This is a genomic window from Salegentibacter agarivorans, assembly GCF_900113135.1.
GTDB lineage: Bacteria > Bacteroidota > Bacteroidia > Flavobacteriales > Flavobacteriaceae > Salegentibacter > Salegentibacter agarivorans.
The window spans coordinates 1-57,671 of record NZ_FOOH01000019.1 but is presented as its reverse complement, the minus strand read 5'-3'; the positions used below and the strand labels follow the sequence as shown (position 1 = coordinate 57,671).

Below are 57,671 nucleotides of genomic sequence, written 5' to 3'. Positions count from 1 at the left end.
AGCGCGAACGTACTGGTTTTAATTCCACCACCGGTTGAAGCAGGAGAAGCACCTATCCACATTAAAAGAAATACGAGCATTAAGGTAGAGAAATGTAAAGCAGAGGTATCAATCGAATTGAAACCGGCAGTTCTTGGAGTTGCGGCGCCAAAAAATGCAGTAACAATTTTACCAAATTCGCTATGCTCACTTAGGGTGTTATTATATTCAAAAATATAAAATAAGCCTGTCCCGGTTAACAGTAAAATAAGGGTGGTGATTAATACTATTCGGGAATTTAGATTTAAAACCCAGGGCATGTAAATCGCTTTATGTGGATCTTTTATTTTTTGTAGTTTCCTTAGGGTATAATATCTCACATATTTATAAAGATTCAATAAAATAGGAAAGCCTATACCTCCCAGAATAAATAGGGCAGCAATAATTAGATGTAAAGGATAATTAAACCGAAAACCTGGCTCGTAGAGGCTATTTTCCAGAGTAGAAAATCCGGCATTGCAAAATCCCGAAATACTATGAAAAACAGAGAAAAATATACGATCTGAGAGAGAACTAATTATTGCGCTATCTATATTGAAATAAATAAAAAGGGCTCCTGCAGCTTCTATTGAAAAGGTTAAAAGCAATATTTTCTTCAGCACCATAAATACCTCTCCTATTTTTTCAGAATTACTTATATCCTTTAGCATAAGCTGGTTAGCGTAAGAAGTATTACCTCTAAAGAAATAACTAAAATAACTGGCAAAGGTCATGATCCCCAGCCCTCCCAATTGAATTAAAACCATAATAACACTTTGTCCAAATGTGGTAAAATAACTGCCCGTATCTACCACGATTAAACCTGTAACACACACTGCACTGGTAGCGGTAAAAAGTGCATCAATAAGGCCAATCCCAGAATGGGTGGCTTTAGGAAGAAGAAGGAAGAAAGTTCCTAAGAAAATAATGAGGAGAAAACTCGCGACAAATAATTGTGCGGGGTTTAAATAATCTTTTTTAAAGTTTACTTTAAAAGAAGATATTTCGCGTATAAAAAAGAGAAAAAGCCCAAGGTAGACCCATCCCATTTGATTAAAGAATTTTAAAAATCCAAGATTTACAATAATGAAATCTATTCTTAAAAGAAGCAGCGTTCCAAAGGAAATGCTAAGTAGCCAATCAAATAACCTGACCTTTTTTGGGGTTTCTTGTCGCGGTAAAAAACTTCGAACGAGTACAATTAAAAAACCGAGGCTTATGATACCATAATAGAGGTTTTTTAAAAAATTTCTTTCGCTCTCAATATGAGTAAAACCTAAATCGAAAATAAGAAGAAATATACCGCAGACACTTAGAATTGCAGCAATTTTACTTAATCTTCGCTCACGGTATATTCCAGATAAAATATTCTTGAAAAATGACAACATTTCTCCCTAATTATAAATTACCCTGGCGACTACAGTAATCGAGAACTGCCACAATAACTACTATTAAAATGGCTATTATAATTGCCGGCCATTTTAAATGGGAGTAAGACTGATTTTTTTCGTTAGGCGATCTTTTTGGAGGTTTAGCCACTGTACTTTGATTAAATTATAATGCAAAGTTAGGTGTAAGGCTATAAGCAGAATATAAAATTTAAACCGGGACTATAAAGATTTTATAAAGATTACACGAAACGGTAACCCACTCCACTTTCTGTAATTATATGAACCGGGCTATTCGGGTTTTCTTCCAACTTCTTTCTAAGCTGAGCGATAAAAACCCGTAGGTATTGAGTTTCATTTTGCGAGCCGAAACCCCAAATCTCTTTTAATAAGAATTGATGGGTTAAAACTCTACCCTGATTTTTTGCCAGCAAGGCTACTAAATTGTATTCGGTAGCAGTTAATTTTACGGGAATATTATTTCTGCTTACCGTTCTCGAACTTAAATCGATCTCTAATTCCCCGGTTGAGATAATGGGTTGTAAATCGGTGTTCTGGTTTATTCTTAATGAAGCTCTTATCCTGGCCAATAATTCTCCCGTTCTAAAAGGTTTGGTGAGATAATCTGTAGCACCATTATCCAAAGCTTTAATAATATCGGCTTCGCTATCCTGTACAGAAAGAATTATTATTGATTTATCATACCACTCTCTTAAATCTTTTAATATCAAATGCCCGCTTTTATCCGGTAAACCCAAATCCAGAATTACAAGATTTGGCGTATGGTTGGCCACCAAATGAACACCTTCTGTGCCTGTTTCAGCCAATACTACTTTGTAATCGTTGCTTTCCAGCGTGATTTTAAGCAGTTTTCTAATCTGTGGCTCATCATCAATAACAAGTATTTCTGCATTATTCATTTTGGTAATTTTTAGGGTCAGTCATTTTCGCCGGAATTGTTACCGTAAATTGGGCACCACCATTGCTTCTGTTCTGAACTTTGATCTTTCCATTATGAGCTTCGGCAAATCCCTGGGCAATAGAAAGACCAAGCCCGGTGCCGCCTGTTGATGAATTTGGTAATCGATAAAACTTTTCAAAAACCCGTTCTATATTATCGTCCGGAAAACCTTTTCCATTATCTAAAATTTCAAAAACGCAGTTCTCACTTGTGTGTGACACCCTAATTTCAATTTTTGAACCTTTTGGTGTATACTGAATAGCATTATGAACAATATTATGTAAAATTTGCTCTACTAATGTAGCATCAAACAAGAAAACAGGTAAATTATCTTGAGGCTGATAAATAATTTGATGTTGATTACAATCTATTTTATTATTATCAATAACATTGTAGACAATCTCGTTAACATCATACCAATTAAGCTGTAAATGGATGGAATCACTTTCTAAGCGACTCATATTTAAAAGATTTTTAACCTGCCTATTCAGCCTATTTCCTGCAATCTCTATTTCATTATAGAGTTCATTTTTATTCTCAGTTGAAAGTTTCTCTGTACTTTCTTTTAATGTATCTACCGAACCGATAATAGCTGCAATAGGCGTTTTTAATTCGTGAGAAAGTGAATTAAACAGCGTGTTATATAATTGTATAGTCTTTTCCCTTTCCTTTCTTTTCCTGGAAACAGCTTCAGCCTTTCTAATTTTAGTGGTAAAAACAGCATTCATAACGGCAATAACGAAATACATCAAAAATAAAAGAGCATCTTCCGGAGTACTGATTTTAAAAGTTAATTGCGGTTGAATAAATAAAAAGTTCCAGATTAAGGCACTTAACACAGCAGCAATTACCACCGGAAGTATCTTAAAAAACATAGCTAATATTGAAACTACTAGGAGTAAAACCAGTGCTACCACGTGGTAACCAATAACATCTATAAATAGATAGCAGATAAATGAAATAAAAAGTATAGAACCAATTCCAATAAGATATTGAAGGGCCCGGTTTTCATTTATATTTTTAAAAGATTCCAATTCGTGAAATTTCTTTATTCAAATATACAAGGAGAAAACTACTATATTGCTTAAATATTTAGGTTTTTAGACACTAAAAATTCTATTTATTCTGTAAAATAAAATAGTAGAGAGACCGATTTGGCAATATATTTTGATTTCAAACAAGAATCCAAAGTTGAATATTAATTCATAATTTTAAATATGGTTATTAAGGAATAAGACGTACGAAAAATGAGTGTCGAGTAGGTAAAGGGGAATTTCACCCCTAAACCTCTCACCGTACGTGAACTTCTCAATTCATACGGCTCCTCTCAGCCAAGACTTTAAGGTTTGAGCCCTGAGTATTGCCAATGTTCGAACAGGTAAGGTTCGAGCCTGCATATTTTCTGTAGATGTCTTAGCGCGAGGACCCACTGCTTCCGCTTAAACCTACGGTACTTATTGCGTACCCATTTCGTTAAGCGAATGTGCAATGTTCTGAATAGTTTCTTGAGGCCTCCCAGTCGAAATTTACCGTAGTAGTTTATCCATCCTCTGATTTTAGGCTGCAACAGAGATGCAATTTTACTCAACGGGAACTGTACCATTCTATGAATGTTTATCCTGAAGAGCTCTTCATTTATTCTGTTGATGCTTTTCTGACTGATGGCAGGGGTAAAACCTAATTTCATTATGCCCCTTATTTTGACTACTCTGGGTTTAAAGGTGTGGCACAGAAAATCGAACTTCTGGAACTTGACTTTAAACCTTGGTCTTTTCTTCTGATTTCTGCGACAGTAAACTATTCTTGTCTTCTCCTGATTCACTTCCAGTTTACACTCTTTGAATCGTCTTTCGATTTCTTCAAGAAGTCGATTAGCTTGAGGCAAGTGGTAATAATGAACCACAATGTCATCAGCGTAACGTTCAAACTGGATATCAGGATAACGCTTTTGGATCCACTTGTCGAATACAATATCCATAAAGATATTAGCTAATACAGGACTGATTACTCCGCCCTGTGGTGTGCCTTTACCATTTGGATTATGCAGCGTTCCATCAGATAATTGCACTGGTGCCTCCAGCCACCTTTTCACGTAAAGCAAAATATGCTTCTCCTGTGTATGGTGCTGAACAGCTTTCAGTAGCAGTTCATTATCAATGTTGTCATAAAATCCTTTTATGTCCAAATCAATGACCCAGCTATATCGTAAACAATTTATACGACATTGGCCTAAGGCATCATGTGCAGATTTTCTGGGACGATACCCAAAATATTTTCCTTCTATTCTTAAAAAAAGATTCGAAGGCACTTCATAAAAATATTTTATTTCCTTAGGTTTAATAAATTAAATAATTCAATTTCACCTATCTGTATCAGTCAGCAAATCCAATTCATTTAGATAGAAATAAAGGTAATATTACCTTATAAAATCATGAAGTATCTATTTACTACCCTATTTTCAGTTTTAGTCTTTGTTTCCTGTGACAATAAAAAGACAATGCCTGAACTTCTAGAGGAAACAGCCGAAAATCAATTTTTTGTACCCGAAAATATCTATGCGTCTTCAGTAAGAGCTGCATATTTTGATAGTATAGCACAAGTGGCACCAAAAAACCAAAAAGAAAGATATAATCTTAAAAGAGCACGTGCCCTGTTATACGCCGGTAAAACCGAAGAAGCTATTATTATTCTGGAAAATTTAAGAGATGCAAGTAGCGGCGGGCTGCTATTATACAAACTGGATGCTCATGAAGAAGAAAGTATAGGCCCTTTACTCGCTCTAGCTTATATGCGCCTGGGTGAACAGCAAAACTGCATACATCACCACGATGCTTCAGCATCCTGCATTATTCCAATTAATCCAAAAGGCTTTCACCAGGTTCCTAATGGCTCCAGGAATGCCATTAAACTTTATGAAGAATTCTTAAGGCAAAATTCACACGATTATAATAGTAGATGGTTATTGAATATTGCTTATATGACTTTAGGAGAATATCCTGAAGGTGTTTCCGAAAAATGGTTAATTCCTGAAAGTACTTTTGAATCAGATTATCCACTGCAGAAATTTGAAGATATTGCCCCCAAATTAGGTTTAAATGTCAATGAGTTATCAGGTGGCGGAATTGTAGATGATTTTAATAACGATTATCTTTTAGATGTATTGGTTTCCAGTTGGTCGCCTTCAGATAATCTTAGGTATTTTATAAATAATGGAGATGGAACATTTACAGAAAAAACAGAAACTGCCGGTTTAGAATTAGTTACAGGTGGTCTGAATATGGTACAGGCAGATTATAATAACGACGGTTTTCTTGATGTTTTTGTAATGCGGGGTGCCTGGATGGGAATTTTAGGGAAACATCCAAATTCTCTACTTAAAAATAATGGAGATGGCACTTTTACCGATGTTACTATTGAATCTGGTTTACTTTCCTTCCACCCTACCCAAACTGCCACCTGGGCCGATTTTAATAACGATGGTTGGGTAGATTTATTTATAGGAAATGAATCTGAAAAAAAAAATATTCATCCTTCTGAATTTTTCAAAAATAATGGAGACGGGACTTTTTCTAACATTACTTCCTGTGTAGGACTTTCGGTGAGTACAAAAGATCAACCATTTTATATAAAAGGTGTAACCAGTGGAGATTATAATAACGATGGCTGGATGGATATTTATATTTCTACGCTCCAGGCTTCAAGCAAAAATTTATTATATCTAAATAATGGAAGTGATGACAAAGGAAATATAAGTTTTAAAGAAGCAGGAGCTGAAGTAGGATTGGGTGAGCAAATTTCCAGTTTTCCCACCTGGTCATTTGATTATAATAATGACGGTTGGATGGATATTTTTGTAGCCGGATATCGAAAAAGCGATTTTTACACCATTGTCCCAGACATTACTAAAGAGTATTTAGGCGAACGAAATAATGCTGAAACGATGCGCCTTTATCAAAACAACAAAGGAACATTTACCGATGTTTCTGCAGCGGTTGGATTAGATAAAATAGGCTACGCAATGGGTGCCAATTACGGCGATTTGGATAATGATGGTTATCCAGATATTTATTTGAGTACAGGAGAAGTAAGTTACGAGTCAATTATTCCAAACAGGGTTTTTAGAAATAATTTAGGGGAAAATTTTCAGGATGTGACCACAGCAGGTGGCTTTGGCCATATACAAAAAGGCCACGCCGTCTCTTTTTCTGATATTGATAATGATGGAGACCAGGATATTCACGTAGTTATGGGCGGTGCTTATGAAGGTGATAAATTTTTTAATTCTCTATATCTGAATCCATATGATGTTGAAAATAATTGGATAAGCTTAAAACTAGAAGGAATTGAAGCAAACAGGGCCGCCATAGGAAGTAAAATTGAAGTTTTGGTTACGGAAGACGGAAAAACACGTTCTATATTTCATACCATTAGTTCTGGTGGTAGTTTTGGAGCCTCTACTTTAAGGGCTCAAATAGGATTAGGAAAGGCTTCAGAAATAAAAAAAATCACAATTAAATGGGCCGGCAGCGGTACCTCACATGTTTTTGAAAACCTCAGTTTAAATACCTTCTATAAAATTATAGAAAATAAAGCTGAAGCTATAGAATTGAATTTAAAATCAATCGCGCTGTAAATACTACCTGTTTTATAAATCTCCCAATAGATTTATAAATTACTTATTATCAAACATTTTAAAAATCCATAACAATACTTTAATGCCTCTTTAAGAGATGTTATAAGCAATATTCTGTAATTTAAAGGTTATGAAAAATAATGGAATTACATATTTAATAATCACCTCGCTTCTATTAGTAGTAATAACTAGCATGGTTTATTTTAATATCAATTTTCCGGTGATTTTCTATTTAACCTGTATAGGCCAAATTCTACTTATTTACACCGTTTATAAAGTTCTTACCGATAGTTATAAAACTAAAAAGACCTTTGATGACTGGTATGAAGATTATCCTGATGAAGTAAATTAAACTGAAATTACTACTCTACGTAAAAAGTTTTAGTTATTGAAATGGGTTTTCCATCTTCTGTAAAACCTTCCAGGTTTATCTCAAATTCTCCATTTAAATCTGAAGTGAAAAGTCGTAGCGGTTCATCGTTAAACTTGACTTCAGGATTCCACAAGAGTTGATATCTATAATCGGGTATTCGTCTTAAGCTTTCATTTGGATAATTAGGTGAATAATATTCTTTAGATTTTCGAGGTATTTTAAGTTTTGTTGAAATCATACTTTCATCTTGAAATTCGTTAGGAAAATCGCCACTTTTTGTATTAACGATAATGGCGCCTTCAAATGCAGATGGCCCTAAAAACAACTTATTTCTTAATATTCCTATACTTTTAATTTGCTGTGGATCGTAAGAAATTAATTTCTCGTGATCATTTAGAATTACTCCGTCTATAAGAAGTAGTGCTGCACTGTCAAATTCTACAAGCGGGTTTTTATTTCTAACTAAAAAGATGTTTTCACCTTCATCATTTCGTCTTATTCTGCCGAATTTAATAACTTCAGTAAATGTTTGAGATAGGTCTGGAAACCTGTTATAATCATCTAGATTATAAGTAATCAATTCTTCATCAAAGAAATAATAATTATTATCTAAATTGACAAATCTATCGGATTTAGTGGCGTTATAAGCATTTTCAATTTGAATATTAATACTTTTTTCAAGAATATATTCCTTATTGGAAGTAGCTAGACCTGGAGTGGAAAAAGATAATTTACTATAATCTAATTTCGGTTGTTCTTGTAGGTTAATTTTATAGGTGACTTCATCGTTCAAAACTTGCATGATAAACTCGTCTTCATTTGGTACTTCATTTAAAATGAATGAAAATTTTCCCCCAGCATCAGTTGAAACAATTTGAAGTTGGTTTTTTTCTCCCGGTGATGAAATTGAAATATTTTTTTCTAAAGAAGTTGGGTTAGGATCTGCTTCTATTTTGCCCTGAAAAAAAGTGCCTCTTATTTCAGGATAAAATAAGGTATCATTAAAACTCCACTTAATATTTTCAAAGAGTTTATTGAAGTCAAGGCTTGTAACTCGGGGAGGTTTATTAATACTGTCAATTCTTCTTACTGAAATAGAGAAATTTCCTGATAATTGGTTAGGATTTTCTATCTCTAAAACAACTTCTTCTCTTTGTTGAAAGGTATTTTTATTTAGAATTAAACTTATTTCCTGATTATCAAAATTGGTTTTGTGCCTTGTAAATTGATTCTTTTCTTCTATTTCCAGGTCTTCATTACTTTCCTGGTACGGATTCAAAATATATATTTCTTGTTGAAAATAATTGGCTTGCGCATTTAACATCCAATTGGTATATGCTACTAATTTATAAGCTCCCGAATTTAAATTTGCAGGTATAAAAAAATCTGCAAACCCCTGCCCCTTCTTTAATTTGACCTTATGCTGAAAAACAACTTCTTTCTTATTATTGATCAATTGTACCCAACCAACTTTACTAAAATCGCTTAGTTTGTTCGTTTCGCTTTCCAGAGAATAAAATTTATAAAGTAATTTTTCCCCTGTGAGCAATAGAGTATTATTAGTGTGAATAAACACCTTTTCTTTGGGCATTTGGGTTTGTATTAAACCCTCCTCTACCTGAGCATAGGTGGAAGATAAAAAACCAAGGCAAAATAGAATTAGTATAAACTTATTTTTAATCATTTAATTAGTATTGATTTATTCTTCCCAAAAATCTGGAACTTCGTTACTTCCAAATACCGTACAGTCTACACAACTTGCCGGTACAATTTCAAATACTGGAGTTCCAAAAGGAACTGGCACCGTACTAAACCATCTAACATTTCTATTTTCAACCAGTTCTATTAAATGTGGTAAATCTGGACTTTCTATAGGACAGTAAGAGGCTAAATAAGGATTGCTATGCTCGGAGTCAAAGAAATCTTCATAGCTAAAAAATGTTCTTTTTGTCGAAACCGAAGAAACATCAAAAAAACCTATAATCTTTTCATCCGGATTATTAATGTTTTCTAGATTTCCAGAAAAATAACCGGGTTGACTTTGGGAGAAAACATTATCGGAGCCTGAAAGCTCTTCTAAAGTTGCATAATAATTATACGCACCCCGACTAATTACGTATTGTTTAACCAGAACACTATACCTACGTGCCAATTTTGGATCGTCGGCCTTGATAAAGGTAAGTAAAAGGTTATTTACATTATCTTCTGATAAAGAGTTGGTATTGGCCAGGATAATATCTTGAGATTCTTCAGTACGGTAACAGGTATATTCTTCTTTGGTTTTAGGAACTTCCACCGGTATACCATCTCTAATTACAAGATCACTGGTTTTAAAAAAACGGGAATTAAATTTGAAAGTTTCAGAATATTCATATCTGTAATAATTTGCGTCACTTTGTGTGCTTTCCTGGTTTAAGGTAATTGCCACACCATCGTCACCTTCATACGTTATTCTATTAGCGTTTATAGATGCGATTTCCCTGTTATTTAATAATTGCATTGGCTCAGACTTATATTCTTCACCATTTGTCTGAATACTTAATTGGTATTCAACTCCAGGTTGTGCTGAAAAAATTTTTGTTGATGTATAAATTCCCGGTTCACTTTCTTCAAAAATGTACTCCCTGTCGCCTGTTACCGTTACACTAGCACCAGATAAAGGATTTGGCCCGGTGGTATCTATTTTGAATGCTTTAGATAATTTAATTTGATGCTGTTTTTCTTCATTGGTAATACTACCTTCAATCACAATAGCTTCTTCAAAAGTTTCAGGCTCAATGGGGATTTCTTCCACACAAGATAATACTGCAATAGATAATAAAAATAATAAAAGTAATTTCTTATTGATAGTAATAAGCTTCATTAATTAGAATCTAAAATTATATGTAATTGTAGGAATTGGAATTGAAAAAATAGAGCTTTGGTAAGCTTTTACCTCACCACTATCGGTTACAAAAAATACTGAATAGGGATTGTTTCTACCCAATACATTGTAAACAGAAATATTCCAGAAACTATGTGCTAATTTTTCAATTTTGTGATTTCCTTCTACGTTAAAACTCAGGTCCAGACGATAATAATCTGGGATTCTAAATTGGTTCCTGTCACTATACATAACATATTCAGAATTATTAAAATTGAATTTTCCAATAGGATAAGTAACCGGTCGACCTGTTTGGTATACAAAGTTTGCTGAAAAGCTAAAACGTTGAGTAAGTTTATAATTCAACACTGCGCTAAAATCGTGTGGTTTATCGAAATTTGTAGGGAAAAATTCACCATTATTTACTGTTTCTTCCTGAAAGTCACCTGCTAGTTTTATAAAAGACCGGGAATAAGTATAGCCCAAATAGCCGTTTAATTTCCCGGTCCTTTTCTTTAAAAGTAATTCGGCTCCATAAGCTTTTCCTTCCCCCTGAAGAACTTCAGTTTCAATATTTTCATTTAAAAATAAATCGGCTCCAACTTTATAGTCTAAAAGATTATTAGAAGTTTTATAATAACCCTCCAGGCTTACCTCATAAATATTATCGGTGAAATTCTTATAAAAACCTAAAGCATATTGACTTGCTCTTTGGGGTTTGATATAAGAATCTGATAATTTATAAGTATCGGTGGGGGCTGCTGTAGTGTTATTAGACAATGTATGAATGTACTGATAGGTATTGTTATAACTTATCTTCGTTGAGAAAGTAGGTGCTAAAAAATACCTTGCTGAAAATCTTGCTTCAGGGCCTGCATAAGTCTCTATGGCTTCACCACTACCGTAAGTCTCGTTACCAATATTTGTTTCTTCATTTCTTGGTAAATTATCTTCATAGGTATTTACAGTTCTGGGACCAAAAGCAGTATAAAACGAATACCTTAATCCGGCGTTAAGCAAAAGTTTTTCATTTATTTCAAAACTATCTTCAAAATAAACAGCAGTTTCCAAACCTCGCTCTTTTGGAATATTTAGTTCTTCTATTAATGATTCGGCGTTACCGGGGTTAATTTCTCCGGGCGATACCATATATAGTTTACTGTTTATCCCATAATTAAAAGTATGTTTAATATTATGGAAATATTTCATTTTTAATTTTAATTCCGACTCGTTTATGGAGTACCCAGACTCAAAATTATCGCTAAAATCACTGGCATAATCTATATTGAAGTTATAATTACTATTGGCAAGAACCAATTCGCCCTGGTGTTTTTCACTAAAAACCTTTTTATATGAAAGCGACACCAGGCTATTATTATAATTAAATAAAGAATCTGATGTAATGCTGAAAACATCATCGCTATAATAACCGGTAATGTTTAATTCATCATTATTATCAAAATTATGATTGTATTTAGCTACGGCATCATAAAATGAAGCCTGACTGTTTTGAAGGGATTCTTCATCAGTAAGATTTAAAATCCAGTCTGAATATGTACCTCTACCACCAATTATTAAACTTGATTTACCTTCTATAATTGGAATTTCGAGAGTTAAATTACCCGTTACTGGCCCAATTGAAGCTTCACCGGTAAATTCTTCATTATTGCCTTTTTTGGTAGTTAGATCAAAAACTGAAGATAATCTTCCACCAAATTCGGCAGGAATACTTCCTTTGTAAATACTTACACTTCCGGTAGTGAAAGGATTTAAGCCGGAAAATATGCCAAAGAAATGAGATGGGTTGTAAATAACACCACCATCAAGCAAGATTAAATTTTGATCGGTTTTTCCTCCTCTAACATTAAAGCCACTTGCACCTTCCCCAGCAGTGCTAATTCCAGGTAACGTAGTTGCTACTTTTAAAATATCCCGTTCACCTAATACAAGGGGAATGGTTTTTATCTCTGCAACATTAATTTTTTCTACACCGGTTAAAGCGGTTCTAATATTATCCCTGGCATTCGCTTCTACTAAAACCTCGCTGAGTTCTTCAAAACTTTGTGTTAGTTCTAGATCCAGGTAGCCATTATTATAAACAATAAGACGTTTTTTTACTTTTCCTACTCCTAAAGCCTGAGTTTCAAGAAGATTTACTCCTTTAGGTACGTTTAGCTCATAGTACCCATTTATATCTGTAACAGTACCAATATTTTTTTCAGGTATTAAAATATTAAGTCCTGAAATTGGTTCACCTTTCTTAGACATAGCCCTCCCTGAAAGTTGGTAAGTGTTTTTTCCTTCAGTGCGATCCTCTTTTCCAATAATAACAGTTTCTATAACATCACTTTTAACAGTATTATTGTTATAGAAAACGGGGTCTGAAATCTCTGTAGAACTTTTATTAGCAAGTACATCTTGCTCTGGTTTTGTTTCCAGGAAACCATCGGGAAGCTTATCGTAAATAACACTACCCTGGGTTAAAATTATACGATCCCCTTTCATATAGAAGTTAACATTGGTTTCTTCTAATATTTGCCTGAGTATGGTAATCGGAGAGCCTTTATACACCCCGGTAAGTTTAGATAGGTCAAACCATCTTTCATCAAAATATATTGGGTAACCTGAGCTACTTTCTAATGCTTCTAATATTTCGGGTTTCGTTTTATTTTCAACCTTAAGAGATATTTCCTTATTATCCGTTTGGGCTTGAGTAAAATGAATAGAAATAAAAATAAACAGGAGTAAAATTTTTCTCATTCTTAAATTTCGTTTTGGAAATTTGAAAGCAATGAATTCATCTCTGTGGCAAGTGTTTTCATAAAATCTTCAGGGTTATTTCTAAATTCCTTTCTGTTTGCTCTATAAAAATTTCTTATTTCAGATTTTAGCTTCGGAAAAACGTCAAAAAGGTTTCTTTTATTCCTCAATTCAAAAACATCATTTTGAAACTCGAAATAATAATCTGGCTTATCATTTTTAAATTCATGATAAACCATCTGTTTATCACGACGTTCCTGCATATCTTTTTTATGCCTTTTGTAGATTTTAAATGCTCCTTCCCTATCAATTACTTCAAAAAATCCGTTGAGATCTATATCATTTGAAGTTTCTAAATAAATAAATTGATGACCGTTAATATAGAATTCCTGCACTCTATTGTTAATTAGCTTAAAAATTGATTTGTTTTGATTGTACTGAAGATTTACCAGGATTAAATCATCATAAACATTATACTTAATAGGTACATTGGGAAATTTTTGATCGTTATAAATAATTGAAGCATCCACAAATTCATTGACTTCAAAAAATTTATGGAATTCATTAATTACACGGTGAAGTTCCACATACTCAATACCCCGGAATAAAACAGAATTTTCAATTCCAACTTGCTTATCATACAAGGAGTATATCTTTTCTTCGGAGTAATTCTGAGAAAATGTCGCTGAAGAAATTAAGATAAAAAAAAGAAGAAAGTAATTTTTAAACATTAAGAAAAGATTGATGAATAATACCTGATAATTCCAGAAAACTACAAAATATAATAGATTTTCATTAATATTTTTTTTATTAATATTAAAAATAAATTATTGAATGTTAAATCCCTAAAACCAGCACAATATCAAAAACCTGAGAATTATCATAAATTAGATCTGTTAGAAAGTTTTAGCTTTGTAAAGATTAAATCCATTTTATGCAACTCAACCAATATATAGATCATACTTTATTGAAGCCAACGGCCACACCGGCAGATATAAAAAAGTTATGTAAAGAGGCAGTAGAGCACCAGTTTTATGCAATTTGCGTTTCTCCTTCTTATATCCAATTAGCCAAATCGGCTTTAGAAGGCTCTGCTGTAAAAATAGCGGCAGTAATAGGTTTTCCTTTAGGAGCAATGACCACCAAAGCCAAAGTTTTTGAAGCTAAAGATGCTATTGAACTTGGTGCCGATGAAATTGATATGGTAATAAATATTGGAATGCTTAAGGCCGAAAAAATTGAATATATAGAAAACGAAATCACCGAAATTAAAAAAGCCATAGGTTCTAAAGTACTTAAGGTGATTATTGAAACCTGCTTTTTAACCGATGCCGAAAAGAAAGTTGTCTGTCACGCTGCTTTAAAGGCAAATGCCGATTTTGTAAAAACTTCTACTGGTTTTGGAAGCGGTGGGGCTACTTTTGAAGATGTGAAATTGATGCAAGAAATCGCAGGGGATAAAATGCAAATAAAAGCTTCTGGCGGAATTAAAGATAGAGAAACCGCTATTAAATATATTGAATTAGGTGTTTCCAGGTTGGGAACTTCTTCGGGAATTAAGCTTTTAACGTCAGATAAAAAATAGAATGAGCGTACATATACAGGCAAAGAAAGGAGAAATAGCAGAAAACGTTTTATTACCGGGAGATCCTTTAAGAGCAAAATGGATTGCAGAAAACTTCCTGGAAAATGCAGTTTGTTATAACGAAGTACGAGGAATGCTGGGTTATACCGGCACTTATCAGGGTAAAAAAGTTTCGGTACAGGCTACCGGAATGGGGATTCCTTCCGCACTGATTTATTGCACTGAATTAATTACTGAATATGGCGCTAAAAAGCTTATTCGTGTAGGTTCTGCCGGTTCTTATCAGGAAGATTTAAAGGTAAATGAAGTGGTTTTAGCTATGGCTGCTTCTTCAAATTCAGGTTTTAATAAGGCGAAATTTCAGCACGCCGACTATGCTCCTACCGTAGATTTTGAATTATTTATGAAAGCCGTAAATTTTGCTGAAAACCATAATATAAAATTCAGAGCCGGGAATGTACTTTCTTCTGATGTTTTTTACGAAGAAAGCGACCAGAATTATAAAAAATGGGCAGATTATGGCGTTTTGTGTGTAGAAATGGAAACCGCCGGACTCTACAGCGTTGCTGCCAAACATAAAGTAAAGGCCCTTTCGGTATTGACGATTTCTGACTCGCTGGTTACGGGGGAACATTTACCCGCAAAAGACCGGGAACAGAGTTTTAGCCGAATGGTAGAAATCGCTTTGGGCAGTATTTAAGTGTGTTTAGGGAAATTTCATTAAATTCGGAAAGTAATTTCGAAACTAATGAAATTTTTCCCCGCCATTCTTTTCATTTTTGCTTGTTTTATAAGCAATGCACAAACTTCTACTGAAGAACTTCAGCATACTATTGATTCTATTTTTAAAATCACGCAAGGTGATTTTGCTATTGCTTTTAAAGATCTTTCCGAAGAAAAAAACAGTATTTTTATAAATCATCACGAAGATTTTCACGCCGCCAGCACGATGAAAACCCCGGTGATGATAGAGGTTTTTAAACAAGCTTCAGCGGGAAAATTCGCTCTCCAGGATTCCCTGATTGTCAAAAATCAATTTAAAAGTATCTTAGATGGCAGCTCTTATTCTCTCGAGCTTGGTCGCGACAGTGGGGAACATCTCTATGAACAAATTGACCAGAAAAGAAGTATTGAAGACCTGGTAACCGATATGATTATTTATAGCAGCAATTTGGCTACTAATATTATAATTGAGTTGGTTGATGCTAAGAATGTAAACAAAACAATGCGAAATCTGGATGCAAAAAATATTAATGTGCTTCGTGGTGTAGAGGATATGAAAGCCTACGAAGCCGGGTTAAGCAATTCTACCACCGCATACGATTTAATGCTAATTTTTGAAGATCTCGCTACCGGAAATGCAGTAAATCCTGAAGCCGACGAAAAAATGCTGAATATTTTGCGCCAACAAAAACACACGGATCTTATTCCCCATTTGCTTCCTGAAAATTTAAAAATTGCCAATAAAACCGGTTGGATTACCGGAGTGCACCACGATTCAGCCCTTATAGAATTACCCGACGGAAGAAAATATGTATTGGTTCTACTTTCAAAAAATATGGAAGATATGGATACCGGTACCAAAATGCTTAACCAGGTTTCAAAAATGATTTACGAACATGTTAAATAATTTCCAACTAAAAATTTCAAAATGAGAATATCTTTAAAATTAAGTTTATTGGCAGGTACTTTTATAATTGCTTCATTCCCTGCTTTTGCCCAGGAAAAAAACATCGATTTACCACCTGAAGCCACCGAGTTTTACGAACCGGTGCCGCCTAAAATTCAAGCCGGAGAATCTACTACCACCGCACCTTCTGATGCAATAATATTGTTTGACGGTTCAGATCTCTCAGCTTTTGTAAACGAAAAAGATGGCTCCGAACCCACCTGGAATATAGAAGGAGATGTGTTAACCGTAAAACCGGGAACCGGCGGCATAAAAACAAAAGAGAATTTTGGAGATATGCAATTACATGTAGAATGGCGTTCGCCTTCAGAAGTTAAAGGTGACGGACAGGGCCGTGGAAATAGCGGAGTAATTATTATGGAAAAATATGAAGTACAGATTCTGGATTCTTATGAAAATGAAACCTATACCAACGGCCAGGCCGCCAGTATTTATAAGCAATCCCCTCCACTTGTAAATGCAACAAAAGCACCCGGAGAATGGAATACTTACGATATTATTTTTACTGCGCCCAGATTTAATGAAAATGGCCTGTTATTAAGTCCGGCAAAACTTACCGTGTTTCATAACGGGGTGTTGGTTCAAAACAATTACGAATTAAGTGGCCCAACCGAATATATTGGCATACCTAATTATACTAAACACGACGAAAAACTTCCTATTCATTTGCAAGATCATGGAAATCCAGTGAGTTTCAGAAATATCTGGGTTAGGGAATTGAATTAATCTGTTACAAAATGAAGAATTCAAGAAGAAAATTTTTGCAGCAAACTACTCTGGCTACTGCCGGTTTAGGTTTATCAGGGTCCTTATTGGCCAATCCATTTTCAGGTTATCAGAGTTTTGGTACAAAAGACAAAATTAATTTTGGATTAATTGGTTGTAAAGGAATGGGATGGTCTAATATGCAGGCTCACCTTAAATTACCCAATCTAACCTGCGTGGCCCTGGCAGATATAGACCAGCGTGTTTTAGATGAAAGGACTAAAAATGTAAAGGATATAACCGGTAAAGCACCAAAACAGTACAAAGATTACCGTCAAATGCTGGAAAACAAAGATATTGATGCGGTAATAATTGGTACACCAGACCATTGGCATTGTTTGAATTTGGTTCACGCTCTGCAAGCCGGGAAGCACGTTTATGTGGAAAAACCGCTTGCCAATAGTATTGAAGAATGTAACACCATGCTTAAGGCCGCCAAAAAGTATAATAAAATTGTACAGGTAGGCCAATGGCAACGCAGCGGGACACATTATGACGATGCTATAAATTATGTAAAATCGGGAAAACTTGGGAATATTCGCTTGGTGAAATGTTGGGCTTATATAGGCTGGAAAGACAGGCTTCCACATAAACCTGACAGCACTCCTCCACCGGGTGTAGATTATAAAATGTGGTTGGGTCCTGCGCCTGAAAGACCTTTTAACGAAAATCGGTTCCATTTTACTTTTCGTTGGTTTTGGGATTATGCCGGCGGACTTATGACCGATTGGGGTGTGCATGAAATTGATATTGCACTCTATGCAATGAATGCTAAAGCACCAAAATCTGTTTTAGCTTCTGGCGGAAAACTTGCTTACCCCAATGATGCCGCTGAAACTCCCGATACGCTTCAAACAGTATATGAGTTTGAGAATTTCAATTTACTATGGGAACACGCCGTTGGAATTGACGGTGGAAATTATGGTAGAAATGAAGGCATTGCTTTTATAGGAAATAACGGTACGCTGGTAGTAAATAGAGACGGCTGGGAGATAATTCCTGAAGGAGATAATATTGATGGAAAATTTGTTCCGAAAGTGGAAGAAATAGCATTGCAAAAACCTGAAGGAAATGCGCTGGAAAAACATGCGGCTAATTTTGTTGAAGCCATAACTACCAATGATTGTTCAAAACTTAATTGTGGTATTGAACCAGGAAGCATCGCGGCTATTAATGCCCATATGGGAAATATTGCATACAAAACAGGAAAAAAATTGTACTGGGATTCAGAAAATGAAAGTTTCGATGATGATGAGGCGAATAATCTGTTAAAAGCGAATTACCATAATAGTTGGGAATTACCTAAGATTTAGAACTAAAATTAATTTCAATGAGTAAATATATAGCTAACGAGAATCGATACGAAAAGATGCAATACCGCCGCTGCGGAAAAAGCGGAATTAAACTTCCCCTACTCTCGCTGGGTTTATGGCATAATTTCGGAGATAATGATGATTTTGAAAATGCAAGAAACATTTTAAGAGCAGCATTTAATAATGGTATTACCCATTTTGATCTTGCCAATAATTATGGGCCACCTTATGGTTCGGCTGAGAAAAATTTCGGGAAGATTTTTGCCGAAGATTTTAAGCAATACCGTGATGAATTGCTTATTTCTACCAAAGCCGGTTGGGATATGTGGCCGGGACCTTATGGTAATTTTGGGTCCAGGAAATACCTTATTGCCAGTTTAGATCAGTCGTTACAAAGAATGGGACTGGATTATGTAGATATCTTCTATCACCACCGCCCAGATCCTGATACACCTTTAGAAGAAACTATGGGTGCTTTAGATCAGGTTGTAAGACAGGGAAAAGCACTTTACGTGGGTATTTCCCAATATTCATCTAAAGATACTGCCAGGGCAGCTGAAATTCTTAGAGCGCAGAAAACACCTTTCCTAATCCATCAACCTCGATATAATATGATGGATCGCTGGGTTGAAAATGGTTTATTAAATACACTTGAACACGAAGGGATTGGCAGCATCGTTTTTTCTCCATTGGAACAGGGAATTTTAACCGATAAATATTTAAACGGAATTCCAAAAGACAGTAGAGCGGCAACCCAGGGCAGTTATTTAGATGAGTCGCAAATTACACCTGAAGTGGTAAAAAAAGTGCAGGCACTAAACGAAATTGCCCAATCCAGGAATCAAAGTTTAGCCCAAATGGCCGTGGCCTGGTTATTAAAAGATAAACGCGTCACTTCCGTTTTGGTGGGTGCGAGTAAGGTTTCTCAATTAGAAGATAATATTAAAGCCATTGAAAACCTTGAATTCAATAAAATTGAATTGGAAAAAATAGAAGAAATTTTAAAAAATAAATAAGGTTAAAATAGGCTGTTTAAAACGCATATTTCCGTCAGGCAAAACTTATTTCAACTTCTAACAACATAGGTCCTGAAACCAGTTCAGGATGACGATTGTAAAACGCGATTTAGACAGCCTATTTTTTATTTAATATAAACCTCTAAAAGTTCACAATTTTCAGCTGAAAGCTTAACTTCTTTATTCGAGGCCGGGATTAATAAAGTTTCTCCCTGGGCGATTTTTTCAGAATTTCCATTTACTGAAACTTCTCCATTTCCGTTAACACACATATAGATTACAAACGAATCTAAATTGCTATAATCTTTGGTAATTTCTCCATCTACAGCTAAGTAATTTGTAGTGAAATACTGGCAACTGGCAACTTCAGAAGATTTGTTTTTTGTTTTTTCGTAGTTCAGCTTAAAATCGTCTTTCTTTTCAAAATCTATCGCATCAATGGCTAATGCGGTATGCAGTTCCCGGGAATTTCCTTCATCATCGGTTCGGTCCCAATCGTAAATTCTATAAGTAACATCTGAGGTTTGCTGAATTTCAGCTAAAAGCACCCCTGCTCCTATCGCGTGTACTTTTCCGGTATTTATAAAGAAACTATCGCCTTTTTTTACTTCTTCAAAATTGAGTAATTCAACAATTTTTCCTTCTTCTAAACGGGTAATATAGTCTTCTTTAGAAACACTTTCTTTAAAACCAATGTTGATTTTTGCACCTTCATCGGCCTGCATAATATACCACATTTCGGTTTTTCCGAAAGAATTATGGCGTTGCTGCGCAAGCTCATCGTTAGGATGTAATTGTACAGAAAGTTCTGTATTGGCGTCTATAAATTTTATAAGCAAAGGAAAATCGGCATCGAATTCTTTATAGATTTTCTTACCTACAATTTCTTCTTTGTATTCCTTTAAAAGGTCCTTTAGGGAAAACCCTTTAAGTTCACCATTAGAAACTACAGATATAGCTCCTTCTACACCAGATATTTCCCAGCTTTCGCCCAGGTCGTCCCGGTTGGTTTCTTTATTTAGAATTGTTTTTAGTTTTTCTCCACCCCATATTTTTTCTTTCAAAATGGGGAAAAATTTTATTGGATAGTCAAGCATTATTTGGTTAGTTTTAAAAGCGCTCCAATATAATCAAATATTAGCATGTTAAAAAATTGGTAGCGTCTCATTTTAACAAGAATTGAAAAGTTTTAGGCTTCTCTAAAAATACGGCTGATTTTTATTTTTAATTTTCTTTTTCAACGAGGAATAAATCCCTGTACAACCGTTGTTTGTGTTTGCTGCTCACAGGATTCATATCTACGCTATCAATTTTAATCGTGCTATAGTTTCTAAAAATGGTCTGTAAACTATCAAGATTATATTTCCCATCAGATAAAATCAAAAATTTATCTTCTGAAGGGATTTTAATCTCACCATTCTTATTTAAAACCGGAATTGGTTTTCCATATTCCCAAATCATTTCTGGCGCAAAATCATTAATTTCATAAACAGGTGCATTATATTCTTTGAGATGCCTCTTAATATTTACAATGCTATTATAATCTTTGTTTACATTAATTTTATTGGCTATTGGCAAACCAAACCATACAATACTTACCAGGAAGAATATGCTTAAATAAAAAAGTGGTTTTATTTTTTTCAGTATTAAAAACCTAAACATTAAAACCCCGATGATAAATAAGAAAATTGAACTCAAGATATACCAAATCAAAATATCCTGCAGAAAAGATTCAAAATAGAAATATGCAGCAATGGGAAAAACACAGCCTACAATGGCGAAAATTCCAAAATGAAAATAAATCACCGCCGCTTCTTTTGTCTTTAAGCTTTTAAAATGATTAAAAAGAAATTCAATATAAAATGAGGTATTCATTGCCATAGGAATAAGAACCGGCAACAGATAGCGGGATTTTTTCTCTGGAATTACTGAAAGCAAAAAAACTGAAGCCAGCGTCCAGAGAAGCGTGAATTTATAAGCTTTTTTATTGCTAACCCTATCTTTTAAATAAGGATAAAACAAGGCCACAAAAGATGGAATGGTCCATAAACCACTTTGAATAAAAAAGCTCCAGTAATAATAAAACGGCCTTACGTTGTAATTTAACCATCTCCCCGTCTCCTGGCTGGTAATTTCGGCAACTGCACGAGTATCAAATAAATAAACATAGAGGTTCCACCAACCGCCAGAAATTAATGCCACCAAAATTAAAAGAGCCAGGGCCTTCCACCGTGCCTTTGTGCCATCAAATTTGTAAATAATTCCGTAAGCAATTAAAAACGGAAGAAATAATGCATAAAGTGAAACCGGGCCCTTACTAAGAATAGAACAACCAATAAACAATCCGCTAACTAAAGCATACAAATACCAGTTTTTAGTGGAATTATAGAGTTTATACAGCCAAAAGATAGCCAGCATCATAAAACTATGGGTATAAATATCCCACTGCCCGTCCCTACTGGAGAAAACAATATAAAATGAGGTAGTAGCAATTAAACCGGCCACAAAAGACAATTCTATATTTTTGGTAATTTTGAGTAGTAATTTGTAGATAAAAACTACTAAAATTAATCCCATAATTGCTGAAGGAAGTCGCAAGCCAAAAAGTCCTTCCATCCCAAAAACCGACATTGAAATTGCGGTTAGCCAGGTTGGTAAAGGTGGTTTTTCATAACGCGGCTCAGCATTCATCGTGGTGAATATCCAGTTATTATCATTCAGCATTTCGCGAGCGGTAATAAAATTACGCGCCTCCATAATGTTGATATAAATTGCATCCAGGTTTATAAAAAACACGGCTATTGCTGCAAAAATGAGTAGCAGAAGATATTTATTCTCTAATTTCATTATGGTGAATTATAATATTTCTAATATACATTATGGCGCCAAACAAATGCCCAATAAGCAAAACGGGATCTTTTCTAAAGACTGCATAAATTAAAATTAACGAAGAACCTACCAGGCTTAACCACCAAAATCCAAGCGGTAAACAGGATTTCTTCTGTTTTTCAGAATATATCCACTGGTATAAAAATCTTAAGGTAAAAACTACCTGGGCAAAAATTCCTAACAAAAGCAACCAAAATGGGATTGCTTCATTCAGAAATAATTTCTGAAGGTTATATTCGTTATTAAAAAAGCTGTAAATAACCACAATAGCAGGGAAAACCAGGATTATAAATCGTATTAAATAGGGAAGCTTTTTCCATTGCCCCTGGAAATGTAAGTTTCTTATATAAATAAAATACGTTAGCGTTTGGCCCAACATAATCGCAAAGTCATCTCTAAAATAGCCGTAAATAAAAAGTAAAAAAGAAGCCAGTAAACTTAATTCCCAAAAAAGAATTGGGGTAAGCACTTTCTTTTGTTTTTCAGAAAGTATCCATTGCATAATCATCCTTGACGAAAAAAGGATTTGCGCGGTAAAGCCAATTACATAAATAAGCAGCGAATTATCCATGTTTCGCTTTTATGCTATAATCTATATACGATTTTTTAATCCAAACATAAGCAAAACAATCTACCAAAGGCCCCAAAAACCTATTTTTGAAATTGTATTTAGATTCGCCTTCAATTCTTGGATAATGATTAATAACCACCTCTTTTATCTCCTTTTGCTGCAATAATATCATAGCCGGTAAAAAACGCTGTAAACCTTTAAACATAGGGATTTTCTTGGCGTATTCGGTATGCATTATCTTAAGCGGGCAGCCGGTATCGTGAATATTATCGTGCGTAAAAAATATGCGTACGGCATTTCCGGTTTTGGAAGAAATACGTTTTACAAGGGTATCTTTTCTATTTTTACGCCAGCCGGTAACCAAACCAAAATCTTTAATATATGGCAGAAGTAATTCAAAATCTTCGGGATGCGTTTGTAGATCGGCATCCAGGTAACCAAGCAATGGCGTTTTAGTATGATCGAAAGCGGCTTTTAATGCTGCGCCTTTCCCATAATTTTTGTCGAATAACAAACAATTAAAATCCTCGTGATCTAAACAGAATTTTTCTATAGCCGAAGCACTGCCGTCACCAGAGCCATCGTCTACCAGTAAAACACAGGATTTGAGTGAAGCCGATTTAACGTAATTCTGCAAAAAATCAAAAAGCCTGGGTAAACTTTCAATCTCGTTATAAACCGGAACAATAATGGTGAATTGAAACTCCATAAACAATTAACAGGCTTTATTAAGAATTGAGGTAAATTTACTAAACCTAAATATCTGGTTAACAGGCGTTGAATTTTGGAGCAAAAAATATTTCAATGTTATCAAAGGAATTTTTTAAAAAATTTACCGAGGCAAAATTAAGGATATAATTGAGAAAAACTTTCAATTTAAAAATTAAGTTAAAAACAGATTAAAATTCCCTTAAAATCAAGTTGATGAAAAAAATAAATTTTTAAATAAAAAAAGCTTGTTTTATTTGGAAAGAGGCTTATATTTGCAACCGCAAAAACGGTCGCGTAGCTCAGCTGGATAGAGCACCTGCCTTCTAAGCAGGCGGTCCCAGGTTCGAATCCTGGCGCGATCACTTTGTAAAACCGTAAAACTTAATTTTAAGTCTTTACGGTTTTTTTATTTCCTATTCTGTAGATTTGAATTAATAAAAATCGCGATAAAATTAATTTCAATGAATTATCAAGAATATAGCTCATACTTCAAAAATATCCTGCTTAAACCTGCGACGGAACACCAACCGCCTTATGATAATCCCGATTACCTGAATTATACAAAGCTAAACTGGTCACGTATGAACCGGTGGTTCAAAACAGGAAAATTATCACATGATATTGTCGAGATTGTCAAAAAGATAGATCAACCGCAACACTGGATTATTATTACCGAGCCCTGGTGTGGCGACGCAGCTCACAATATTCCTTTTATAGAAATGATAGCAAGTGAGAATCCGCTAATAACGGTTTCTTATGAATTAAGAGATGCAGCACCTTACAGGATTGAGCAGTATCTCACCAATGGTACACAATCAATTCCTAAATTAGTAATTCAAAATCAACAAGGTAAAGATTTAGCAACCTGGGGACCACGTCCTGAAAATTGTCAAAAAATGTATGCTGAACTACTCCAGGAGAGAGCTTCTTTTGAGATCATAAAAACTGAGATACAAAATTGGTATAATTTAGATAAAGGAAAAGAGCTTCAAAAAGAATTGGAAGACGTATTATCTGCTACCCGTAATTATAAATTTAATTTTGGGTAATAAAAAAGTCTTCTGTAGTAGAAGACTTTTTTATTATTGGAATTTTGATTTCTTATCAATCCTTCTTAATTGGCACCATAAAAACCGGAACTTCAGTTTTTTCTAATACGCTTGAAGCAACTGTTCCCATTAAAAGTTTTTCAAAAACCGAATGGCTATGCGTGCCCATTACCACCAAATCGGCATTCCAGGTTTTAGAATATTCTAGAATAGCGGTGGCGGCATCGCCTTCGGCTAAATGCGTTTCTACATTTTCATCGTTAAGGTGTTTTGCTGCAGTTTCCAGAAAATCTTCTACAACCTCCCGCATTTCCAGGGCTATATCTAAATTTACAGCCATTTCATCATAGCCTGAATATCCCATAAACGTAGGATAATCAATTCCGTAGTAACTTACATTGGCCATTACGTGAAGTAAACAAACCCGGGCATCTAATTGTTTGGCGAGTTTGTAACCGGCTTCAGCCACTTTTTCTGAAACAGGATGATAATCTATTGCAATTAATATACGCTTCATAAGATTGGGATTTCTTATAAAGTTATTAAATGAATTTTAAAAATTAGAATAATTGGTAATGAATCGGTTGAAAAAAGAAATCTGGTTAAATTTTATTCTTTAACCACAATTAAGCTCGCTTTGGCGCCGGTTAAAAGGTTCCATTCTTTAGAAGCAACCAGGTTTCCGTTTTCTTCCAAAACTTTTAACTGCGCGGTATTAGGACCGGAAGATCCCTGGTTTATCGCTTCAAATTCAATATTATTAAATCCGCTTTCTAATGTAACCAAAACCGGGTGATACCCACTTCCCAGCACTACACGTTTTACAAAATTACCATTTACATAAATATTTACCTGGTCACCATCTACAAATTGATGGTCGCGGCAATACAGCTCCACAAATTTACCGGTAGTTTTAAAGTCGCCTAAATACTGGTCTTCCTTATATTTATTTAAAGCTTCTTTATCTGCTGTCCACTTCTCCTTTACTGCATCTCCAGCGGTTTTTAAATTATTAGGTTTTTCTCTAAAGTCTATTGTTTTAGGTTTTTCTCGCAGGTATTTGCTTTCTTCGTTAGATTCTTCGGCCCTAAGAATAGGAAAACCAGAAGATTTTGTTTCAGGCTCAGCTTTTAGAATTCCTCCGGTATTATTGGTAGCAGGAAGATCTATTTGCCCGTAGCTTATAAAGGTGAAGCAAAAAAACAAGGATGTATAGATAAACTTCATAAAATGAATTCTTTAAGCTAATTATATCAAAAATACAGCCAAATTAGCATACAGAAAAATCTTTTAAGATAAACCTGAAATGTAGCTGTCTCGCTCAGGCCATTCGAAAAACAATTACTTATCTTTACTCACCAGGAAAGTTCAAAAATTTAAAAACTACCATGCAAATAAATCATCTCTTAGAAGAAAATTCTATAGCCGGAAAATTTGTAGCACAACTCAGAGATACTGAAATTCAGAAAGATAGAATGCGTTTTCGCAGAAATATTGAGCGTTTAGGTGAGATTTTAGGCTACGAACTAAGTAAAACACTAAAATTTACTTCAAAAAATATAAATACGCCACTGGGAAATGCTGAAGTGCAATTACCTGAAACCCAGGTTGCGCTTTGTTCTATTTTACGCGCCGGACTTCCTTTACACAATGGTTTATTAAATTATTTTGATGATGCTGAAAATTCTTTTATTTCAGCATATCGCCATCATCCAACCAACGATGAGAATTTTGAAATTGTAGTAGAATACCTTGCCTCGCCTTCCCTGGAAGGAAAAACCCTAATTCTTGCCGACCCAATGCTGGCTACCGGCCGTTCTTTTGTTAATGTGATGAAAGCCCTGGAACATATGGGTAAACCCAAAGAAATTCATTTAGTAGCAGTAATTGGTGCCGAAGAAGGCATTGCCCACGTAGCTGAAGAATTTCCTGCAGATACCAAACTCTGGATAGCAACCATAGATAAAGAATTAAACGATCGCGGGTATATTGTCCCAGGCCTTGGAGATGCCGGAGATCTTTGCTATGGCGGCAAACTTCAGCATTAATAATATTCCGTTCTTATTATTTTTTTAAGTGCTGGGCGCTGACTTGTTTATTTCTTAAATTCAAATATTAATATGCTAATTCTTAAAAAATAAATTATGAAAGCCGTTGGAATAAAAAAATCGCTTCCTATAGATCATTCAGATAGTTTTATTGAATTTAATACTGAAGAACCCAAGCCGGGAGATTCAGATCTATTGGTGCGTATTAAAGCCGTTTCTGTAAATCCTGTAGATTTTAAAGTGAGGCAAAATGCCGCAAAAAACAAAGAGTTAGATACACCCAAAATTTTAGGTTGGGATGCTGCCGGAATTGTAGAACGGGTTGGAAATAAAGTTACTAAATTCAAACAGGGCGATGAAGTTTTTTATGCCGGGGAAATTGACCAGCCGGGTTGCAATGCCGAATTACAGTTAGTAAACGAAAATATTGCAGGCCATAAACCTAAAAACCTTTCTTTTGAAGAAGCAGCCGCTTTACCCCTAACCGCTCTCACAGCCTGGGAATGTATTTTTGAGCGTTTAAAAATTGAAGAAAATTCAGGGGAAAACCGGGATATTCTTGTTATTGGCGGTGCCGGCGGAGTTGGTTCCATTGGAATTCAGCTTTTAAAGAAACTTACCAAATTTAATGTAATTGCCACTGCATCCAGGAATGAAACCGAAGCATGGTGTAGAAATATGGGCGCCGATGTGATTGTAAATCACAAGAATTTAGTAGAAGAAATGAAAGCTAAAGGTTATGAAAACGTAGATTATATCCTCAACTTTTCTGATACCGAATTGCACTGGGACGCAATGGCCGAACTCATAAAACCACAGGGAGAAATTTGCTCTATTGTTGAAACAAAAGATAAAGTAGATTTAAATAAACTTAAGGGTAAAAGTGTGGCTTTTCACTGGGAATTGATGTTTACCCGGGCTAAATTTCAAACTCCAGATATGCACAAACAGCACGAAATACTGGAGAGAGTTTCTAAACTTTTAGAAGAAAAAACTATTGAAACCACATTAAATAAAACTTTTTCAGGATTAAATTCCGAAACTTTTAAAGAAGTTCATAGTTTACAGGAATCTGGGAAATCTATTGGTAAAAATGTGATTTCGTTTTAAAATAAAAAAGAGGTTGTTTGGAATTAATCTTTTAGCGTCATGCTGAACTCGTTTCAGCATCTAATATGTTCATGATTTTAAACATGTTAGACCCTGAAACCAGTTCAGGGTGACGGCTTAAAACTTAACAAACAACCTCTTCTAATTACAATTAAACAGGATCTTTTAAGCTTCCTGTTTTCTGGCTTTAGCTTCGTAATCTATATAACCTTTTTCACCGGGCACATAGAAAGTATCGGTGTCCCAGTCTGAAAGCGGAATATTTTCAGCAAAACGCTCTACTAAATCGGGATTGGAAATATAAGGTTTTCCAAAGGCTACCAAATCGGCATTTCCTTCTTCAATTACTTTATTTCCAGATTCTTGATCAAAGCCTGCGTTAATCATTAAAGTACCATTATACATTGGCCGGTATCTCTTAGCGATTTCAGTTACCGCATAAGGAACATCTGAAACATCGTTAAAAGGCTCTGACAAATGCAGGTAAGCAAGATCGTAATCGTTCAATTTCTTGATAATATAATCGAAAGTTGGGATGGTTTCCTCATCCATCGTCATTCCAAAAATACCGTTCAGGGACGGGTTTAATCTTAAACCAATTTTTTGCTCTGGCATTACCTCCTTAATCGCATCTATGGTTTCAAACAAGATCTTTGCACGATTTTCTATGCTTCCGCCATATTCATCATTTCTTTTATTAGAAGTTCCATTAAAAAACTGGTGAAATAAATATCCATTTGAAGAATGAATTTCAACTCCATCAAAATCGGCCTCCATTGCATTTTTAGCCGCATTTTTAAAATCCTGGATCGTTCTTTTAATATCTTCAATGGTCATTTCTTTTGGCGTCACGGTATCTTTAAAACCTTCCGGTGTATAAGATTGCGCTTCAGGATTTATTGCTGAAGCCGATAAAGGTAAATCCCCGTTATGAAAATCGGGATGAGACATTCTACCCACGTGCCAAAGCTGAATAAACATTCTGCCTTTAGCTTCGTGCACTTTTTTATTTACCATTTTCCAGCCTGCAATTTGCTCTTTGCTGTAAATTCCAGGTGTATTTACATACCCCACAGCTTCTTTAGAAACCTGGGAACCTTCGGTAATAATAAGTCCGGCAGAAGCTCTTTGGGTGTAATAAACATCGTGTAGACCTTCAATAGGCGTATTTTCAGGATTATCAGCCCTACTTCGCGTCATTGGAGCCATTACTACTCTATTAGGAAGTTCTAATCCGTTTAAATTATATGATTTTAATAAATGTTGTTCTTTACTCATAGCTTTTTTTGGTTGTATTAATCAATCTTTTTCTTAGCAATTTTTAAAAGCTAAATTATATGAAAAAGGAAAGAAACTACTTGATGTATGTTAGCAGGGCCTGTTAAAAAATGTTAAGCTAAGACAGCTCTTTTCGCAGCCTGCTTAGGCTTTCTGGTTTTATACCAAGATAGTTCGCAATATGGTAATTGGGAACGCGCTTTTCAATTTGGGGATAGGTTTGGCAGAATTCCAGGTAGCGCTCTTTGTTATTTTTTTGAAGGGAGGAAAGAATTCTACTTCTAAGTGCCACAAAAGCATTAGTAGTTTTAATTCTGAAAAAACGTTCAAATTTAGGAATTCGCTTATATAAAGTTTCAAGAGTATCGCGATGAATTCCCAGGAGAACCGAATCTTCTATAGCTTCAACATATAACTGGGCGGGATAATTTCCGAAGAAAGCTTCAAAATCGCTTATCCACCAGTCTTCTACTGCAAACTGAATAATATGCTTATTTCCATTTTCATCTAAATAAAAGGCCTTTAAACACCCCTGAACCACATAATATTCATAGTCTACAGCCTGCCCCGGTTTAAATAGAAATTCTTTTTTTGAAATACGTTTTTCTGATAGAACACCAGTAAATTCTCGTTGTTCATCTTTTGAAAGATTAATTTTTGAAGTTACGTGTTTTAAAATTTCTTTATGCATTATCAACATTCTTAGAAAGGATAACCTATAGCGAAATTCAAGACCGGATTTGCATAATCAAATTCCCAGCGCTCGCCTTCCCGTAAGGAAGGATCATGTAAAGGAGCTGCCAGATCTACCCGAATCACAAAACTTTGAATATCTACCCTTAAACCAAAGCCGGTACCAATGCCCAGCTCATTCATAAAATCTTTACTGAATTCACCTCCTACCAGCGTGCTGTTTTCTCCAGTATTCCAAACATTACCGGCATCGGCAAAAACGGCACCGTACAAGTATGGAAAAAGCGGAAAACGATATTCCAGGTTAGCTTCCAGCCTAATATTACCAGCCTGGTCAAAAAATGCACCTTCTTCATCTGGCGGTGTATACGTTCCGGGACCTAAAGATCGGGTATTAAAAGCTCTTACGCTATACGGTCCACCGGCAAAATACTGTTTTGTGAATGGTAAAACATCAGAATTTCCATAAGGCAACCCATAGCCGGCAAACAGCCTGGTAGCTATTTTAGAATCTGATCCTGTTTTTAAATGATATCGCAAATCAATATCGGCCTTGGCGTATTGGGCATATTCAAGATTTAAAAAGGTTTGCGGATTTTCTTCCCCGTGCCCGCTTATGGCATCAATTAAATTTCCAGCCACATCTAAAGTAGAATTTATAAAGAATTGGTGCCTGCTATTCCCGTCTATAAGTCCGTTATAAAGAAAAGAGTAGGTTAAACCGGCAATAAATTCCTGGTTAAAACTTCGTTCTAAGAATGGGTTGTCGTCCAAAATATTCTGAAATTCCTGGGTAGTATTCCCCAGGTTGACATAATTTAAGGAAATAGGATAAAACTCGTGGGTCACAAACCTATTTGCATTCCAGAGATAACCAAACCGCGCAGAAACTGAACCAAGGCTAAACAGTTTACTTCGGGTAAGGTAATCAAAACCTAAACTGGTCTTTGTTTTGGGGATGGAATATGAAAACCAGTTTTTATCAAAATTTATGGGAAATAATAACCTGGGGAAAATAAGATCTCCCTGTAAACCTAATTGTATACTGTTTAATCCTGCCTGCGTGCCTCCGCCGGTTTGTACTTCATAACCAAAATCTCCGGTAACATTTAGAATTTCTCCGCCCTTAAAAAGATTCCTGTTAGTATATCCCAAAGCTAAACTAGGGCCGGTAAAGCCGTTAGATTTTGTTACCGCCTGGATTTCTGCACGCAAGGAGCGTTTATTTAATGGAGAAAGATAAATATTGGTTTCCAGCACTCCCAAACTATCGGTAGAGAGGCTATCAATTTCGGTATAATTTATATTTACGAATTTGTAAGCGCCGATATCTCCTAGCCTCCTGGCGGTATTTCGGGAATTTTCAGGGTTATAATACTGCCCTTCTTCCAGTAAAATGTAAGGATCTAAATGTTTAGGTTTAAAAAATATTTCTTTTTGAAAAAAGTTCTTTTCAGCATAGCGGGTTTTTGCGGTAGTACTATCGGTTCCTACTTCATACTTGGGATAAATATTAACACTTTTTAATTTATAAGGAATAATACTTTCGGTAGGAACATCCTTTTTCAATCTTAAAAAGAGATCAAAATTCTTATGTTCATATTGATTGGTATCTGCTTCAAAAATTAAAAACCCTGGATTGAAATTATAATAGCCTTTAGACTTTAAATTGGCATCAATTCTCTCTCTTTCCAATTTTAAAGCTGCAAGGTCAAATCGCATTCCTTTTTCTATTGGAGAATTTTCTAAATTGTTCCCAATTTCCTTAAAAATCTTGAGTGAATCTGAGTCTAACTTATAATTCTCCAGTAAGTATGGCGTAGGTACCTCAATATTATAAGCTACATCCATTTCTTTTTTCTTCTCTTTCCTGTTCTCGGTAGAAACTACTGTACTGTAGAAAAAGCCTCTGTTCTCCAGCCTGTTTTTCAACAAATCTTCTGTTCTAAGAGGATCTACATCACTGGCGTAAACCGGCTCTTCCCCTATTTGTTTGTTTAAAAATTTATTGATAAAACCCGGCTTTTCACGTTGAGCTTTATAATGAAAATAAAGCCCCGGTTGCATTCCCAGAAATGAACTATTGGGTTCAGGTCTTAAAACCGATTCTAATTCTGCTTTTAAACGGGCGCGTCTTTTAATACTGGTATCACTCTCCATGGTAATTTTGGCGCCCGTGTAGAGTAATTCGTCTTCGGGCACAAATTTTTTCACATTACAGGCCTGCAGCAAAAAAAATGCAGCACAGAGATAAGCGATATATTTTAAGTATAATTTCATCTATTACATTTTCAATCTCAAAGTGGTAATTAAGTCAGGATCTTATAATCTTTCCTATAATTTGCCAGTAAATAATTCTAAAAAACGCCGATTTCTATTATTTCTCTTCTTCATTATCTTGAGCCTGTTCTTCTTCGTCTTCTTTCAGGAAGAAATTATCCCATAATTCCTGAAATTCATTGAATTCACGAGTAAAGATAAAGGCTATACCACTAACAATTAGCTGGCCGTCTATTACATTTTCAAACTCATTTCTTCTAAAACCTTTCAATCTAAATCTCCCGGTTTCGGTAAGCAAATACTCTATGCTTACATTTCCAATTACCGGGCTGGCTTCTTCCCCGGGCCTATTACTTCCCTGCACATCTACTTCACTCCCCACACTCACAATTAAACGATCGTCCAGTAAGCGCTTTTGGGCTTCTATATCTACCTGGGTACGTTCGGTAGCGGTATTTCCCTGGTAATCGGTATAACTATCTACGCCAAAATTAAGTTCCACACCGGTATCTCCCAGTAATTTATCCGAGAACATATTTAATTGATCTGATAAGGCCTGATTTAAATTATCGCGGGCAATAGAAAGATTTCCGCCACCGTCTCCAGCACTTCCTGATGTTGGGTAAAAACGGTTAAGTACCAACAAGGAAAAAACCTGTTTATTTAATTCTGCTTCCTGACTGTTTAATTGTTGTAAGCGACCGTAAACCTGGCCACCACCGGCACCCCGTTCTTCTTCTGGCATTTGTAGCCCAAAAGATAATTTAGGCTGCATTAATTCTCCATCTACATTAAGATAAACCAAAAATGGTAACTCTCTTCTAAACTGGTTATTCCCTGCACCCTGTGTGGTAGCCATAAGCGAAGAAGGTGATGCTTCTACCCTATAAATAGCACTCACATCTAAAGAAGCGTCAAAAGGATCTCCCGCCCAGGAAATTCGGCTGCCTTCAGCGATATCAAATCTACGCTTTACCAAATTATATAAACTCATTTCATAGTGCCCGTCGTTCATTGTATATCGGCCAGCCAGGGTCATTCTTCCGTTAGGTGAAATATTAAAATCTAATTCTCCTTCTCCCTTTACCCTAAAATTATCGCCGGTTTGTTCATCTATAATTATACTAAATGCGGCTTCTTCATTTATATTAATCCTGGCATTAATATCATAACCCGTGAGCGTAGCCGATTCTTCTTCCTCGTTTCCGGTAAGAATATCATCTGGATCTTCCCGGTTTGTAAAAATCACAATTCCGTCTCGCTCCTGCATAGCCAATTCTTCTTCTACCATTACATAGGTGAAATCGGTATTAGAACCTATAGTGATATTCATATCTAAAATAGGAATATTAAGATCGCCGGTTAGAGTGGCATCGGCATCAAAGGTGGCGGTGCCATAGAACATTTCGTTATCTTCTTTGGTAGAATTAAGCACCTGGAAATTCCTGGCTTTAAAATTTAAATTGAATTCAGGATTTAGTAAATTTTCGGTTAAAACCTCTCCATTTATTACAAACGAGTTGGCATCTTTATCTTCCACTCTAAATTCATTAAAATAGATTCCCGCATTATCAAATTCTAAAGTTTCTGATGGGAATTTGAAAGGGGCATTAAGAAGTGCTACCCGAAATTGAGCTTCATCAAATTGAAGCTCGCCGTTATATTCCGGCTCGGTTGTAGTCCCGCTCAAGCTCAAATTTCCAGAAAAACTTCCTTCACCGTTATTAATGGCTCCCATTGAAAAACCTTCAACCGTTTTCATATTAATTTTATTAATCTGCATTTCCATATCTACCACGGTTGTAGAATCTAGCGCCTGGAAATCGCCACTCATATCAAGATCTACGTTTTCGCCTTTTATCGCCAGGCCAACATCGTATAAAAAATCGGCTTTCGGGGTAGAATTTAAACTTAGTTTACCAAGTTCAACCTGCATTACATTAAGTTGGTTGATCTCCATTCCTGCCAGAATTCCAATTTTTTGCAACGGATCTTCAAAAATTAAATGGCCGTTTAATTGCCCGGTGGCTAATTCTTCTTCGGGATTAAAATAATTAAGTATGGCACCTAAATTGAAGTTTTTAAACTCTAAGCCTATATGATTTTTATCTGAATAAGAAAGTTCACTGCTTAATAGCATTTCCTGGTTATTTCGGGTTAACCGGAAATTATTCGCAGTAATTTCCTGGTCGTAAATCACCATCTTGTTGTTAGCGGCAATATTCCACTCTTTTTTATTAAGAATTAAATCTTCCGGATTAATATGAAATTCAATACTGTCTCCTGGTTTTATAATTTCTGAAGCCATATGAATTAAACGCTCTTCACCCTGCATTGAGGTAAAATCAAGAAATAGTTTATCTTCAGTAAGACTTCCGTGAAAATCGGTTTTTTGGATTGCGATAGGCCCAGAGTTAATCGCGTTAAATCCAAGGTTAAAATTAAAATTATCGGGATCGGAATTTAAGCTGAATTCCAGGCTGTCAATCTCACTGCTATAATAATTTATATATGGCAAACTTACCAGGGCGTCAAGTTTTCGCTCTTTTTCATTAAAATCGGCTTCAATATGAATAGTGTCTAATTCTTCTAAATTAGATAAGAAAACTTCACTCAAAACAGGATCGTCCATTATAGTGCCCCGCAGTTTTAGATTGACCGGTTTTTGCACGGTATCTAACGGATCTACCTCGGTAAAATAAGATTCGTAATGGCGGTTTAGCGCATTAGATAAATCTACAGGATCGGCATTGGAGTTTAAATCCAGCTCTAAGATTTTATTATTTATTTGCAACGAAGTAGAATCGGTGCGCACAAAAGCGTGAGCGCTTAAATCTCCGGGGAGATAGGTGTTATTATCATAAACTACCACCGCATCTTTAATATCGGCATAGGTTTCATATTCTTCTGCGTTACCTTCATATTGGGCTGCCAGTTTAAAGGCCAACCGAATATCCCGGGATGCCAATCCCAGTTCCTGTAACCTGGCCCCTTTTAGATCTAAATTAAGATTCGCTCTAGGTTTAACCGAATCTAGCTCTACCTGGGAGTTTAACGCCAATTCTAAATTATCGTCTTTATAACTTGAAGTGATATTCCCGCTTCCATTTTCAATATCACCTTGAATATTAAGATCTTTTATCTCGTAGTTGTTATATGCAAATGAAGTTATTTTCGCATCTAGTGTAGCATCTAGCGTGTTTATTGTACTTCCTTTCCCGGAAGTTTCAATTTCAATATTTAATGCACCCAGGCTTTCATTTTGCAAAATATTTCCAAGCTGAAGTTCTTCTGAAGTCATGGTTCCTTCAAAAACAATTTCTTCCTGGTTTGAGAAGTTCCCATTTATACGAATATCCCCTTCTGAAGTTTGTAAAAGGGCTTTGGTAGAAAGATCTTCCAGGCCTCCTTTAAAATTCCCACTAAGCTGAATATTTTTAGGAATATTGATACCCAAATCTTTTTCACTTACAAAACCCGTGAGATCTGATTTTCGGGATTTTGCATTAAAACGAGGAATATTTAACTGAATATTATTGGGATCTGTGGCGTTGTAAATATTTCCATTAGCTGAAAATGAAGTGTTTTTCCATCTAAAATTGGCACGTGAAATATCTATAGCCGAAAGTTTTCCTGAAGCCAGAAGATTTCCTGATACGTTATTTGTGCTTAATTCCTTCATATAAGGATTAGATCTCAAATCTGGTTGAAATCTAAAAACATCTTTTAGATCTACTGAAATAGTGGGTAAATCTAACGCAAGCTCTGCATTTTCAGCATTATTAATCAACTCCTGGATGGAATTATATTTTACAGTAGCCTCACCTTCTAATTGATTTTTATTTAAAGCTAATGCCAGGTCTGAAAGGTTTAATTGCGTTTCTTCAAGTTTTAAGTTGAAATTCAGCTTTTTCAAATTTATCCCTGAAGCTTCATTAAAATTTAAGGCAGTAACCTCTGCTCCTGCATTTTGATCTTTTAAAAATAAATTATTGCCATTAAAATTAAGAGAATCAAGTACCAGGGCTTCAGGATTAAATTTCCCCGGTCTAGGCTCAGCGCTATCTATTAAATAACTCAATTTATTTTCAGAAAAATTAATTTCATTTACAGCAACTTTCCATTCGGGCCAGGTAAAAGGGGAAGCTTCGGTTGTAGTGGTATCCTGAGGTTTTTCTAAAGTTTTCATTTCAACTTTAATATCAGAATTATTCAGTGCAATACTATTCACTTTAATCTCCTGAGCTTTAAGATCCATTAATGGGACTTCAGCTAAAAATTCATTGATATCAAGATTCGCATTAATACCATCTGGAATAGAATTATAATTAGCCTGCACATTTTCCAGGTTAAAATTATCTACCACCAAATAAGGCATAGGGACCGGTTCTTCATTTTGTGGTTCAGGAAATGGTTTGGTTTGTGTATAATTTATTTGTGCATTGGTTATACTGGCATTGCCGGCACGAAAATCCATTTTTTCAAGATCGGTTTTTTCCAGTTCCACGATGAGTTCCTCAAGCTCAATCTGGGTATCAATTCCCATAACATCATCTTGAAATGTTATGTCAAAATCTTTAAAATTTAAATCGCCAATATTTATTTCCTGTGAAGCAGTAGTATCTTGTGCGGTCGTGGTTTGAGTTTGTTGGGTAGAATCTGCCGCGAAGGCTTCAATTAAAAATTCGTAGTTAAAACCTTCAATAGAATCTTTTCGGGTAATATTGGCTTTTAAGCCTTCCCAATCTATATTATCTATACTTATAGCATTGCCCTGAATAATGGGCCAAATAGGAATATCGGCCTCCAGGGATTTCGAATAGGCCAGGGTATCGCCTTTTTTATCTTCCAGGTAAAGACCATCCAATTGGATATTTCCGGCAAAGGTTATAAAGAGTTTATCGAGGCTAATTTCGGTATTCGTTTTACCTGAAATATTCTTCACTATCTGCTCTTTAATGATGTCCTGGCCCCAGGGACTTCTAATAAAAAGCAGCAAAAGTATTATAAAAATAAAGAGCCCCGCAAAGAATTTTGCGAGGATCTTTAATATGCGGTATCTTTTTTTCTTCTTCTTTTTTTCTTTTTCCAAATCCCGTGATCGCTAGAATTTCAAATTTATTGTATTCTTACAATAAAATGAAGTTTTTAGGCTTAAGGTTTAGTTAATTAAGCATTATTCAGCGGGACTTAATTCAATATCTGGAATCGTTTCTGGCGGGGTGGTATCTTCAGGTTCTGAAGAAGATTCAGGCGTTGGCGCGTTGCTAAATAAGTTCAATCCCAATGCTTCAACTGCTGCATATTCTAAAATCCTGATATTTACAGAAGGAAGATCTGAATCTGAACCATCTGTTCTTTCAGTAACATTTAATACTTCAAAAGCCACTACCCCAAGATTTTCTCCCTGCAAATTTCCTACTAAAGGATCGTAATTAATACTTATATCGCTATCATAAACTACGGCAATAATGGTTTGACCAGTTAACATGGACAAGCCGGTTGCTCTAAGTGGCGTGACATCGGGAACTTCATCTAATAGATCTTCACTTTCGTCCTGTCCCAAACCGGGGCCGGCTTCCATGAAATTTCTCGCGCCACTTTCATTTGGCCCCGCTTCATCCCAGGAAGATGGAATCTCTTTTAATACAAACCAGGCTTCGTCGCCGGTTTGGCCGGTATAAAGTGTGATTTCTTCCCCGGTATTTTCATTAAAATATGCGAGCACCTCTCTCTGGCCTATTTCGGAAATATCATCATTTACATCGGTTTCAGAGAAATCATTTGGTTCATTTCCGTTATCTATGCTCTCTTCATCTATTAAAACAAAAACAGCTGCGGCATCAGGATCGGGCTCACCATTTCCATCTCCATTTCCATTGCCGTCGTCAGATCCATTTATATCATCTGTAAGATCATCGGTTACATCATCTACTTCATCTACATCGTCATCATTACTACAAGCCGTCGATAAACTAAAGACAAGCAGTAATGCGAAAACCAACCGGTAAAAAGATTCTAAATTCTTCATAATTCCCCATTTTTAAATTAGTACTAATATTTATATAATTCAATCTCAACTTATTGTAGTTAAGTCGTTTAAAACTGACGAGAATGGAGCAAATTTGACTTTTAAGTTTGAGGAATGTGTGTAATTTTACCACAGATTTTAAAAGAATTCCACAGGTTTCATCAAATAGAAAATATATTCAAAAACCGTTCTACAAAGTTAATTTCTCCTTAAAGGGTCTTTCTAAGTCTCATAAAATGAGAAGGTAAAAAAACAACCGGGGTTTACCTACTTTCTACTATCAACTACTTTACCAACATGGTATGATTCTCGCCCAATATCTACAAGCCTTACAAAAAACCAAATCTAAATTATACAAGGCCTAACTTAAAAAATCCGAAATATGAAAAGAACAATCGCCGTAACCGTTTTAGCCGCAACAATGCTAAGCTCGTGTGTTTCTAAGAAAAAGTATGTAACTTTAGAAGAGGAATTAAACGATACCCGTAGTACGTTGCAAAAAACTCAGGTAGAAAAAGAGGAAATCGAAGAAAAATTTGCACGTATAGAAGAACGCGTTGCAGATTACAACTCAAAAATCAATTCTTTACGCGAGGAGAACGATAGTAAGATGGAAATGAACGATCTTACTGTAATGTCTAATAATAACAAGGCCCAGATGCGGGCAACAATCGCAAAGATGGATCCTGAAAAAGTAGCGGGTGCCGAAACTTTAGAAGATTCTATTAACCTTGCGGTTTCTCATAATTTAAAAAGCAATATTTCTGAAGGCTCTGATGATGAAGATATTGATATTACTGTAGATGAAACTGTAGTAATGATCAATGTTTCAGATAAACTATTATTTGGAAGCGGAAGCTACAGAGTATCTAACAAAGCACAACCTTTACTAAAAAAGCTTGCTGAAGTTATTAACTCTGAGCCAGCCATGGAAGTGATGATTGAAGGACATACAGACGATCGTACAATGGTAGAAGGTTCTTACATCCAGGATAACTGGGATCTTAGTGTAAGAAGAGCAACTTCAATTGTTCGTTTACTTCAGGATAAGTACGATGTTGCACCAGAGAAACTTATCGCCGCTGGTAGAAGTAGCTACCAACCATTAGTAGATAATGTAGATAACGAAAGTAGAGCTAAAAATAGGAGAACCAGAATTGTAATTATACCTAACCTGGATAAATTCTTTGCAATGTTGGAATCTGAATAATCAACCGTATTTCCAATATTACTGGCCTAAAAAGATTTAATTCTTTTTAGGCCTTTTTATTTTAACCAGTTTTTAACCTGAAGGTTCTCTTCTATTTCTTAATTTAAAAGAAAAATATAGAGATATGAGTAAGCAAGAAGAAAAGAAAAAGTATGATTCTGATGTTACTTCTGAAGATAAACAAGCCTTAAATAAAAAAGGTCGAAGTATGAATAAAGGTCAGGATAAAGAATTAGACAGGGAAAAACCGGTAGATTTTACTGCCGATAATTTAGATATCCCCGGTAGTAATCAAACTGCCAAAAATGATAGGGATGAATTGGTAGACGAAGAAAATTACCGATTTAATAAAAGAGGAACCGAGAAAGAAAAGCGAGACCTGGATGATATTCCCGATCCTGATACTACAAAGGATAACTAGTTGAATTTAAAGCAAGATAAAAGCTTAAATAGATTAACGAAAAGTTTGAAAACCTTCCTGTAAAGCTGTAATTTCGGGAAGGTTTTTAATTAATTTCTTTTTCCATTTCGGCAAAACGATTTTTAGCCTGAATTATTAAGTCTTTGGCATTTATACCAGTAAGCTTCCCATCGTACTTTAAAATCTTTCCTTTTGCCATGACCATATCAATATTTTCCTGCAACGCCGCTTCAATTGCCAGGTGATAAGGTTTATTCCCCGTAGAAAAATTAATATCAGATTTTTTAAGTAAAACCAAATCGGCGCTTTTTCCAGGAGTGATAGAACCTGTCTTCTTATCTATACCCAAATTTATAGCTCCATTTATTGTGGCCATTTTTAAAACTTCCTTTGGATGCAGGTAAAATTCATCTTTGGCATTCGCATTTGCGAGATTTTGGAGCATTTTCAAAGTATCAAGTAAATGAGCGTTACCTGTTAAAGCGGTAGTATCTATACCTACGCAGCAATTAATATTAGCTTCGTACAGCTCATTTATTTTAGGAAGTCCGTAGCCAATGCGCATTTCAGAATATGGTGTCATAGTAAGACTCGTCCCGGTATCTTCTAGCATTTTAATTTCATCTGGAGTTATTGCATTGCCGTGAATAATATTGACATCTTCAGCTAAAAGACCTTTTTTAAAAAGTGAGGTTATCTGACCTTTCTGACTCTCGTTTGAACTTGCGTGGATGGTAATTCTTAAGCCCAAATCCCGGGCGTGCTTCCAGTCTTTTTCAAGATTATTATAATTCACAGAGCGCGAACCAAGACCCAAACTAATACCTTTATACTTTGAATTTGAATCGATAAACTGTTTTAATTCATTAATTCCTTTAAAATCTGTAGGCTGGCTATCGGGTAAGTCACGATAGGTTCCATAACTAATGTGACCTCGAATGCCCGTTGCGGCCATAGCATCAAAACTGGCTTGTACAAATTGCGGGCTCCTGGCATTATGATTATAATCGCTTATGCAGGTAATTCCCGAATGAACTGCTTCAGCGATAGCATAAGTTGCGGCCAGTTTCATATCTTCAGGCGAGTACAGCCTGGAATAACGCGCCGTCATTTTAAAGTAACCTTCTTCGGCAGAATCCCCGGCCATACTTCTTAATAAGGAAGTCCATAAATGCCAATGACAATCTATAAGGCCGGGAATTAAAATACCGCCTTCGGCATTTATTATTTCAGTGTATGAGGGACCTTCAATATTCTTTCCCAACCTTGTTATTTTTCCATTTTCAATAAGGACATCAGCAGAATTAAAATCGCCAAATTCTTCATCCATACTGAGAACGCAGGCCTCTTTAATTAAATAGGAATTTTGCTGGAATTGAAAGCGTTTTTGTTGATTTTCAGAAAAAACAGAAAACGGACTGATAAATCCGCCGATTCCCAGCAACCCGGTTTTCTTTAAAAAATCCCTACGCTCATTTTTCATTACTTTTTCTTTAAAAGATAATAATCCAGGGAGAATTTACCTGCACCGGTAAAGAAAAGCAAGAGAAATCCTCCCATATATAGTAAAGGCAATTCCTGGCGACCAAAACCATCGGTCCAGTGAACAATAATTGCAGCCACAGCCATGGTAATAATTAAAGGAATTGCTGCAAACCGGGTAGCCCATCCAAATAATATAAGTATGGCACATACAAATTCTGCAAAAACAGCAAAAGTAAAGGTGACGGTTTCCCCTAACCCAATAGGATCTGCAAAAGCAATCTCCTCGCTCCCAAAAAATGTAATAAGTTTTGGAACCCCGTGGGTAAGCATTAAGCCAGAGATAAATATTCTAAATAAGAGTAAACCAAAATCGGTATTCTGAAGGTTCAAACTGGTGGTGTAAGCGTTTCTCATAGATAAATTGTTTTCAGATAGTAGATTAAACCTCTAATTTAAACATATTCTTTTCATAAGCTACTGAATTTAGGATTTCGAAATAAAGAATTTGTTTCAGATTATTAGAAAATCCTTAATGAGATCCTCATCAACCACTACATAGACAAAAATTAAGAGCGAATTAAGCTTTTAGATTTAATAATTGGCAAAAAAAACGTATTTCATCGATATTTTATGTCTTTTATCGATGATTAATCAAGGGGGTTTTATATCTTTATAATCCGAGAATTTATTTAATGCATTATCTTAATGACACGATTTTATTTAATAACACTAATTCTTCTATTTACAGGAATGTCTCCTGTTTTTGCTCAAGCCTCGGCTACAGCAAATTTTACAGCTTCTGCCACAATTATTCAACCTATAGGAATCACTACCACTTCTAATATGCAATTCGCAAATATTGATGCTCAAAATGGTGGTGCGGTTATTCTTACTCCCGAAAATACCAGAATTACCACTGGGGAGTTAGTCTTAGCTGATGGAGGAAATTTTTCTGCCGCTACTTTTGAAGTTACCGGGCAAAGTGGTTTTGCTTTTGGGATAAGCCTGCCCAGGGGAACACACCGATTAAGCAGCGGAAGTGAAAGTATGATACTTCAGGATTTTACTACTAATTATGATGGGAGCAGTATAAATGGTGATGGTAAAACAATAAGAGTTGGCGCCAGTCTAATTGTTAATCCTAATCAGAAACCAGGAGACTATAAAACAAATAATGATTTACAGGTTACCGTAAACTACAATTGAATATTCCTCAACAAAAACTACTATATCGTTGTAGTTTTATCATAAATTTATCTAAACGTGCATTTCAACGAGTATTTTATCTTGATTATCGAATAAGTTTCATTCGTATAAGGGTTTACCCCCATATTTGCAGTGTTAAACTTTTGAACCCAAATCAAAAACTAAAAAATACTCAAAATGAAAAAAATTACTTTAATCCTACTTGTAAGCCTTATTTCTGGAACTGCTTTTGCACAAAACTCCGTAACTGGAGAAGCCCAAGTTAATGCTGAAATAGTTAGTCCATTAGGAATAGCTAGTTCTGGAGTCTTAAATTTCGGGACTTTTACTACCTCTGTCAATGACGCTACTATCGTAATTTTACCTGACGGCAGTGAGAAAAATTTCTCAGAAACTGATATGGTTCTTCCTGGCGATGTTTTCTCGGTTCCTACTTTTACTGTTACTAAGTCGGACAACGTTGCTTATAGTTTAGAACTAGATGTAGTTGATTCTCCTACTTTAGGCGAAAACACGCTTTCCTTAACTAATCTAACTTCAACAGCGGGCAGTGCTAATAATAGTGCAACTTCTTTTACCGTTGGTGGCACATTAAATGTACCATCTGATGCAGCAGAAGGAATTTATGAAGGTGAAGTTCAAGTAACGGTTTCTTACGAATAATATTATCTAAGAATATTTAAAACGCCGCCCGCTGTGGCGGCGTTTTTTAGTTTAAACCAATTTCTTGTCTAATCGCTTTAACATAAATCACAATGAAAAATTATCTTTTCATTTTATTTTTTAGCTTAATCGGATTTAGCGTATTTGCGCAAAATTCGGCTTCAGTTACGGTAAATAGCAGGGCAACGGTTATAGATCCTATTAAAATTGATAAAACGGTAGACCTTGATTTTGGTAACGTAATAAGTGCTTATAACCCAGGACAGGTGATTTTGTCGCCAGATGGTTCGCGGGTTGCTTATGGCGTACAGATTTCTAATTCTATTCCGGGAACGGTAAACCCCGCCGAAGCAGTAGTTACTCACGGCAATAATAATTATTCTATTAGCCTACCCGAACAATTTACGTTATATAACCAGGAAAATCCTACCCAGGTCCTTGTTATAGATCAGTTTATTATTCAACCCCAGGAAGGCAATGTTATCGATATCATTAAAATTGGCGGTACTTTAAACCTTGAAGCCAACCAGACTTCCGGCTTTTATACTAATTCTTCCGGATTTAATGTAACGGTATCCTATAATTAAATTTTTAGATTTCCTTAACAGGTAAATTCTTATTTAGTATTTTTGTACACAATGATATAACCCAAAATCCAGCCCCAGGATATGATAAAAAAACTACTTAGCCCCCTACTCCTTTTCTTTATTTTTGTTTTTTCAGGACTTGCTACATACGCGCAGGGAGATCTTATGATTATGCCTAAACGTTTGGTATTTGAAGGTTCTGAGCGTTCCCAGGAAATCAACCTGGCTAATACCGGCAGCGATACCGCAGTTTATGCTATTTCTTTTGTGAATTACATCATGACCGAAAAAGGAAATTTTGAACAGGTGGAAGCGCCTGAAGAAGGTCAGCGATTTGCTGAAGATTTTCTTCGCTATTTTCCAAGGCGTGTGATTCTGGCTCCTAATGAAGCACAAACTATTCGGGTACAAAAGACCCGAACCGGAGACCTGGAACAGGGTGAATACCGTTCCCATATGTATTTTCGTGCAGTAGAAGATCAAACCGCGCTTGGTGCAGAAGAAACCGAAGAAAGCGATGGAATTTCCATTAACATAAAAACTGTATTTGGAATTAGTATCCCCATTATTATTAGAGCAGGAACATCTACAACAAATATTACACTTACCGATCTTGCATTAGAGACGGATACTGAGAACCCAAGATTGTCTCTGGTAATTAATCGTTCCGGAAATATGTCAGTCTACGGGAATTTAACAGCAACTCATATCGCCCCTAATGGTACTCAAACCGAGGTTGGGATGGTAAAAGGAGTTTCGGTGTATACGCCTAATGAAAAAAGGATTTTTAGCTTTGAGCTTAGAAATGCTACTGAAGTTGATTTGAATAGTGGAAAATTGGAAGTTTCATATGCGGAAGAAAAGGGAGAAACGCTTGCGAGTAAAATTTATGAATTATAAAAATATTCAAAACACTTCGCTATAAGCAAAAACTAATTTTTCCAAATAAAATGAAGATGCCCCCTATTGCACGTATTCTTACCTTATGCATATGTCTGCTTGGGAGTTGTTTTGTGCAGGGGCAGGTATATTCACCCGAAATCAACAATCTTACTATTAATACTAATACCAATCTAATTTGTGCCGGAGAGGAAATAGATATCTCTTTCCAGGTAAGAAATGGCTATACAAGAAACTGGTTTTTAATTTTTTATTATACCGATTTTATACCTTTTACCACCAGTACAAACTATAAAATTTTCCTTAACTCTCAAGATGGACCTCAAGAAATAAAATCATTTAGTTCTCAAACCGCACCGGGAGCTAGAAGTACAAACTTTTTTGAAATTACCACAAGCTTAACTATTCCTGAAGGATTTAGTGGCTCAAATTATACTTTAGAGGTTCAATCTACAAATCCCAATGCCCGCTCTGTTCCATCCAATACTTTTACAATAAACCCCTCTACGTTTTACCAGGAAAGTGAAGCCGGCAACGACTCCTGGATAGGCCACGTTTATGATGGAACAAACCAAAATATAACTTTTGATCAAAATTTCAATAATTATATTAGGGGATATACAGAAAATCTAAGTTTTGACCAAAGCTTTGGTGGCGACACCAACAATTTTCAAATAGGAACTGGTATTTGTGCACCTTTTATCTATACCGAAACTTTTTCTGTACGCTATAGAATGAACAGTTCTTTAAGCGGGCTATATTCTTTGAATACAGGTTCTGATGATGGTAGCAGGCTAAGTGTAGATGGTAAATTAATTTATAACGATTGGAATGATCACGCATATCGCAATCAGAATATTCTATTAAGCCTATCTGGTAATAGCAATTTAGTGCTAGATTATTATGAAAACAGCGGAGGAAACCGTATTAGTATTGGGGAGCCCCAACTTATAATAAAAAATATTTTATCTAATAATCTCAATCAAACACTTAATTTCCAGACATCTGGCCAAACAATTACCGGAGATGAATTTAATGGTCTGCCGAGTGGAATAAGTAGGTTTGGAAATGGATATCAATGGGTTTATAGTACAACAGAAAATGGGGAAACTACTGCAATTCCCGGAGCAACAAATGCAAGTTTTACTCCAAATAGAAATTTAGAACCATTTAATACCGAAGGCACTTATTATATTTATAGAATAGCTACTCTAACCAGTAGCAACAACCGCTTGGCAAATGCTTACCGGGCAAGTAAAAGATCAAATGTTGCTATTATTACTGTAGAAAAGCCGATTGATATTGTTGAGCAACCCGAGAATTTCACAGCTTGTACAGGTAATCCAATTAATTTCAACGTAATTGCTCGGGGACAAAATCTATCCTATCAATGGCAGAGAAATAACGGCGGTAATACTGGATTTTACAATATTGATAATGGAGAAATTTTTTCAGGAACACAAACATCAGGTTTAAGTATCAATGTGGTTGAAACTTCTTTAAACAATATAAAGTTTAGAGTTAAAATTTCCGACAGGCATGGTAACTCAGTCACCTCTAACCCTGCACTTTTAAATCTATACCAAAGCCCCCAAGGGATTTACACCCAACCTACTAATCAAATTGTATGCGAAGGCAATGATATTTCCTTTCAAACCTATACTTCAAACGATCAACGTCAATGGCAGGTAAGTGAAGATAGTGGTATTTCCTGGAGCAATATTTCGAACAACGAATTTTATCAGAATGTAAATTCTCAGAAACTTGATATTATAAACGCTCCTGCTCATTTCAATAACAATTTATATAGAATAGCTGTTTCCAATCAAAATTGTAAGGTATATTCTCAACCGGCAAATCTGCAAGTAAATTTAAATCCAATAACCCAACAGCCGCAAGATGTTACGGCAGGATTTGGTGAAAATGCTATCATTGAAGCTGGAGTTTCTGGTAACAACTTAACATTCCAATGGCAAACCTATAGTTCAAATTGGTATGATATTAATGATAATGCTAATTACAGCGGTACCAAAACCAAAAGATTGGAACTACTTACTGTAGGGTATTTTCCGGTAGATGGTTCGCGCTACAGACTTTTAGTTACGAATGCTAATGGTTGTGTTTCTATTTCAGATACAGCTTTTCTCAACGTTGGGGAAAACCAATGCCCAGAAATGCCAACAGTTTCGTTAAACGCTCCCTTAATTATTTGTAGTGGCCAGGCTAATATTAACGGTACTTTTACCGGTACAGCACCCTGGAATATTGAAGCTTCAATAAATGGGCAAACTTTTAATTTAAGTATTAACGAAAGAAATTTTGATTACCCAATCAATATTCAGCAAAATACCACCATTGAAATCCTGGGTATTACTGATGCCAATGGCTGTACAAATAATAATCCAAATGAATCGGTTACCATAAATGTGATTAATTCTATTAAAAATAATACAATTTCCGGTGCACAAGAGTCTTGCGGAGTATTTGATGCAGAAAGACTAATTGGAGAAGATTTGGGAGAAGGATACAATTACGAATGGGAAATAAGCACTACTGGTGGGACTACTGGTTTTACCCAGACTCCCGGAAATAATACCGAATCCGATTACAATCCCGGAACGGTGTCTGAAACTACCTGGTACCGTAGAAAAGTAAATGTTCAAAATTGTAATGAAGATATTTCAAATTCCATAGAAATTACAATCAATACTAACATAGCTAATAATAAAATTTCATTTTTCAACGGAAATACAAATACACTTCAAACAACAGCAAATGAGAATGGAGAGGTAAATATAGAGTCGCCCGAGGAAACGATTTTTACTTATGTAGATTTTGCCAGCTATGGAACTCCTGTTAATAATGCCGGGAACTTTGATATTAATGAAAATTGCCACGCCAACACCAGCCAGGCTGTTACAGAAGCTTATTTATTAGGAGAAAATTCGGCTACAATTTCTGCGACTAACGGTGTTTTTACCGATCCCTGTGTAGGTACCTTTAAACGACTTTATATTAGCGCAACCTATTCTGAAGCATTTTGTAAAGGAATAGATCCCGGCATCGTAAGCGGTACAGAAATAGAAGGAAATAATATTTCATATACCTGGCAATTAAGTACCGAAGGGCCTGCTTCTGGTTTTGCTGATGCCCCGGGCAATAATAACCAGCAAAATTATAATCCCGGAATTTTAAACACAGATATCTGGTTAAAACGAATTGTAAACTCAGGTAGTTGTACTAATGAATCCCCGGTCTTATATATTCCTGTGCAGGAAGAAAACACGTGGACCGGCGCTGAAAACACCAACTGGAACAATACCGCCAATTGGAGCTGTAACGCCTTACCTACACTCGAAACCGATGTTTTGATTCCTGAGAATTTACCTTCAAATAATTACCCGAAAATTAATTCTGGTGTTAATGCATACACAAAAAATTTAAGTATTGAAAACAATGCTTCAGTTATGGTTGAAGAAAACTGGTTACGAATTGCAGGAGATCTTACCAATAACGGAATTCTAAATACCGTAACCGGAAATATTTCTTTTCAAGGTGCTTCAGCTCAAACAATTCCTAGTACGGCTTTTCAATATAATCGCATTCAGAATTTAAGAATCGATAATACTTCAGGGGTAAATTCACAAGCAACAATAGAAATTACCGGAACTTTAAATGTAGTAGAAGGGAATTTCGATACCGGAAATGGATTAACCTTAATTTCCGATGAAAATCAAACAGCGTTAATAAGTGGTGCAGGAAATGGTGAAGTTATCGGCATCGTAAAAATGCAACGCTATCTGGATAAAGCTTTCGGGTATAAATATTTTAGTTCTCCATTTCAAAATTCCACCGTAGGAGATTTCGCTCCTTATATGGATTTTGAAGATCCAGTTACTGGATTTCCACACTTTTACAGCTATAATGAAAACCGAAATATCAATATAAATGATATTGTTCGGGATGCTACCGGTTGGGAAGTTTATACCACGACTACCAATAGTTTAAATAATGCTGAAGGTTATGCGCTTAATTTTGGAACTTCAACCGCTTCACAAACTATAGAGTTAAGTGGTGAAGTTAACAATGGTACTATTCCCACCCGGCAGTTAGAAAATAATCATCGCGAATATACAAGAGGTTTTCATTTGGTAGGAAACCCATACCCTTCCCCTATAGATTGGGATGCTTCCCAGGGTTGGACAAAAACTAATATTGATGACGGAATTTATTTTTTCACCGCCAGTGATACAAGTCAGTATACCGGTACCTATTCCGCTTATGTAAATCAGGTATCTACAACTGATGGAAAATCTTCAAATATTATTCCTTCTATGCAGGGCTTTTTTATTAAAGTAATGGATTCTGATACCCAGGATGTAATGACGGGAAGTTTTGGAATGGACAACAGGGTACGAATAAACGATTTTGAGCAGGAGTTTTTAAGAACCCAGGAAGATCTTAAACCGTTAATTCGTTTGGAGGCTGGCTTTAAAACTTCAATCCAGCAAGATCCTATGGTGATCTACTTTTCCTCGTATGCCACTCCTAATTTTGAAAAGGAAATGGACGCCCATAAATTAATGAATACCGATCCTGCTGTACCAAGTTTTTATAATATAACCGAAAATAAAAAGGAACTGGCTATTAACGCAATTCCTTTTCCGGAATCGAGAAGCTATAAAAAGATTCCATTGGGCATTAAAGCCGATGAAAATGGTGAAATGAAGATCAACCTGGTATCGGTAGAAAATTTTAATTCAAATTTCAATATTTATTTAATAGACCACGAAAAAGGTAAAGGTCAAAACCTGAGAAATAATCCGGAATATAGTTTCAACCTTCAAGCGGGAACTCATAACTCCAGGTTTGAATTAATGTTTTCTGAAGAAAGGGTAACCAGTCCTGCCATTGCTTTTAACGAACCTTTTGATGTTGAAGTTGAAAATGGAGATGTGGTGGTGAAAATGAATTTAGAAGAAAATCAGGAAGGAATTTTAAGAGCCAGTTCAATGACGGGGCAAATTCTACAAATAAAAGAAGCAGGTGGCAAAGACGAAGTTATTTTTGAAGGGATTACCAGTGAAGGGGTTTATATTATTAACCTACAGGTAGGTAAAGCTTATTATGGCAAAAAAGTATTAATAAAAAAATAATGGAAACTATGCAAAATAGAAGCTTATATAATAACACATTTTTATTGTTATTGCTTATGTTTTCAGTATTTGAAATCAAAGCCCAGGAAAATCCGCCAGTCCCCATAGAGGTTGAAGTTAGAACTTCTAGAAACCTTAATTTTGGTTCGTTTACTGCCGGTAGTGCTGGTGGGAATGTTAGTGTAAGTTATGACGACCAACGCACTGTAAATGGCGATATTGTTGAACTAAATTTTGGGGAACCGGTCTCTGCCGCTTTATTTGATGTATATGCCAACCCCGGGACAATTATACCGAACTTCAACCTTATATAGATATTATTCTTGAAGTAGATCCAAATAGCCTAGATAATATTGCCTGGAAAGTGAAAAATGAAAAGATAAAGGTACATACCGTTCCTAACCAGTTTCAGGAGATTGAAGTCCCGGTAGAGGTTTTAGGTGAAGTTGCCGGAATGGTTTATTTTAAAGAAGGAAGCAGTCTTCGCGGCCAGGGAAGAATTACCGTAAATATTCTGGATGAAAACGGAAACCTGGTAAAAGAAATTTTAACTGAAGGAGACGGATATTTCACATACCTGGGATTAAAACCCGGAAATTATACTGCTGAAATTGATCCTGTGCAAATGCAGAAATTAGATTACACTGCAAGCGAACCCATTGAATTTGAAATCAAAATAGATGAATATGGTGATATTGTAGATACCCTGGAATTCACCGTTGAAGCCGATTAATTAAATTATAAACCATATAATTAGGGAAACGGCCAAACCAACTATGGCTATTAAGGTTGTCATCACCGTCCAGGATTTAAAAGTTTGTTTTTCGGTTAAACCTAAATACTGACCAACGAGCCAAAATCCGCTATCGTTAACGTGGGATAAAATTGAAGCCCCTGAGGCAATTGCAATTACAATAAGCGAGGTTTGCGCCATAGAATAATCGCCACCCGTTAAAACCGGCGCAGTAATTCCCGCAGCGGTAATCATTGCAACGGTTGAAGATCCCTGTAAAATTCTTACCAAAGCTGCTACAATAAACCCAAAAACCAGCGGATTGAACCAGGCGTTATTTAAAGCATCGGCAATCATTTCTCCTGCTCCTGTTTCGATCAGGATTTGTTTAAAAGCACCACCGGCACCGGTAAGTAAAATAATTATTCCGGCTGCCTGAAAAGATTTTGTTGCTACTTTCAGTAAAAATTCTTTTTGCATTCCCCGCCTTACTCCAAGAAAATACCAGGCCACAAGATTTGCAATAATCAATGCCGAAAATGGATGTCCCACTAATTCTATCGCATATAAAATTCCTTCCGGAATTGAAATCCCTTCAAATAAAGGACTCTGTACTAAAGTGTTTGCTACAATAAGAAAAATAGGAATTAGAATTATAGAAATAATTAGTCCCGGTGATGGCGCTTTTGCTTCATCGTATTCTATTTCCTCGGTAAAAGTTTTGGGTTCAATTTGTATTCTTTTGGAAATATACCTGGCGAAAATTGGTCCGCTGATGATTGCTGCGGGAATTCCTGCCAAAAATCCAAAAACAATTACCCAACCTAAATCGGCACCTAATATATCTGCAACCGCAATTGGTCCTGGCGTGGGTGGGATAAAAGCGTGCGTAATTGCCAAACCGGCCAAAAGAGGTAGCGCATACAGCAAAAGTGATTTTCCGGTACGTTTGCTCAATGCATAAGTAACCGGCACCAGAATAATAAAAGCCACATCGAAAAATACCGGAATGGCTACGGCAAAACCGGTAACCATCAATGCCCAGGGTGCTTTTTTATCACCTGTTTTCTTTAATAAGAAAGAAGCCAGGCGTTGTGCTCCACCAGATTGTTCCAAAACTCCGCCAAATAAAGCTCCTAAACCAACTACCGTGGCTACAAAACCCAGTGTGCTGCCCATCCCGTCCTTCATAGTCTCCAGGATTTCGGTAGCGGGCATTCCGGCGATAATTCCTACCGCAATGCAAACAATTAGCAAAGCCAGAAAAGCCTGTATCTTTAATCTTAAAATAAGGAAAAGCAAAAGTGCAATCCCGGCGAAAACGGCAAAGAGTAATTGTAGTTCCATTAACTATTGTTTTTCCATTGGGTATGAAAAAATTCGCCCCGGGGCTTATCAGTTCGCTCGTAAGTATGTGCGCCAAAATAATCTCGTTGTGCCTGAATCATATTTGCAGAATTTTGAGCTGAAGTAAAGTTCAGTAAATAATTGGTGGCAGCAGATAAAACCGGAACGGCAAAACCAGACTGAAGTGCAATACTAATTGTTTTCGTCAAGGAAGCCTGATTTTTCTCTACTTCTGAAATAATATTTTTATTAAGCAGTAAATGATTATTTGAATCTTTAAAAATATCAACTAAATCTTCCATCAAACCGGAACGAATAATACATCCGTTGGTCCAAACACGGGAAATCTCAGATAAATTAAGATTCCAGCTATATTCTGATGAGGCAACCCGAAGTAAATCATAACCTACGGCATGATTAATTATACTGGCAGTTTTGTAGGCCTGGAATAATTCATCTTTTATTTCTTCTAAATTTCCATTTTGGTTATCATTTTTATACAAATATGAGGCATTCACCCGAATTTCCTTCATCCCGGAAATATTCCTGGCCAAAACCGCAGCGGTAATGGTATCAAGCGGAACACCAAGTTCTAAGGCGGCGTTCGTTGACCAACCGCCAGTGCCTTTTTGTTTAGCTGCATCCAGAATTTTATCGATCAGGAAGTCTTCATTCTCCTTTTTTCGAAGAATATCTACGGATATTTCCAGTAAATAGCTTTTCATTTTCTTATTCCAGGCTTCAAAAAGACTGGCAATTGCTGTCGGTTTTGAATTCGTATAAAATCTCAAAAAATGGTAAGTTTCAGCAATTAGTTGCATTTCGGCGTATTCAATACCATTGTGAACCATCTTTACAAAGTGTCCTGAACCATCGGGTCCAATATGAGTACAGCAAGGGTTTCCGGTCTTATCTTTTGCTGCTATTTTTTCCAAAAGCGGTCCCATTTGTTTATACGCTTCTGCAGAGCCACCGGGCATAATTGAGGGACCTTTTAAGGCGCCTTCTTCCCCACCCGATATTCCACAACCTATAAAATGAATTCCCTGTTCTCTTAACATCTTTTCTCTTCTCCAGGTGTCTTTGTAATGGGAATTACCGCCATCGGTAATGATATCACCTTTTTCCAAAAAAGGAAGCAAACTTTCTATCACTGCATCAACCGCAGCGCCGGCATTTACCATCAATAAAACTTTCCTGGGCCGATTTAAAGACGAAACAAATTCCTTTAAATCATCAAAACCCTGAAATGTATATTTTTCAGCATTTTCCTGAACAAAATTTTTGGCAATATTTTCTTCAAGACCGGGTACTTGCCTATTAAAAACAGAAACATTAATATTTTTTGAAAGTAGGTTTAAAGCCAAACTCTTTCCCATTACTCCAAGTCCAATAAGCCCAATTTCAGCTTTAGGAGCTTTTAATTTTGTCATAATTTCTTTTAAAATATTTTCTTCAGAAGTATTTACATTTACTCGTAATCCATATTGTGGTTCTTCCAGGGTTTCAAATTGCGAAGTGAGCAATTCTGGTTTAAAATAATGGCCTTTCCTGGCTTTTAACCTTTCTAAAATCACTTCAAAATCAGCCGATAGGAAAATCCATTTTAAATATTCTTCAGGAATGGAAGTTAATTGTTGTCTATATTTTTCTTTTAGAGCCGAACAGGCCAAAACAGCGCCATCGCCTTGCTCCCATTTTTGAATATTTTCAGCTAAAATGGCCAACCAGCCTTTTCGATCTTCGTCCTGCAGCGGGATACCGTTTTTCATTTTTTCCACATTTTCTGAAGGATGAAAATCATCGGCATCATAAAAAGGTAAATTCAATTCTTTAGCGAGAAGTTTTCCAATAGTAGTTTTACCAGAACCCGAAACACCCATTACAATATATACGGCCATTAGTAAGTAATTTTTAAGATTTCCAGTTTTCGGATTTCTTCGCCTAATTTGAAATCAATTTTATCTCCAACCTTTTTACCGGTAACCGCTTTTGCGATAGGCGCCACAAAAGCGATCTTTTGTTTTTTAACATCAGCCTCATCTACCCCAACAATTTGAAACTTTTGAATATTTCCATTTTGCTTCAATTCAACCAAAGCTCCAAAACGCACTTCATCTTCAGGTTGTTCTTTAGGGTCTAAAACCCTCGCGGTGCTAATTCGCTCTCTTAATAATTTGAGATTGCCATCTATAACCGCCTGTGCCCTTCTACGTTCTGTTTCATTTTCTTTATCGAGATTAGCACGTTCTTCTGTGAGCTTTTCCTCTTTTTCTTTTAATTCTTTTAATCCATTTGGCGTAACATAATTTGTTTCACCCGCCGGTAAAGCCGCTCTTGGCGGGATAATAGGAGCTTCTTCCTGGTCGTCTTCTTTTACAAATCCTCTGCTCATAATTTAGTTTTAAACTTCAAAATAGGAATTAATATGCTTCGGTAAAAAATTATACTGATTTATTAATTCATAAATCTTTCAGAAGAAGAATTCTACCAGGCGGTATTCCCTTATTTTTATTTTATAAATTTAAATAATGAGCCTCGAAATAGCCATATTGTTTCTTATTATCATAGTGGTAATTGTTTTCTTTGCCCTGGAAGTTTTTCCGGTAGATAAAATTGCGTTTTTTATTCTTGCAGCCTTATTGTTAACTAACCTGGTAAGTCCCGAAGAAGCTATTTCTGGCTTTTCCAGTCCGGCAACTATTACGGTACTGGCTTTAATGATTATAGCCATAGGGCTGGAAACAAACGGGGTTATAGACTGGCTGGCCAGCGGACTCAAAAATCTAAGGGTTCTGCCAATATTTATAATGGTACCTGTCTTTATGTTTATTGCAGGGAGTATTTCAGCATTTATAAATACTACAGCTGTGGTAATTGTTTTTATAAAGATTATTACAGAATTATCTGCTAAATACGATATACCCAATTCAAAATTGCTTCTACCAATTTCTTTCGCGGGTATTATAGGCGGGAGTTGCACGCTAATGGGTACATCTACCAACCTTATTGTAAACGCAGTTGCTATAGACAGGGGTGTTGAAAGGTTTAGTTTCTTTGAATTTACGTGGTATGGAGTTATTTTTATGGTAATCACCATTGTTATAGTAAGTGCTTTAATTAAAATACTCCCCAACACCAAAAAGACTAAAATAAGTGAAGATTATAATCTTGATGAATATATTACTAAAGTAATTGTCACCGAAAACTCCAGTGTAATTGGAAAAAGTATTAGTGAAAGTTTCTTATATAATAATGAAGATATTGAAGTTCTAAGGCTAAAGCGAAATGGGATTATAAACGATCGCCCAGGAAAATTCACTACGCTCAAAGAAGGCGACCAGCTTTTACTGCGCTGTAATCTTGCAAATCTTATAAAATTAAAAGATGCTAAGGGATTTACCGTAATTAAAGAGGAAGATAATAGGAAATTAGCCGATCCTATTACTGATTCTGAAGAACTGGAGGAAAATGTACAGGTAGTGGAAATTTTAATGCTGCCAAATTCACCATTAATAGGAAAAAGTATAAAAACCGTGGGTTGGTATGATCTTCACGGGGCGGTACCCTTGGCGATTAGAAAACGAAGAAATTTTAGAAATCCCAGGCGTAGAATTTTTAATCGGGGGAAAGACGAAATAGAATTAAGGGTTGGAGACCGCTTACTGGTTGAAGTTAGCGAAAGCGCACTGGATGAACTTCAAAAGATTGAAAATGTAACGATCTTGCAGCAACACAAGAATATTGAAGTTACCACTAAAACTAAAAAATATATTTCGCTTGCAATTCTATTAGTGGTTATTGCGCTCTCTGCATTTTCTATTTTTCCCATTTTAAAAAGTGCACTTATTGGCTGCTTTTTAATGATTTTTACGAAATGTATAGACCTGGGTAAAATTTATTCCCAGGTAAACTGGCAGATTATTTTTCTTTTAGCGGGGATGATTCCTTTAGGCGTAGCAATGAACAATACCGGCGCCGATCAATGGATTTCAGACCAATTATTGCTAATTTTTGAAAACCAAACAGATATTATTGTAATTGGGATTTTATTCCTGGTGACGATGGTTTTAAGCGGATTTATCTCTAATAATGCTACGGCAATAATTATAACTCCTATCGCCATAAGTATTGCCGCGAGTATGCAAATGGATCCAAAACCCTTTATTTTATCGGTTCTGTTTGCTTCTAATTTTAGTTTTTTTACACCTGTAGGTTACCAAACCAATACCATAATTTATGGGATGGGAATTTACCGTTTTAGACACTTTTTTATCATTGGCGGTATCGTTTCCCTGGTACTCTGGGTTACTGCTTCTCTCCTGCTATCTGCTAGTTTATAATTAGGAAACTGGTTTAAATTCCGGTATTTTTGAAAAAAAATTATGCCCAATTTACTTGTAATTGGTTGTGTTTGGCCCGAACCTAATTCTTCTGCTGCCGGTAGCCGAATGCTACAATTATTAGAATTTTTTCTTGCTGAAAATTACAAAATCACCTTTGTTACCACTGCAGCGCGCAGCAAATTTGCTGTAGATTTAGAAAAGATGAATATCGCTTCTGAAGTGATAAAAATGAATCATAGTTCTTTTGATGAAATGCTGAAAAAAATTCAACCGGATTTAGTGCTATTTGATAGGTTTATGACTGAAGAGCAATTTGGCTGGAGAGTTGATGAAACCTGCCCGAAAGCAATAAAAATCTTAGATACTGAAGATCTTCATTTTCTTAGAAAAACACGGACTGAAGCTTATAAAAAAAATATTTCTGCAGAAAGTCTTTATTTTGATGTCGATATTACCAAAAGGGAAGTCGCGAGTATTTATCGCTGCGACCTGAGCCTGATAATTTCAGAAGTTGAAATGGATTTGCTTCAAAATGAATTCAATATCCCTAAAACTATTCTGCATTACCTTCCTTTTCTCCTGGAATCAATTTCCGAAGGAAATAAAGCGGAATTGCCCAGATTCAGTAAAAGACAAAATTTTATAAGTATTGGCAATTTTCTTCATGAACCTAACTGGAATGCGGTATTATATTTAAAAGAAGAAATCTGGCCGTTAATTAAACAACAACTTCCAGCTTCCAAGCTGGAAATTTATGGTGCTTATCCTTCCCAAAAGGTATGGAATCTGCACAACGAAAAAGAAGGTTTTCTTGTAAAGGGCCGCGCTGAAAATGCACCCGAGGTAATGCAAAATGCTAAGGTTTGCCTGGCGCCAATTCAGTTTGGAGCAGGATTAAAAGGAAAACTCATACAGGCTATGCAATGTGGAACGCCTTCTGTAACAACTCCCATTGGTGCCGAGGGAATTGCGGGAGAACTCAACTGGAATGGTTTTATAACCAACGATCCTAAAGAATTTGTAGAAAAAGCGATGCAATTATATTCCGAAGAAAATGTATGGCTAGCCTCGGTAGAAAATGGTTTTAGAATAATTAATTCCAGGTTTAATAAAAACGCATTTCAGCAGAAATTCTTAGAAAGAATCACTGATTTATTTCAGAATATAGATTTCTATAGGCAAAAGAATTTTATTGGGAAATTGCTGCAGCATCATCAGCATAGAAGTACGTATTTTATGGCCAAATTTATTGAAGAAAAAGAGAAAAATAATCAAGTAGGGTGAAGATAATAAATATTTGAGCATTTATTATCTTCATCCCTCTTCCAGAACCGTGCATACGGGTCTCGTACACGGCTCATGTTAAATCTTATTCAGTACTGTTTGATAGTACTGATGCAAAGTATTCCCTTCAACTGTGTCCATTGCGTACAACCCTAATTCTGAGAAGTACTTATTGGGCAGGGCATAGTGTATTAAATTGGTGGAGGAGTTTCTCCATCGGGTTACCGATATCTTAAGAAAATTCCCCTTATAACCCATACGCCTTAGTTGTCGGTGAAGAGGTTTCCAGCTTTTCCAGCTTTTCATCA

Annotated in this window: 47 protein-coding genes and 1 tRNA gene (1 of these 48 running past the window's edge); 23 read left to right on the top strand and 25 right to left on the bottom strand. The window is 35.8% G+C overall.

The window, feature by feature from the left end; genetic code table 11:
- From BM084_RS13710 to BM084_RS13695, 4 genes are all read right to left on the bottom strand, one after another.
- On the bottom strand, window positions 1–1,406 hold the 5' portion of the coding sequence (locus tag BM084_RS13710; RefSeq protein WP_075326922.1) for a TrkH family potassium uptake protein. Its footprint begins 382 nt before the window's first position; only the first 1,406 of its 1,788 coding nucleotides appear in the window; the start codon lies at window positions 1,404–1,406; its stop codon lies beyond the left edge, outside the window.
- Window positions 1,407–1,648: 242 nt separating this feature from the next.
- Entirely contained in the window at window positions 1,649–2,326 is a 678-nt protein-coding gene (locus BM084_RS13705; RefSeq protein WP_075326923.1) for a response regulator, read from the bottom strand.
- The gene (locus BM084_RS13700) at window positions 2,319–3,401 is read right to left on the bottom strand and encodes a sensor histidine kinase (RefSeq protein WP_232228836.1); all 1,083 of its coding nucleotides are present in this window, start codon (window positions 3,399–3,401) and stop codon (window positions 2,319–2,321) included. The genes BM084_RS13705 and BM084_RS13700 overlap by 8 nt, the downstream gene beginning before the upstream one ends.
- A 305-nt stretch (window positions 3,402–3,706) precedes the next feature.
- Complete coding sequence (locus BM084_RS13695; protein ID WP_093305502.1) at window positions 3,707–4,675, bottom strand: reverse transcriptase domain-containing protein; 969 nt, start codon at window positions 4,673–4,675, stop codon at window positions 3,707–3,709.
- A gap of 123 nt (window positions 4,676–4,798) precedes the next feature.
- Here BM084_RS13695 and BM084_RS13690 point away from each other — a divergent pair, with 123 nt between their 5' ends.
- Both BM084_RS13690 and BM084_RS13685 read left to right on the top strand, forming a co-directional pair.
- On the top strand, window positions 4,799–7,000 hold the full coding sequence (locus tag BM084_RS13690) for a CRTAC1 family protein (RefSeq protein WP_083634180.1): 2,202 nt from the start codon (window positions 4,799–4,801) through the stop codon (window positions 6,998–7,000).
- A 130-nt stretch (window positions 7,001–7,130) separates the two neighbouring features.
- Complete coding sequence (locus tag BM084_RS13685; protein WP_075326926.1) at window positions 7,131–7,352, top strand: hypothetical protein; 222 nt, start codon at window positions 7,131–7,133, stop codon at window positions 7,350–7,352.
- 10 nt (window positions 7,353–7,362) lie between these two features.
- Here BM084_RS13685 and BM084_RS13680 read toward each other — a convergent pair whose 3' ends face one another.
- The 4 genes from BM084_RS13680 to BM084_RS13665 form a co-directional block, all read right to left on the bottom strand.
- Window positions 7,363–8,964, bottom strand: a complete 1,602-nt coding sequence (locus BM084_RS13680; RefSeq protein ID WP_143083663.1) for a hypothetical protein — start codon at window positions 8,962–8,964, stop codon at window positions 7,363–7,365.
- Between the two features lie 108 nt (window positions 8,965–9,072).
- A complete protein-coding gene (locus BM084_RS13675; RefSeq protein ID WP_093305500.1) occupies window positions 9,073–10,236 on the bottom strand; it encodes a DUF4249 domain-containing protein in 1,164 nt (387 codons plus the stop codon).
- A 3-nt stretch (window positions 10,237–10,239) separates the two neighbouring features.
- A complete protein-coding gene (locus BM084_RS13670; RefSeq protein ID WP_093305498.1) occupies window positions 10,240–12,996 on the bottom strand; it encodes a TonB-dependent receptor in 2,757 nt (918 codons plus the stop codon).
- 2 nt (window positions 12,997–12,998) lie between these two features.
- A complete protein-coding gene (locus tag BM084_RS13665) occupies window positions 12,999–13,727 on the bottom strand; it encodes a hypothetical protein (RefSeq protein ID WP_075326931.1) in 729 nt (242 codons plus the stop codon).
- Window positions 13,728–13,930: 203 nt separating this feature from the next.
- Here BM084_RS13665 and deoC point away from each other — a divergent pair, with 203 nt between their 5' ends.
- Genes deoC through mgrA form a run of 6 tightly spaced genes read left to right on the top strand, consistent with a single transcriptional unit; the run spans window position 13,931 to window position 19,365 of the window.
- Window positions 13,931–14,581, top strand: coding sequence for a deoxyribose-phosphate aldolase (deoC, locus tag BM084_RS13660; RefSeq protein WP_075326932.1), 651 nt, complete (start codon window positions 13,931–13,933; stop codon window positions 14,579–14,581).
- Window position 14,582: 1 nt separating this feature from the next.
- The gene (gene deoD / locus BM084_RS13655; protein ID WP_075326933.1) at window positions 14,583–15,281 is read left to right on the top strand and encodes a purine-nucleoside phosphorylase; all 699 of its coding nucleotides are present in this window, start codon (window positions 14,583–14,585) and stop codon (window positions 15,279–15,281) included.
- Between the two features lie 48 nt (window positions 15,282–15,329).
- Window positions 15,330–16,211, top strand: a complete 882-nt coding sequence (locus BM084_RS13650; protein WP_075326934.1) for a serine hydrolase — start codon at window positions 15,330–15,332, stop codon at window positions 16,209–16,211.
- 21 nt (window positions 16,212–16,232) lie between these two features.
- Window positions 16,233–16,997, top strand: a complete 765-nt coding sequence (locus BM084_RS13645) for a 3-keto-disaccharide hydrolase (RefSeq protein ID WP_075326935.1) — start codon at window positions 16,233–16,235, stop codon at window positions 16,995–16,997.
- Window positions 16,998–17,008: 11 nt separating this feature from the next.
- Window positions 17,009–18,349 carry a Gfo/Idh/MocA family protein gene (locus BM084_RS13640; protein WP_093305496.1) on the top strand — a complete coding sequence of 447 codons (1,341 nt, stop codon included), beginning with the start codon at window positions 17,009–17,011 and terminating at the stop codon, window positions 18,347–18,349.
- A 17-nt stretch (window positions 18,350–18,366) separates the two neighbouring features.
- Window positions 18,367–19,365, top strand: a complete 999-nt coding sequence (gene mgrA, locus BM084_RS13635) for an L-glyceraldehyde 3-phosphate reductase (protein WP_075326937.1) — start codon at window positions 18,367–18,369, stop codon at window positions 19,363–19,365.
- A 125-nt stretch (window positions 19,366–19,490) separates the two neighbouring features.
- Here the strand turns inward: mgrA and BM084_RS13630 are convergent, their stop codons facing one another.
- The 4 genes from BM084_RS13630 to BM084_RS13615 all read right to left on the bottom strand — a co-directional run bounded on the left by BM084_RS13630 (window position 19,491) and on the right by BM084_RS13615 (window position 23,534).
- Entirely contained in the window at window positions 19,491–20,462 is a 972-nt protein-coding gene (locus BM084_RS13630; RefSeq protein ID WP_075326938.1) for a type I phosphomannose isomerase catalytic subunit, read from the bottom strand.
- A gap of 127 nt (window positions 20,463–20,589) precedes the next feature.
- Entirely contained in the window at window positions 20,590–22,212 is a 1,623-nt protein-coding gene (locus BM084_RS13625; RefSeq protein ID WP_075326939.1) for an ArnT family glycosyltransferase, read from the bottom strand.
- Window positions 22,196–22,825 carry a lipid-A-disaccharide synthase N-terminal domain-containing protein gene (locus BM084_RS13620; protein WP_075326940.1) on the bottom strand — a complete coding sequence of 210 codons (630 nt, stop codon included), beginning with the start codon at window positions 22,823–22,825 and terminating at the stop codon, window positions 22,196–22,198. The genes BM084_RS13625 and BM084_RS13620 overlap by 17 nt, the downstream gene beginning before the upstream one ends.
- Window positions 22,818–23,534, bottom strand: a complete 717-nt coding sequence (locus BM084_RS13615) for a glycosyltransferase family 2 protein (protein WP_075326941.1) — start codon at window positions 23,532–23,534, stop codon at window positions 22,818–22,820. Before BM084_RS13615 ends, BM084_RS13620 begins: the two co-directional genes overlap by 8 nt.
- A 290-nt stretch (window positions 23,535–23,824) precedes the next feature.
- Here BM084_RS13615 and BM084_RS13610 point away from each other — a divergent pair.
- Window positions 23,825–23,898 (top strand) — tRNA-Arg (locus BM084_RS13610).
- 99 nt (window positions 23,899–23,997) lie between these two features.
- A complete protein-coding gene (locus BM084_RS13605; protein ID WP_075326942.1) occupies window positions 23,998–24,585 on the top strand; it encodes a thioredoxin family protein in 588 nt (195 codons plus the stop codon).
- Window positions 24,586–24,640: 55 nt separating this feature from the next.
- Here BM084_RS13605 and BM084_RS13600 read toward each other — a convergent pair whose 3' ends face one another.
- Window positions 24,641–25,102 carry a universal stress protein gene (locus BM084_RS13600; RefSeq protein ID WP_075326943.1) on the bottom strand — a complete coding sequence of 154 codons (462 nt, stop codon included), beginning with the start codon at window positions 25,100–25,102 and terminating at the stop codon, window positions 24,641–24,643.
- A gap of 92 nt (window positions 25,103–25,194) precedes the next feature.
- A complete protein-coding gene (locus BM084_RS13595) occupies window positions 25,195–25,812 on the bottom strand; it encodes a hypothetical protein (RefSeq protein WP_075326944.1) in 618 nt (205 codons plus the stop codon).
- A gap of 161 nt (window positions 25,813–25,973) precedes the next feature.
- Between BM084_RS13595 and upp the strand changes: the two genes are divergently transcribed.
- The gene (upp, locus tag BM084_RS13590; protein ID WP_075326945.1) at window positions 25,974–26,633 is read left to right on the top strand and encodes a uracil phosphoribosyltransferase; all 660 of its coding nucleotides are present in this window, start codon (window positions 25,974–25,976) and stop codon (window positions 26,631–26,633) included.
- A gap of 96 nt (window positions 26,634–26,729) precedes the next feature.
- Entirely contained in the window at window positions 26,730–27,743 is a 1,014-nt protein-coding gene (locus BM084_RS13585) for a zinc-binding alcohol dehydrogenase family protein (protein WP_075326946.1), read from the top strand.
- A 165-nt stretch (window positions 27,744–27,908) separates the two neighbouring features.
- On the opposite strand, the gene BM084_RS13580 is transcribed toward BM084_RS13585, so the two are convergent.
- The 5 genes from BM084_RS13580 to BM084_RS13560 form a co-directional block, all read right to left on the bottom strand.
- Window positions 27,909–29,021 (bottom strand): alkene reductase, encoded by a 1,113-nt coding sequence (locus tag BM084_RS13580; protein WP_093305493.1) that lies wholly within the window; start codon window positions 29,019–29,021, stop codon window positions 27,909–27,911.
- Window positions 29,022–29,139: 118 nt separating this feature from the next.
- Window positions 29,140–29,712 (bottom strand): Crp/Fnr family transcriptional regulator, encoded by a 573-nt coding sequence (locus tag BM084_RS13575; protein ID WP_075327972.1) that lies wholly within the window; start codon window positions 29,710–29,712, stop codon window positions 29,140–29,142.
- 11 nt (window positions 29,713–29,723) lie between these two features.
- Window positions 29,724–31,994, bottom strand: a complete 2,271-nt coding sequence (gene tamL, locus BM084_RS13570; protein WP_093305491.1) for a translocation and assembly module lipoprotein TamL — start codon at window positions 31,992–31,994, stop codon at window positions 29,724–29,726.
- Window positions 31,995–32,091: 97 nt separating this feature from the next.
- Window positions 32,092–37,086: a translocation/assembly module TamB domain-containing protein gene (locus BM084_RS13565; protein WP_093305488.1), complete on the bottom strand. Its 4,995-nt coding sequence runs from the start codon at window positions 37,084–37,086 to the stop codon at window positions 32,092–32,094.
- Window positions 37,087–37,170: 84 nt separating this feature from the next.
- Window positions 37,171–38,025, bottom strand: a complete 855-nt coding sequence (locus BM084_RS13560; RefSeq protein WP_177195709.1) for a hypothetical protein — start codon at window positions 38,023–38,025, stop codon at window positions 37,171–37,173.
- A gap of 382 nt (window positions 38,026–38,407) precedes the next feature.
- Between BM084_RS13560 and BM084_RS13555 the strand changes: the two genes are divergently transcribed.
- Both BM084_RS13555 and BM084_RS13550 read left to right on the top strand, forming a co-directional pair.
- Window positions 38,408–39,235 carry an OmpA/MotB family protein gene (locus tag BM084_RS13555; RefSeq protein WP_075326950.1) on the top strand — a complete coding sequence of 276 codons (828 nt, stop codon included), beginning with the start codon at window positions 38,408–38,410 and terminating at the stop codon, window positions 39,233–39,235.
- Between the two features lie 124 nt (window positions 39,236–39,359).
- Window positions 39,360–39,656, top strand: a complete 297-nt coding sequence (locus BM084_RS13550; RefSeq protein ID WP_075326951.1) for a hypothetical protein — start codon at window positions 39,360–39,362, stop codon at window positions 39,654–39,656.
- Window positions 39,657–39,741: 85 nt separating this feature from the next.
- On the opposite strand, the gene BM084_RS13545 is transcribed toward BM084_RS13550, so the two are convergent.
- The gene (locus BM084_RS13545; RefSeq protein ID WP_093305486.1) at window positions 39,742–41,139 is read right to left on the bottom strand and encodes an amidohydrolase family protein; all 1,398 of its coding nucleotides are present in this window, start codon (window positions 41,137–41,139) and stop codon (window positions 39,742–39,744) included.
- Window positions 41,139–41,555: a DoxX family protein gene (locus BM084_RS13540; RefSeq protein WP_075326953.1), complete on the bottom strand. Its 417-nt coding sequence runs from the start codon at window positions 41,553–41,555 to the stop codon at window positions 41,139–41,141. The genes BM084_RS13545 and BM084_RS13540 overlap by 1 nt, the downstream gene beginning before the upstream one ends.
- Before the next feature lie 291 nt (window positions 41,556–41,846).
- On the opposite strand from BM084_RS13540, the gene BM084_RS13535 reads away from it, so the two are divergent.
- The 7 genes from BM084_RS13535 to BM084_RS13505 all read left to right on the top strand — a co-directional run bounded on the left by BM084_RS13535 (window position 41,847) and on the right by BM084_RS13505 (window position 50,386).
- Window positions 41,847–42,347 (top strand): DUF4402 domain-containing protein, encoded by a 501-nt coding sequence (locus tag BM084_RS13535; protein ID WP_075326954.1) that lies wholly within the window; start codon window positions 41,847–41,849, stop codon window positions 42,345–42,347.
- Between the two features lie 177 nt (window positions 42,348–42,524).
- Entirely contained in the window at window positions 42,525–43,010 is a 486-nt protein-coding gene (locus tag BM084_RS13530) for a DUF4402 domain-containing protein (RefSeq protein ID WP_075326955.1), read from the top strand.
- 92 nt (window positions 43,011–43,102) lie between these two features.
- The gene (locus BM084_RS13525; RefSeq protein WP_093305482.1) at window positions 43,103–43,597 is read left to right on the top strand and encodes a DUF4402 domain-containing protein; all 495 of its coding nucleotides are present in this window, start codon (window positions 43,103–43,105) and stop codon (window positions 43,595–43,597) included.
- 81 nt (window positions 43,598–43,678) lie between these two features.
- On the top strand, window positions 43,679–44,497 hold the full coding sequence (locus BM084_RS13520) for a fimbrial biogenesis chaperone (RefSeq protein ID WP_093305480.1): 819 nt from the start codon (window positions 43,679–43,681) through the stop codon (window positions 44,495–44,497).
- 56 nt (window positions 44,498–44,553) lie between these two features.
- Window positions 44,554–49,653 (top strand): SUEL-type lectin domain-containing protein, encoded by a 5,100-nt coding sequence (locus BM084_RS13515; protein WP_177195708.1) that lies wholly within the window; start codon window positions 44,554–44,556, stop codon window positions 49,651–49,653.
- A gap of 8 nt (window positions 49,654–49,661) precedes the next feature.
- Window positions 49,662–49,967, top strand: a complete 306-nt coding sequence (locus tag BM084_RS13510) for a DUF4402 domain-containing protein (RefSeq protein WP_177195707.1) — start codon at window positions 49,662–49,664, stop codon at window positions 49,965–49,967.
- Between the two features lie 50 nt (window positions 49,968–50,017).
- Entirely contained in the window at window positions 50,018–50,386 is a 369-nt protein-coding gene (locus BM084_RS13505; protein ID WP_093305473.1) for a hypothetical protein, read from the top strand.
- Here the strand turns inward: BM084_RS13505 and BM084_RS13500 are convergent, their stop codons facing one another.
- Genes BM084_RS13500 through BM084_RS13490 form a run of 3 tightly spaced genes read right to left on the bottom strand, consistent with a single transcriptional unit; the run spans window position 50,387 to window position 54,128 of the window.
- Complete coding sequence (locus BM084_RS13500; RefSeq protein WP_093305470.1) at window positions 50,387–51,733, bottom strand: GntP family permease; 1,347 nt, start codon at window positions 51,731–51,733, stop codon at window positions 50,387–50,389.
- A complete protein-coding gene (gene gndA / locus BM084_RS13495; RefSeq protein ID WP_093305468.1) occupies window positions 51,733–53,634 on the bottom strand; it encodes an NADP-dependent phosphogluconate dehydrogenase in 1,902 nt (633 codons plus the stop codon). Before gndA ends, BM084_RS13500 begins: the two co-directional genes overlap by 1 nt.
- Window positions 53,634–54,128: a GreA/GreB family elongation factor gene (locus BM084_RS13490; RefSeq protein ID WP_075326962.1), complete on the bottom strand. Its 495-nt coding sequence runs from the start codon at window positions 54,126–54,128 to the stop codon at window positions 53,634–53,636. The genes gndA and BM084_RS13490 overlap by 1 nt, the downstream gene beginning before the upstream one ends.
- Before the next feature lie 136 nt (window positions 54,129–54,264).
- On the opposite strand from BM084_RS13490, the gene BM084_RS13485 reads away from it, so the two are divergent.
- Both BM084_RS13485 and BM084_RS13480 read left to right on the top strand, forming a co-directional pair.
- Window positions 54,265–56,076, top strand: a complete 1,812-nt coding sequence (locus BM084_RS13485) for an SLC13 family permease (protein ID WP_075326963.1) — start codon at window positions 54,265–54,267, stop codon at window positions 56,074–56,076.
- 42 nt (window positions 56,077–56,118) lie between these two features.
- Window positions 56,119–57,363 (top strand): glycosyltransferase, encoded by a 1,245-nt coding sequence (locus BM084_RS13480; RefSeq protein ID WP_093305466.1) that lies wholly within the window; start codon window positions 56,119–56,121, stop codon window positions 57,361–57,363.
- Window positions 57,364–57,441: 78 nt separating this feature from the next.
- Here BM084_RS13480 and BM084_RS19290 read toward each other — a convergent pair.
- A partial coding sequence (locus tag BM084_RS19290) for a hypothetical protein (protein ID WP_218152244.1) occupies window positions 57,442–57,671 on the bottom strand: 230 nt, incomplete at its 5' end.

Excerpts from the sequence above, each read along its gene's own strand:
- BM084_RS13705 (WP_075326923.1), bottom strand. The coding sequence starts at position 2,326 with ATGAATAATGCAGAAATACTTGTTATTGATGATGAGCCACAGATTAGA.
- BM084_RS13690 (WP_083634180.1), top strand. The coding sequence starts at position 4,799 with ATGAAGTATCTATTTACTACCCTATTTTCAGTTTTAGTCTTTGTTTCC.
- BM084_RS13685 (WP_075326926.1), top strand. The coding sequence starts at position 7,131 with ATGAAAAATAATGGAATTACATATTTAATAATCACCTCGCTTCTATTA.
- BM084_RS13680 (WP_143083663.1), bottom strand. The coding sequence starts at position 8,964 with ATGCCCAAAGAAAAGGTGTTTATTCACACTAATAATACTCTATTGCTC.
- BM084_RS13675 (WP_093305500.1), bottom strand. The coding sequence starts at position 10,236 with ATGAAGCTTATTACTATCAATAAGAAATTACTTTTATTATTTTTATTA.
- BM084_RS13670 (WP_093305498.1), bottom strand. The coding sequence starts at position 12,996 with ATGAGAAAAATTTTACTCCTGTTTATTTTTATTTCTATTCATTTTACT.
- BM084_RS13665 (WP_075326931.1), bottom strand. The coding sequence starts at position 13,727 with ATGTTTAAAAATTACTTTCTTCTTTTTTTTATCTTAATTTCTTCAGCG.
- deoC (WP_075326932.1), top strand. The coding sequence starts at position 13,931 with ATGCAACTCAACCAATATATAGATCATACTTTATTGAAGCCAACGGCC.
- deoD (WP_075326933.1), top strand. The coding sequence starts at position 14,583 with ATGAGCGTACATATACAGGCAAAGAAAGGAGAAATAGCAGAAAACGTT.
- BM084_RS13650 (WP_075326934.1), top strand. The coding sequence starts at position 15,330 with ATGAAATTTTTCCCCGCCATTCTTTTCATTTTTGCTTGTTTTATAAGC.
- BM084_RS13645 (WP_075326935.1), top strand. The coding sequence starts at position 16,233 with ATGAGAATATCTTTAAAATTAAGTTTATTGGCAGGTACTTTTATAATT.
- BM084_RS13640 (WP_093305496.1), top strand. The coding sequence starts at position 17,009 with ATGAAGAATTCAAGAAGAAAATTTTTGCAGCAAACTACTCTGGCTACT.
- mgrA (WP_075326937.1), top strand. The coding sequence starts at position 18,367 with ATGAGTAAATATATAGCTAACGAGAATCGATACGAAAAGATGCAATAC.
- BM084_RS13630 (WP_075326938.1), bottom strand. The coding sequence starts at position 20,462 with ATGCTTGACTATCCAATAAAATTTTTCCCCATTTTGAAAGAAAAAATA.
- BM084_RS13625 (WP_075326939.1), bottom strand. The coding sequence starts at position 22,212 with ATGAAATTAGAGAATAAATATCTTCTGCTACTCATTTTTGCAGCAATA.
- BM084_RS13620 (WP_075326940.1), bottom strand. The coding sequence starts at position 22,825 with ATGGATAATTCGCTGCTTATTTATGTAATTGGCTTTACCGCGCAAATC.
- BM084_RS13615 (WP_075326941.1), bottom strand. The coding sequence starts at position 23,534 with ATGGAGTTTCAATTCACCATTATTGTTCCGGTTTATAACGAGATTGAA.
- BM084_RS13605 (WP_075326942.1), top strand. The coding sequence starts at position 23,998 with ATGAATTATCAAGAATATAGCTCATACTTCAAAAATATCCTGCTTAAA.
- BM084_RS13600 (WP_075326943.1), bottom strand. The coding sequence starts at position 25,102 with ATGAAGCGTATATTAATTGCAATAGATTATCATCCTGTTTCAGAAAAA.
- BM084_RS13595 (WP_075326944.1), bottom strand. The coding sequence starts at position 25,812 with ATGAAGTTTATCTATACATCCTTGTTTTTTTGCTTCACCTTTATAAGC.
- upp (WP_075326945.1), top strand. The coding sequence starts at position 25,974 with ATGCAAATAAATCATCTCTTAGAAGAAAATTCTATAGCCGGAAAATTT.
- BM084_RS13585 (WP_075326946.1), top strand. The coding sequence starts at position 26,730 with ATGAAAGCCGTTGGAATAAAAAAATCGCTTCCTATAGATCATTCAGAT.
- BM084_RS13580 (WP_093305493.1), bottom strand. The coding sequence starts at position 29,021 with ATGAGTAAAGAACAACATTTATTAAAATCATATAATTTAAACGGATTA.
- BM084_RS13575 (WP_075327972.1), bottom strand. The coding sequence starts at position 29,712 with ATGCATAAAGAAATTTTAAAACACGTAACTTCAAAAATTAATCTTTCA.
- tamL (WP_093305491.1), bottom strand. The coding sequence starts at position 31,994 with ATGAAATTATACTTAAAATATATCGCTTATCTCTGTGCTGCATTTTTT.
- BM084_RS13560 (WP_177195709.1), bottom strand. The coding sequence starts at position 38,025 with ATGAAGAATTTAGAATCTTTTTACCGGTTGGTTTTCGCATTACTGCTT.
- BM084_RS13555 (WP_075326950.1), top strand. The coding sequence starts at position 38,408 with ATGAAAAGAACAATCGCCGTAACCGTTTTAGCCGCAACAATGCTAAGC.
- BM084_RS13550 (WP_075326951.1), top strand. The coding sequence starts at position 39,360 with ATGAGTAAGCAAGAAGAAAAGAAAAAGTATGATTCTGATGTTACTTCT.
- BM084_RS13545 (WP_093305486.1), bottom strand. The coding sequence starts at position 41,139 with ATGAAAAATGAGCGTAGGGATTTTTTAAAGAAAACCGGGTTGCTGGGA.
- BM084_RS13540 (WP_075326953.1), bottom strand. The coding sequence starts at position 41,555 with ATGAGAAACGCTTACACCACCAGTTTGAACCTTCAGAATACCGATTTT.
- BM084_RS13535 (WP_075326954.1), top strand. The coding sequence starts at position 41,847 with ATGACACGATTTTATTTAATAACACTAATTCTTCTATTTACAGGAATG.
- BM084_RS13530 (WP_075326955.1), top strand. The coding sequence starts at position 42,525 with ATGAAAAAAATTACTTTAATCCTACTTGTAAGCCTTATTTCTGGAACT.
- BM084_RS13525 (WP_093305482.1), top strand. The coding sequence starts at position 43,103 with ATGAAAAATTATCTTTTCATTTTATTTTTTAGCTTAATCGGATTTAGC.
- BM084_RS13520 (WP_093305480.1), top strand. The coding sequence starts at position 43,679 with ATGATAAAAAAACTACTTAGCCCCCTACTCCTTTTCTTTATTTTTGTT.
- BM084_RS13515 (WP_177195708.1), top strand. The coding sequence starts at position 44,554 with ATGCCCCCTATTGCACGTATTCTTACCTTATGCATATGTCTGCTTGGG.
- BM084_RS13510 (WP_177195707.1), top strand. The coding sequence starts at position 49,662 with ATGCAAAATAGAAGCTTATATAATAACACATTTTTATTGTTATTGCTT.
- BM084_RS13500 (WP_093305470.1), bottom strand. The coding sequence starts at position 51,733 with ATGGAACTACAATTACTCTTTGCCGTTTTCGCCGGGATTGCACTTTTG.
- gndA (WP_093305468.1), bottom strand. The coding sequence starts at position 53,634 with ATGGCCGTATATATTGTAATGGGTGTTTCGGGTTCTGGTAAAACTACT.
- BM084_RS13490 (WP_075326962.1), bottom strand. The coding sequence starts at position 54,128 with ATGAGCAGAGGATTTGTAAAAGAAGACGACCAGGAAGAAGCTCCTATT.
- BM084_RS13485 (WP_075326963.1), top strand. The coding sequence starts at position 54,265 with ATGAGCCTCGAAATAGCCATATTGTTTCTTATTATCATAGTGGTAATT.
- BM084_RS13480 (WP_093305466.1), top strand. The coding sequence starts at position 56,119 with ATGCCCAATTTACTTGTAATTGGTTGTGTTTGGCCCGAACCTAATTCT.